Genomic DNA, 57,671 nt, shown 5'->3' on the forward strand with positions numbered 1-57,671 from the left:
AATATCCATTAAAAATTTTAAGGACTTCATATCTCCTTTCGTATTATTTTAATACAAAAAACTTATTTTATAACATATATATGTGAACCTGCCTATATGTTGAGCCTGTCTTATTTTGATAAACATACTGAAAGTACATATTATAAAAGAAGCTTAGTTTAGATAAGCGCGACATGTAGCAATTATCACTAATCTCTAACACATCGCGCCTATTTTTATAATATATAATTACTCAAAACTAAACGTTTATAAGCAACAATTAGAATAAGTTGTAAACCTGTGCAAGTGGAAGAACTGTTGCTGGCTCTGAGTATGCCTTCTTACCATCAACTGTAACTTCATATGTTTCAGGATCAACGATGATTTCTGGAGTAGCATCGTTAAGTACCATATCCTTCTTGCCAATGTTACGGCAGCCTTCAACTGGAAGAAGTGTCTTCTGGAGACCGTACTTCTCAGCGATACCAGCTTCAAGAGATGCCTTTGATACGAATGTGAAGCATGTATCAAATACAGCCTTGCTGTCAGCACCGAACATCTTCTTGTAAAGGATTGGCTCACAAGTAGGGATAGAAGCGTTAGCCTCACCCATCTTAGCAGCTGTTACAAGACCACCCTTGATGATGATGTCAGGTCTTGCGCCGAAGAATGCTGGGTTCCAAAGAACGATATCAGCATACTTACCAACTTCAAGAGAACCAACATACTGATCAATACCGAATGTGATAGCTGGGTTGATTGTGTACTTAGCGATATATCTCTTAGCACGGAAGTTATCGTTGTCATTGCCTGCATCTTCTGGAAGAGGTCCAACCTGATCCTTTAACTTAGATGCACACTGCCATGTACGTGTAATAACCTCTGAAGGACGACCCATAGCCTGTGAGTCAGATGACATCATTGAGAATGCACCGATGTCATGAAGAACGTCTTCTGCACCGATTGTCTCAGGACGAATTCTTGACTCAGCGAATGCTAAATCCTCAGGGATGTTCTTGTCGAGGTGGTGGCATACGCAAAGCATGTCAAGGTGCTCGTCAAGAGTGTTAACTGTGAATGGCATTGTTGGGTTTGTTGATGATGGAAGAACGTTTGCAACTGAAGCAACTTCCATAAGGTCAGGAGCATGTCCACCACCGGCACCTTCTGAGTGGAATGTATGGATAGCACGACCAGCGAATGCGTTGATAGAGTCTTCTACGCAACCACACTCATTAAGTGTATCTGTATGGATACAAACCTGAACATCATAGATGTCAGCCTGTCCAAGACAGTGATCGATAGCTGCAGGTGTTGAACCCCAGTCCTCATGAAGCTTAAGACCCATAGCACCAGCCTTGATCTGCTCTGCAAGTGGCTCTTCATAAGCACAGTTACCTTTACCGAGCATACCGATGTTCATTGGATACTGCTCAACTGACTTAAGCATCATTTCGATGTTCCATGGACCAGGTGTACATGTTGTAGCATTTGTACCATCAACAGGACCTGTACCACCACCGATCATTGTTGTGATACCTGAGTAAAGAGCTGTTTCAACCTGCTGTGGGCAAATCCAGTGAATATGTGTATCAATACCACCGGCTGTTACGATGAGGCCTTCACCTGCAAGTGCTTCTGTACCAGGTCCAACGATCATGTTCTCATCAACACCATCCATTGTTCCAGGGTTACCTGACTTACCGATACCTGCAATCTTTCCGTCCTTGATACCGATATCTGCTTTGTAAATTCCTGTTACGTCAAGAATTAAGCAGTTTGTGATTACAAGATCAAGTGCAGCTTCAGATGTAGTGATAGGTGACTGTCCCATACCATCACGAAGTGTCTTACCGCCACCAAACTTTGCTTCATCACCATAAACTGTAAGGTCCTTTTCTACCTCGATAATAAGGCTTGTGTCACCAAGACGAACCTTATCTCCTGTTGTTGGACCAAACATAGATGCATAACTTTGTCCTGATATTTTTACGCTCATAACATCCTCCTATATTTTTAAGCTAAACATTTTATATTTTCGCTTATTTTATTTATGTTCTTTAAAACAATCGATCGTTTAAGGTATAATTATTTGATAAATCCCTTTACCTTAGCGTTTTCAATTGCCTGCTGCTTGTTCTCTTCTGAGATAACACCACATGTTAAATCGTTAAGACCGTAGATACGCTTTGTACCACCGAACTCGCAAAGCTGAACTTCCTTTGTTTCACCTGGCTCAAAACGAACTGATGTACCTGAAGGGATGTCAAGATGATATCCGTATGCAGCAGCTCTGTCAAAGTCAAGGAGCTTGTTTACCTCGAAGAAGTGGCAGTGTGAACCAACCTGAACAGGTCTGTCACCAGCATTTGTAACTTTGATGTTAACTGTCTTCTTGCCAGCGTTAATTTCAATTTCTCTATCTAAAATAATAGCTTCACCGAATTTCATTATGTTGCCTCCTTTTTTAATTACTGGATTGGATTATGAACTGATACAAGCTTTGTACCATCTGGGAATGTACACTCAACCTGAACTACAGCTACCATGTCAGCAACTCCGTCCATAACGTCAGCCTTTGTTAAAAGCTTTGTACCAAGCTGCATTAATTCTGCAACTGTCTTACCATCACGAGCATATTCAAGTATGTTCTTTGTAATTAAAGCAACTGACTCAGGGTAGTTAAGCTTAACCCCTCTGTCTTTTCTTTCCTGTGCTAAAATACCAGCTACGTAAACTATAAGTTTCTCTGTATCCTTATCATTTAAACGCATCTCTTTTCCTCCTTCTCTGGTTTTCAAACATATTCTCAAGCATTTTTCCCAACCCCTTAAGGGGGTTCTCAGCTCTGATTTGCATAATAGCATAAATTAGACATATCGTCAACAAATTAAATTGTATTTTTTTCAATTGTTTTTACGGCTGAAATGCTGATTCTATCTGTGTTTAAGCGGCTTTTTTACCTGTTTTTCCGACATATAATTTTTTTATGTAATAATTTTGTATTTATGGTCAATATTGAATTACATATTACCGGGGTCTTAACATATACAAATGTTGCAAAAAATGTATTGCAATACGGCACATTTACTGCTCTTGTTTATTTTATTAAGTGTGTTTTTTTGTACTTTTTTTGCTTTAATTCTTGAAATATTGCGTAATTGCAACAATTATTAAAAAGTCTATTTTTTACAATTATTTTACCGTTTATTTTTTCCTTCTATATAAGCATTAAAATACCGTTTTTGCCATATTAATTTTCATCGGATATTCTTGCATAGCATATTTCAAAACCAAACGGAGATATAGGCATCATTCCGTACATATATAATATAATTCCGTCGTATTCCGCATAAGTTTCATCCAGAGTATTGCAGAAGAAATCCCTTACCGTTCCCAACTTATCACCCTTTTTAAATTTTTCGTTCACTCTTACGGTAGGGTGCCAGCAGGCATTCTTGTGACATTTTGAATTAACGTATCTCAAATCGCATACATCTGCGGGTTCTTTTTCCGGTTTTACCGGATCCCCTTCAAGAATCCCCAAATGCTTCAACACATTAATAACATCTTTCTTATATAGAATAACATCGTCATCGGAAAGAAGATTGCTATGACCTCTTTCCAGAAGTATTCCCGGAATTCCGTTTACTCCGGCATGATTGTATGCACCTGTTGTGGCAACTGATTTAACCATATATTCGACATTTACGTATTTTGCGGCTTCTCTTGCCGTTTTTACGACTTCATCGCATGCCACTCCGGTATAATAAACATGAGGCGTAATCCATTCGGAATAACACCCGTGCAAATCCATATGAAAATCACAGTGGGATTGAAATTTATCCCACAGTGTCCACGCAATCTTATCTGTAAGCGTTCCGTTCGGATTCGGCGGGAATACTCTGTTTAGATTTTTCCCGTCTATGGGAGTTATGTTCTCCTGCTTTGCTTTAAAGGTCTGCACGCTCACCGGATGAATGATCGCAAGTCTCCCCGATATGTCTTCGGGTTTGAGATCCCTCGCTATCTCACACGCCGCATGAATACCTTCATATTCTCCTCCGTGTATTCCTGCCGTAACAAGAACCGTCTTACCTTCTTTTACACCGTTAATAAATGTTACAGGCATGTATTCTTCACTGTCCGACACTTGAATATAAACCTGCTTCTTTTCTCCGGTCATTATTGTTTGATCCGCTATATTCCATATATTTTCCATATCCGTAATTACACCCTCCCGAATTACATTACGGCAATTCTGAGTAAACATGCTTAATTTACAGAATTGCGTCGATTATTTTAAAATCATATTTTCAAAAATTACAAATTAAAAATCGTATTAATACTTATATAAAGAGATATGATTTTGCTTTGATTATACAACTTTGACCGTTCCGTGCTACCCCCTTACATATAAATATATTCTTTAGTTTACATGGACATACAATCTCCTGATCAAATATTTCTTCATATTGATATCGTTTAACATATTCATGATATTCCTTCATATTAAGTCAGTTTTTGTGCGGATGAAAGTGAAAACATGCAAAATAAGACAATTCGGATAACTCATTCCTATTCATTATAAATAATAAAAACGGCCATAAGCATACATGATGCACAACATGCCTTATAATGCGCACTTGCATCACCTTTGCCTATGACCGTTATCCACGACCGGATTATTTATATAGTATATTTTATTTTATTCCTTCCACGCATATCCACGGTTTTCCGTTATCTGACGTGTGAATTATTACTTTATCGAAACCTGCCTTTAAGAACAGATCCTTAAATTCTTCCACGGTAGGAACAAACATATTGTACTTGCTTATATTTTCCCTGACTTTGTCGTCTAATTTACCGTTTTCGTAAATATCCGTACATATAAAAGCAGCTCCTCCCGGCTTGAGAACTCTTCTTATTTCTTTAAGCCCTCTTAAATGGTTTCCCCAAAAATAAAAACTTTCCACCGATACTATTTTATCGAAACTGTCGCTTTTAAGCGGCATATCGCATACCGTTGCCTCGACAAGCTTAAGCTTTCCGGTTGAGATATCCTCCTTGTTTAGTTTTGCCGTTTCTTCTATTGCAACCGGAGAATAATCCAACCCCACAAGGCTTCCGCTCATTACCTGGGAAGACAGCCTTCTGAGCGTCATTCCTCCGCCGCAGCCTACATCCAGAATTCTGTCGCCGTCGCTTGCTCCGACTATATCGAGCATCCAACCGGACACGGCAAAATGACTGTCATTCATGAGATTGAGCATTTTTACGCCGTACTCTCCGAACGGCTTGGCAGGATTCCCCTCTTCGGTTATACTTTCCGCCGCATTAACGGTTTCACTTAATTTTGCATTTGCCTTTTTTTGGAACTTTTCATTATCTATAATGAATCTCTCATGAATACCTTTACCTATAAGTCCGTTTTCATCATAGGCTTCAACTTCAAATACAAGTCTTCTCCTGTCTATCTCCGTAAGTTTTGAAACACCCGTAACCTTCATCCCTATCGGTGTCGGAGAAATGTGTTCTATATCAACTTTCGTTCCGACAGTACCCTGTCCTTCCTCCAGATAGTCCACAACACTGTCAAACGCAACCGCCTCCATAAGCGCTATCATCATAGGGGTCGCAAATATTTCAAGACCGCCGCTTTCCATAAATTTTGCAGACTTATCTCTTGTCACCACAATTTCTCTTCTGCCTTCTATACCGACTTTCAACATAACAGTCACTTCCCTTCCGATTATTTTATAAACAGTCCCAAAATATTTTCTTAATATAGTTCTCTAAGCACAAGAATTGTTACACCCTGATTATCTCCGGGGATAATCCTTTTGACCAGTTTATTATTTTTAAATTCTTTACTTATCATTTCCTTTATTTTTGTACCTCTGTTATAACCATGTATAAGTCTTATCTGATAAGTAAATTTAGAGACGGCTTTAAGGGCGCGATTAATTTCTATTCTCGCCTCATCCGTAGTCATATCGTGCAAATCAATGTCAACAAACGCGTCATTCACGGAATCACCCCCTTCATATATAATATTCCAAATAAAATAATGGTTTAAATATATTAATTCTATTCCTTTAGTCGGGGCAATACTATTAAAAATATATAAAATTGCCGTTTTTACATGGAAAAGGTTTATGTTTCTATATTATAATCTTTTTTATCGTTAACTTAAAAATGATTAAATAATACTTCAATGTTTATAAGTATAATAATCCGAGAGGTGTACAATGGACGAAAAGATTACCGGCAATGAAATTATTGATGCTGAATTGGCACAACTCAGCCGTCTTAATGAAGTCAATATAGAACCTTCCAAGCTTATTGAACGCCTGGGCAATGCCGTAAGTTCGACAAATATATCAAAAACCGCCTTCCTTGAATATATGCATGAATCCATAGCCCCTGTTTCTCTGTTCTTCACAAGATATAAATGCGCTCTTATGGAAGTAGAGACCAAGTTCAACGTTCTTAATTCACAGCTTTCATTAAAGTATGACACCAATCCCATAGAGTCAATCAAAACGAGAATTAAATCCTTTGAGAGTATAATCGGAAAGGTTGAACGCTACGGTCTTGATCCTTCTCTTAAATCAATAGAGGAACATATGAATGACATAGCCGGTGCAAGGGTTATATGTTCCTTTATAGATGATATATATACTATCGCAGACAGCTTTTTAAATCAGGATGACGTCACCCTTATCGAGAAAAAGGACTATATAAAAAATCCTAAACCAAGCGGATACAGAAGCCTTCACCTTATAGTTTCCGTTCCCATATTTCTGCTTGACGAGAAAAGAGAAGTAAAGGTAGAGGTTCAATTGAGAACCATCGCCATGGACTTTTGGGCCAGCCTTGAACATAAACTGAGATATAAAAAAGACATTCCGGATAACATTTTAAAATCATTGCACAGTGAACTTATCCAATGTGCGGAAGACAGCGCTGCTCTTGACAACAGAATGCTGAATATCCGCAAACAGATAAACAAATGTTAAAAATGCAGTAAGATTAGAATATATCAAATGTATGGTATATTTCTATTCTTACTGCATTTTTTACAATGTTATATTGTGAATTTCTACGGCAACTTATTATAATGCGGCCTTTAAATTAACCATTTCGATTGCTCCCACGGCACAATCGTATCCCTTATTGCCGACCTTGCTTCCCGCTCTTTCAACCGCCTGTTCAATATTCTCCGTTGTAAGTACGCCGAACATTACCGGAACTCCCGTTTCCAACGCCACATGAGCAATTCCCTTTGAAACTTCATTGCAAACATAGTCATAATGTGTTGTAGCTCCTCTTATTACGGCACCGAGAGCGATAACGGCATCATATTTTCCTGACTCTGCCATACGCTTTGCCGCCAGAGGAAGTTCAAACGCACCCGGAACCCAAGCACCCGTTATGTTATTTTCATCCACCCCGTGTCTTGTAAGTCCGTCTATTGCGCCTCCGAGAAGCTTTGTAACTATCACTTCATTAAATCTTGACATTACAATGCCGACCTTCATGTCTTTTTTTGCAACTAAACTTCCTTCAATAATATTGATTTCTTTCATAATAATATCCTTTCTTTTATTACAGCTCTATTTTGTTGAAAATGTGTCCCATTTTTGTTTTCTTTGTTTTAAGGTAATTTACATCATGTTTTTGAGGTTCAATTTCAATAGGCACTCTTTCGCTTATCTCCAGTCCGAATTCGGAAAGTCCGTAAATTTTATCCGGATTATTGGTAAGAAGTCTCATTGACTTTACCCCAAGATCTCTGAGAATCTGCGCACCTACCCAATATTCTCTCAGATCGGCCGCAAATCCGAGTTTAAGGTTAGCCTCTACCGTATCATACCCCTGATCCTGAAGTGAATAAGCCTTAATTTTATTGATTAAGCCGATTCCTCTTCCTTCCTGCCTCATGTACAAAAGAATTCCTCTTCCTTCTTTTTCTATTTGCTCAAGAGCTTTGTGAAGCTGAAGACCACAGTCACATTTTAACGAACCGAACACATCTCCCGTAAGACATTCTGAATGAACTCTTGTAAGAATATTTTCTCCGTCACCTATATCACCTTTCACAAGCGCTACATGATGCTCTCCCGTTATGTCATTAACATAACCGTACATCTGAAATTCGCCGTACTCCGTAGGGAGGTTTGCAACCGCTGCCTTTTCAACATGTTTTTCATGAAGTTTTATATAATCCTGAAGCTGCTTAATCGTGATAAATGTGAGATTATATTCCTTTGCAAGTTCCCATAATTTAGGAGTTCTCATCATTGTTCCGTCATCATCCATTATCTCGCAGCACACACCGCACTCTCTCAAGCCGGCAAGCCTCATTAAATCAACCGTAGCTTCCGTGTGACCGTTTCTCGTGAGAACTCCTCCTCTTCTTGCAACAAGAGGAAATACGTGTCCCGGTCTTCTGAGGTCCGTAGGCTTAGTGTCCGGATCCGCACATTTAACCATTGTAAATGCTCTCTCTTCCGCGGAAATACCCGTGGTAGTGTCAATGTGATCCACAGATACCGTGAATGCCGTATTATGATTGTCAGTATTCTCGGATACCATCGGCGGAAGCCCCAGTCTGTCAGCCACTTCAATACTCATTGGTGTGCATATAAGGCCTTTTGCAACACTTGCCATAAAGTTGATATTCTCTCTTGTTGCAAACTCCGCCGCACATATCATATCCCCTTCATTTTCTCTGTCAGGATCATCCGTTACAAGTATAACCTTGCCGTTTTTCAAATCATCCAAAGCCTGTTCAATTGAAGAATATTCATAATCGCTCATAATTTCCCTTTCTTATAATATTAAATCATTAGTAAAATCTATGTTAAAAACCGTTTTCTATTAGTTTATCCAATGTTAAACCGCTTTTTACCGGTGAGGAAGTTTCGGAAATCTCTTTCCCCGTATAGATTCCCATAAATCTTTCCACATACTTGCCTATTACGTCATTTTCCAGATTCACGGTACTTCCCTCCCCCTTTAATACAAGGGTCGTTTCTTCTCCGGTATGGGGAATTACCGCAACGCTGAATGTTTTATCGGTAAGTTCCGCAACTGTAAGACTTATGCCGTCTATGGCCACGGACCCCTTTGGTACTATTCCGTTTATTATTTTTTTATCGGCCCCTATTGTTATGACGGTCGAATTTTCCACTTTCTTTTTTGAAACAACAGTGCCGGTTCCGTCAATGTGTCCGGAAACTATATGCCCTCCGAATCTTCCGCCCATTAACATGGCTCGTTCCAGATTGACGGCGTCTCCGACATTAAGTTCCGCAAGACCGCTTCTGTCAACGGTTTCCCTTGTAACATCGGCTTCGAAACTGCCGGGCTGCATTGTTACGACCGTAAGGCAAACACCGTTAACCGATATACTGTCACCTAACTCGGTTCCTTCAAGAACCTTTTTTGCCTTTATTTTAATTCTTCCCGAAGATCCGTTTATCGCAAAGCCTTTCACGGTTCCGACTTCTTCTATAATTCCCGTAAACATTTCGAAACATATCTCCTTTCATAAACTTCCCGTCAGATTATAAAGACTTGTCCTTCAGAACCTTATATCTTGCATATATGTCACCGTCTGATGATTCCATGCTTAAAAGCTTCAACATATATGCTTCTTCCAAATTATCGACACCTGTTCCGCCAACCGGGGTTTTTGCATTTCCGCCTACTATTTTAGGCGCGATAAATGCGGCTATTTCGTTAACTATTCCGGCCTGCAACGCCGAATAATTAAGAGTGCCTCCGCCTTCAAGCAATATGGAATTAATTTGCAGTTTACCAAGCAATTCCATAAGCCGGTTCAGGTCCACCTCAGGTTCATCCGATTTTGCCGGCACATTTATAAATTTAATTCCAAGCCTTGACAATTCACGCATTTTCGGTGTTTTAATGTCGGTCACTATTCCGGATGGCATATCTTTAAATGCGGTGACAACAAATGTTTTTATTTCCGACGCCGTCCTGCAGATATTGCTGTCGGCGGAAATACTTAATTTGCTGTCACAAATTATCCTTATCGGACTTCGACCTCCCTCAATTCGTGTATTAAGCAGCGGATCGTCTGCCTTCACGGTACCTATGCCCACCATTATACCGGTATACTTATTGCGCATCTCATGTACTTTCCGTCTTGACAGCTCATTATTTATCCACTTTGAGTTGCCTGACTTTGTCGCGATTTTTCCGTCAAGAGTCATGGCGTACTTCATTACAACATACGGAGTTTTATTGGTTATATAGTGGAAAAATACATCATTTAATGCATCGCACTCTTCGGCAAGAAAGCCTTCAACGACTTCGATTCCGGCATTCTTTAGAACAGTTGCTCCCTTCCCCGCCACAAGCGGATTAGGATCTCCGGAACCTATAACAACCTTTGCAATTTTATTTTCTATAATCGCATCGGTGCACGGTGGTGTTTTCCCGGTGTGACAACATGGCTCCAAAGTGACATATAGCGTACCTCCTTCGGCACTTTCGGTAATGCTCTTAAACGCATTTCTTTCCGCATGAAGATCGCCGTACTTTTTATGATAACCCTCTCCTATTATTTTACCGTTTTTTACTATAACCGCTCCGACAAGCGGATTGGGATCAACCGCTCCCTCTCCTTTTTTTGCCAGTTCAATGGCACGTCTCATGTAATCGTAATCTGTCATATTTTCACCGTAAAAAGGTCCCCGAGTTATTAAACCCGGGGACCGCCTTTATAGAATGTTCTAGTATAGTTAGCTCTTTTCTCATCCGGACTTTACCGTCGGCTTTGGAATCTCACCAAATCAGCTTTCGCTCGTGGGCTTACAGTAATATGCTGCATACCACCGGTCAGGAATTACACCTGTCCCCAAAGATATATATTTATCGACTACGAACTTTGACATCCGCAATTGCATCCGCATCCGCAGTCGCATTTTTGTTTGTCATCCTGCCTTTTTACAACATTGTTGGCAATATCTCTTATTGTAATATCCGACAGATAATCATTACACAGCTTATTCATCTCTGAATATATGCCGTCCATGGTTTTGCCCATTCCCGAAGATATCAGGCAATCGCCGCTTTCATCACCGGAACGCCACTTCATAAATACGGGCTCTTCTTCCAGCGCCGACATTACCTGTGCAAGGGTAATGTCTCCGTTCTCTCCGAATATGCTGTAACCGCTGTCCTTGCCCCTGCCGGAAGAAATAAGTCCGGAATTTTTCAGCAAAGTCATAACTTTTCTCACCCTTGCCGGGTTAGTGCATATATTCTCCGCTAATTCGTTACTCGTCGTAACCTTGCCTGACTTATACAAATAAACGAGTGCATGTACTGCTAAAGGAAATTCTGCTGTCATAATTACCTCCTCGCATAAAGTAAGTTATATGTAATTGTAGTAATTACATATATACATGTCAAGTGTGGTTTTCGCTTATCAGTCACGGCTGTTGCATTATTTTTGCTTAAGATTGTCTAACAACCTGTAAAGCGCTTTATATAAAATTTCAAATTCTTCTTTTGATAAATTCAGACATTGAACCATGTGCCCCGGGATTGAAACAGCTTTCTCTTTCAAAGCCTCTCCCTCAGAAGTCAGTTTTATTATGACACTTCTTTCGTCTTCCTTACTTCGTTCTCTTGTAATAAGCCCCTTTGTCTGCATTTTTTTCAACAACGGGGTCATTGTACCGGTATCAAGATAAAGCTTCTTAGTCAGTTCTCCGACTGTCGCCTCGCCTTCCTCCCAAAGAACCATAAGTGTAAGATACTGTGTGTAGGTTATTCCCAATTCATCTAAAAGAGGAGTATATTGCTGCACTATTTTTCTTGAACACGCATACAATGGAAAACATAGCTGATTATCCAATCTTATTTGTGCATATTTATCTTCCGCCATCTATATTACTCCTTATTTTTTCAAGAAGGTGTCATGCCTCCCGATATTTTATATTGTATTAAAGTATATTGTATTAAATATATGTATTTTGTCAATATATGTGACACCGTTCTTAAATATACAAAGAAAACCGGTTGTATAATATTAAAAATTTTACTTGTATACAATCTTTCAAGGTGCTATAACATCCTGTATACAATTAGTTAAATCTTTAAGAAAGGAACATATTATGACTTTTTTAAAACCACTTTCAATTATATTTGCATGTACGTTTGCAGGTGAATTGATGCGTTATACCATACCGCTTCCGATACCCGCAAATATATACGGCCTGTTATTATTATTCTTTTTACTGGTTACAAAGATCGTTCCGCTTTCAAGTGTTGAATCGACAGGGAACTTCCTCATAGATATAATGCCCGTAATGTTTGTTCCCGCCGGAGTCGGGATAATATCGAGCTGGAAATCTCTCTCATCAATACTTCTTCCTTATATTGCAATACTTGTTATCTCTACAATTGTGGTACACAGTGTAACCGCAAAAATAGCAGATGTGATAATCAATAAAAAGAGGTGACCTTTATGAATGATTTTTTTACACAGTCTTCATTTGTCGGAGCAGTAATGTGTCTTGCAGCGTTTTTATTCGGTAAATGGATTAACAAGAAGACAAAACTTCCATTCCTTAACCCGTTGCTTATTGCCATAATAATTATAGTCGCGTTTATGTTGATATTTAATGTTGATTATGACGCATTTAATAACAGTGCCAAATACATAAGTTATCTTATAACGCCGGCTACCGTTGCTTTGGCAATTCCTCTTTATAAGCACATCGCTTTGCTTAAAAAACACTTTGCGGCAATTATTGCGGCGCTTGTTGTGGGAACATTCAGCGGACTTCTGTCCGTATATGTCTTATCACTGTTATTCGGATTAAATCACGAGATGTACGTAACTTTACTCCCTAAGTCAATTACAACAGCTGTAGGTATGTCCATTTCGGAAGAATTCGGAGGTATAGTAACAATTACCGTAATTACAATAATAATCACGGGTATACTCGGTGCAATAATTGATGAACCTATATACAGAATTCTTCACATCAAAAGTTCGATAGCAAAAGGCCTGGGACTCGGCGCGGCAAGCCACGTAATCGGAACAAGTAAGGCTATGGGCATTGACGAAGAATGCGGAGCAATGGGAAGTCTTTCAATTGTTGTATGCAGTATTATAACCGTTATTGCTTCAACCTTTATGTCGGGACTCATTTAACGTATTTCTTAATATAAAGGACTGTCAGTTAATCAGCCACTCTGCATGACTTCCTTTTTCATCTTTATATACTTTTAATATGGTAGGTATTTCTTGCTTTAATTCCGTTACATGCGAGATAATACCTACCTGTTTTTTTCCGCCGGACATTTTCTGCAGCATTTTAACAGATTCTCTTCTTGCATTGTCGTCAAGCGAGCCGAAACCTTCATCTATAAACATAATATCCAAATTGACGGCGCTTGATCTTTCTTCTATTCTGTCCGTTATTCCGAGGGCAATAGCCAATGACGCCATAAAAGTTTCTCCTCCAGACAATGTTTCTATACTTCTTACATTGTCGTTTTCATATGAATACACATACAGATTGAGGCTGTTATCACTTCCGTTTCTCCCTCCTAAGCCGGCTTTTTGTTCGTCAATAACTCTTAATTCGTACTGTTTAATTATAGCAGAAAGACTGCTGGAAAGGAATGATATGAAATGGTTATTGATAGTCACGAGCACATGATGCTCCCTACGGAAATGCAATTAAAAATGATGGACGCGGCGGGAGTCGATCAAACAATTCTTTTTTGCTCTGCGCCACATCCAGAGAAGGCATCCTCATTAAATGAAATTGAGGAGGAAATGTCCGCATTATACAAAGTTTTAACTGGCAACAATAGTAAGGAAGCTAATATTATCCGCCAAAAAAATAATATAAATGATCTTGTTTCAGTTATAAAAAAATATCCAAATCGTTTCTTAGGGTTCGGCTCTGTACCGTTAGGAATGTCTTTGGCTGAAACGGAAAATTGGATCAATGATTGTATTATATCAAATTCCCTATTGGGTGTTGGAGAATTTACACCAGGAAATGAACAGCAAATTTTACAACTAGATACGGTGTTCCAGGCAATAGAAACAACAGCAATTCTTCCCGTATGGGTGCATACGTTTTCACCAGTTACGATGAAGGGTATCCGGCTATTGATGGAACTATGCGAAAAATATCCGCATATTCCTGTGATTTTTGGACACTTAGGGGGGACAAATTGGATAGAAGTAATAAAATTTGCAAAAGCACATCATAATGTATACTTAGATCTATCTGCGGCTTTTGCATCAATAGCCACAAAAATGGCATTGATTGAATTGCCGGAGAAATGCTTGTTTAGCTCGGATGCACCTTATGGTGAGCCATATTTATATCGGGAGCTAATAGAATTTGTCAGCCCTTCAAAAGAAATCGCTGAATTGGCATTAGGCAACAATATTAAAGAGCTTTTGCACATTTAATCAAATACACTAAGTATCACGGAATAAAAAGACAATGATTTAGGCCGCCCAACGGGATAATAAAAAAACCGTTGTTTCGGCGGCTGGATTATCACGCGTCAAAACAAAATACAGTAGCCTTACGGCGGTTTTGAAATAACAAATTTCAAGCCGCCGTTTTCTTTTCAAAAAATGAGAATACGGAGGGTGTGTTAAAGTCGCCCTTTTTTAAGGATACGGCGGTGTCCGGGAGGTATCGCTGTGTCCTTTATCTTTTTCTATCCCCCTAACCTGTCAAAAAAAGCCCACCCGCCCAGCAGGATCAGTCCGGCGGTGGATGCGAAATTTGGCAGTATATAAATGAATTTGTCATTTCATGCGCTTGCGTGACCTTATGTCGCGCAGGCGCTTTTTGCTATCTCCACTTCGAGACAAAGTGTCCCGAGGTACGGGGCGGCTCCCCAGGGTGCCGCTCCCCGCCGGGCCCCGTTTCGGTCACTCGTCCACCCAACACCGAAACGGAGGTTTACTTATGACTACGATCAATCTGAAAGATTTTTATTATTGGTACACCCAGGATCAGCTCATCGAGGTTTCTGACGAAGTGGCGGAGGTCTTTCTTGCGGATGCCCGTTATGAAATGGCCTATCAGCGGCGGCTCTCCCGGCACAAGGCGCAGTATTCCCTGGACTGTGAGGACGGGATCGAATACTCGGTCTGCCTGCATGAGCCCACGCCCCAGGAACTTTTGGAGCGGATGGAGCTCTTTATCCGTCTGTGGAACGCGCTCAACTCTCTGCCGGAAATCCAGGGCCGGAGGATTGACGCGCACATCATTCTTGGTAAAAGCATAAAAGCGATTGCCGAGGCCGAAGGCGTACATGAGGAGTCTGTCCGCCAGTCTATCAAAAGAGGGCTGGAACGCATGAAAAAAATCTTTTGATTTTTTTGTTTTACCCACTTGGAAATGATGAAAAAATGTCTCGGTTTATGAGAGAAGGTTTTCTTTTCTCCGCAGACGAACAAGGGCGGCCCCGAGCATGATCCGGGGAGCCGGGCGGCGGGTGCGCGGTGACTTCCCCTAAACGGGAATGAGCGAACAATACCAGCGCCGCAAGTGGGACGGGCCATCTCACGGCCACGATCCGGCAGTGGACAGGCTGGCCGCCTGCCCCTCCGGGCCGCCCTCTCGCCTGCGTGGGGACGCCGCGCCGAGTATCGTTGTCTTTGGACAGGTCAAGAAAATGGGCGCGGCGTTCCCTAAATTTTATCAAAGGGGGAATGAAAAAATGAAGTACGATCCTGCGTTGGCCGCTATGCTGGCCGAGCCGTGGAGTAATAACGCCTGCCGGGGATATGTGATGTATGCGATGGAAAACTGCGGTTTTTCCCCCGAGGACATCCGGCGCGTTGTTCGGGAGCTCCATTATGTGTTTGACTTAAAGTCTTTAGACGAGGCCCGGCGTCATTACGAAAACGGGCCGTATTAACTTCGAGACAATGTGTCCCGATGTGAGGACAGGCCAAAGGGCGGCACTCTTACGGTGCCGCTTTTTTGCGTTTCCCCACAGGACAGCGGGAGGCGTTTAGCAATTTGAAAGAAGGAGGTTTTACCGTGAGATTATCCGCACAGGAACTGGAACAAATGAAAAGCGTTGACATTGGCGCAGTTGCCCCCGAGTCTCTGCCCGATGTGAGCGGTATGACCTTTGACAACGCCCTTTCCCGTAAAGAGCGCATAACAAGGTTTTTACAGATTGTCAAAAATCCGTACTGCTTTTGCATCGGTGGTGTCGGCGTTCAAATCGAATTTTCGGATAACGGGCCGTCCCTCCAGGACACTTTAACGGACTATTTGATCCGACAGAAAAGCGGGCTGTAACTTAGGCTGCGGCCCGCCCCACTTCGAGACAAAGTGTCCCGAGGCGGAGCCATCCTTGTTGTCTCTATGGGACAGAGTTATAATATAAGTGTAATGTGATAGGGAAGGAGGAACAATGTCACGAACAAAAAACAGAGGGTTTCAGCAGAGTTTCTCTCCCTCTTATACCATCCGGCGCTGGCGGCTGGGGAAATATATCCGGCTATCCAAAGAGGACTTGAAAAAGGGCAAGGACGATAGCAACAGCGTCAAAAACCAGCGCGATCTGCTCAATGATTTTTACCACAAGCACATAGACGAATTTGAAAGCACTTCCGAATATGTGGACGATGGACACACGGGAACGGACGCCAACCGCGAGAATTTCCAGCGGCTCCTGGCCGATGTAATGAGCGGAAAAATCAACTGCGTTGTGGTAAAAGACCTTTCCCGTTTCGCCCGGAATTACAGCGATGCGGGAAGTCTGATTGATAACCTGTTTGTGCAGATGGGCGTCCGCTTTATCAGCCTTGCGGAAAATGTGGACAGCTTTACAAACCCGGACAGCGTTTCCAGCATCATCGTCCCCATTACGAATGTAATGAACGATCAATACTGCTATCAGACTTCAAAGAAAATCCGCCAGGTATTTGATTACAAGCGGCGCAACGGGCAGTACATCGGCTCCTTTGCCCCCTATGGCTATATAAAAGATCCGAAAGACAAGCATCAGTTGATTGTCGATCCCGAGGCCGCCGAGATTGTAAAGCTCATTTATAACATGACTTTGCAAGGGGAAACAAGACGGGCCATCGTCTACCACTTGAATGACCACGGCATACCCAGTCCGACAACCTACCGGAAAAACAAAGGTCTGCCGTATTCCTGCGCTGTGTCTGACAATCCCATGTGGGGAGATCGGGTGCTGAAAAACATTCTCACAAATCCCATTTATACCGGGGATTTAGTCCAGGGCCGCCGCCGTGTAAAAAGCTACAAGGTACATGAGATTGAGGCGGTGCCGGAGGAAGAATGGGTGCGGGTGGCTGATACCCACGAGGCAATCATAGACCGGGAAACCTTTGATAAAGTGCAGGCCCTTTTGAAACGGGACACCCGGACGGCTCCACGGAAAACGGAGCTCCATCTGTTCAGCGGCTTTCTCCGCTGTGCGGACTGCGGCAAATCCATAACACGGAGCCAGAGCGGGAAAAATGTATATTATGCCTGCTCTACTTACAAATACCGCTCCCGGGCCGCCTGCTCCATGCACTCAATCAAGCATGAGCGGCTGGAAACCGCCGTCCTGTTTGGTATTCAGTACCAGGTGCATTTGGCTGTTTCCTATTCCGAGGCGATTGCCCGTATCAATTCGGCCCCTATCAAAAAAAGCCAGTCTTTCCGACTGGACGATCTGATTACCGCAAAGGAGCGGGAACTGGCGAAAATTACCCGTTACAAACAGTCCTTATATCAAGACTGGAAAGACGGGGAAATTACCCAGCAGGACTACCGAAACATGAAAGCCGACTATGAACGGCAGGCCGCCGTCCTTTCCGATGTGCTGGAACGGCTGACAACGGAACGGGCAGAACTGGCAAACGGTGTTGACAATGAACATCCCGCGCTGGTGGCATTTATGAAATATCAGAACATCGAAACGCTCAACCGTGAAATCCTCATTGAGCTTGTGGATCATATAAAGGTCTACGAAAACGGCAATATCAAGATTAAATTCAAGTTTGCTGACGAGCTCCGCAAGATTGCCGAGTACATTGAAATTAACACTTCTGAAATTCCCGCCGTGGCGGGCTGATGCTCGCCACATCCTTTCTGGCAGTGTGTTTTCCTAATATGAAACATTCATATGCTTGCTGTTTTTCTTTTCCTCCACTCCTAATACTCTGAGAAGCCATCAAACTACCCGCAAAATAGCGCTTTGGAAAGAAAAATTTGCAAAAAAATAAGAGGCCCTTGGCCTCCATACAACAAATGATAAACAAATGCCGAATCCGTTTGACGCGTTCGCTTGACGGTCCGTGTCTACAGCACATCGTTAAACTTACCCGTTCTTTTGTTTTACCTTTGCAGAGAATACGGTATAAAAGATTCTGTCATACTACTTTCATACTATCAATTTAGAAGAGGTAAAACACGATGAAACAAAATTACAATGAAATCTTGCGGGAGTACCGCATCTACTTGACCGAACATGAAAAATCTCACGCAACCATACAAAAGTATGTTCGTGAGTTGGTTTGGTTTCTTTCATTTTTACAGGGGGAAGAACCTACAAAAGCAAAGGTGCTGGAATATCGAGAGCAACTGCAACAGAGCCACCATGCCCGCACCGTAAATGCCAAGCTGTCCGCCATTCATTCCTATCTGGACTACCTGGGGCTGGCGGCCTGCAAGGTGAGGTTTTTGAAAATCCAGCATACGGTATTTGTGGATGACAGCCGAGATTTGACCGAAGCGGAATACCACCGCTTGTTAGACGCTGCCAAAAGGAAAAAGGACAGCCGCCTGTATCATGTGATGCTTGCCATTTGCACCACCGGAATCCGGGTCAGTGAGCTTTCCTTTCTGACTGTGGAGGCATTGCACAAAGGAAAAGCGGAAATCCGCATGAAAGGCAAAATCCGCACCATTCTCTTGACAAAAGAGCTGTGCCGGAAATTGAACGCCTATGCCAAAGAAAAAGGCATCCGAACGGGGTATCTGTTCTGCACCCGTACCGGAAAGCCCTTAGATCGAAGCAATATCTGTCATGATATGAAAAAGCTGTGCCGGGCGGCGCGGGTAAATCCTGAAAAGGTCTTTCCCCACAATTTGCGGCACTTGTTTGCAAAATGCTATTATGCCATCAAAAAGAATCTGGCATATCTTGCGGATATTTTAGGACACGCCTCCGTGGACACCACGCGTATCTATGTAGCTATGGGCACACGGGAACATGAGCGAACCTTACAGCGGATGCATCTGATCTCATAGCACCACGGAATAATGATTCTGTGGTTCCATGGCCCCCTTGCTCAGTTACAAGTAGAACTGATTAGCTCTATTATAAGTGTATCAGAGCAGATTTTCAACCATTTATTACATATAGAACAGCAAAATAAATACGAAAAATAGACCTGCACCGCGAAATATGTGCGCAGGTCTGCTTTTTATGCCTGTCAGAACGCCCTTAGTTGATTAAAATAATAATTTTCTTCCTAGAAGCAGTAACGATTACCCCAGAATCATTATTCTGCGGTAATTGAATCGTTCAGAAAAGGAAAGTTTGTGGTTAGGATATTCCCTTTGAAATGACAGGAGGTGAATAAAGTGGAAGAAAGATGGTCGGTAGAATTGTTGGAGTGCTTGGCCCAGAAGGCCGGATGTGGGTATCTGTCGGATTTGCGGTATCTCAGCCCATGGGAGCAATTCCATCTGTCCAGGGAGCTTTTACATGTTCCTTCGGAAGCCTTTTCGCTAAAAACGTGGAATGACGCCTTGGCTTATCTGACGGGTCTTTCCCAGCAAGCGGATGCATCCGCCGCGAAAGAAACGTTGATGAAGCATCTATCGGAACACTGCAGCGGTTTGCAACGTCATCCGAGCCGAGAATGAATTTGAATAGAAAGGTGGTTAGAATGCTATGCAAATTACTGTTGTAGGCGCAGGTTATGTGGGGTTATCTCTTGCCACTCTGTTAGGCCAAAAGCATGAAGTAATAGTGCTTGATATTGATGAAGAAAAGGTTGCGAAAGTTAATTCCCGTATTTCTCCCGTTCAGGACGTATATCTCGAAAAGTTTTTTGCCGAAAGAAAACTAAATTTGACAGCCACTGTAGATACGGCAATAGCATATAAAGACGCCGAGTATGTAATTATTACAACACCTACTAATTATGAGGATGAAACCAATAGCTTTGATACTCATGCGGTTGATTCCACCATAGAAATTTGTATGGCAAATAATGATCATTGCATTATGATCATCAAAAGTACGGTTCCTGTTGGGTATACAAGGAGTGTGCGAAAAAAATATAACACCAGCCACATTCTATTTTCCCCTGAATTTTTAAGAGAAACGAAAGCCCTATACGACAATTTGTACCCTTCCAGAATTGTTGTTGGTACAGATATTGCAGACCCTGCTATGGTTATCCATGCACAGGTTTTTTCAACCATCTTGCAAGAGTGCGCAAATAAAGAAGATATTCCCGTCTTGATTATAGGGCTTGATGAAGCAGAAGCCGCTAAACTTTTCGCTAATACTTATTTAGCCATGCGTGTTGCGTTCTTTAACGAATTGGATACCTTTGCAGAAATGAATGGGTTAAGTACAAAGAACATCATAGATGCAATTTGTCATGATCCTCGAATTGGTAAGCATTATAACAATCCATCTTTTGGCTATGGCGGATATTGCCTCCCGAAAGATACAAAGCAGTTGAAATCAAGTTTTCATGATATTCCTGAAAATTTGATTACCGCTGTGTGTCAGGCAAACCACACCAAAAAAGGCCATGTCATAAAGGGAATTCTGAATAAACATCCTGGCACAGTTGGTATTTACCGCTTAACGGCAAAGTCTAATTCTGACAATTTCCGTTCAAGTGCTGTTTGGGGTGTTATGGAGGGGCTTTCCAAAGAAAAACAAGAAATTGTAATATATGAACCCTTATTAGGCGATGCCGCAGAGTTTATGGGTTATAAGGTTGTACATTCTTTTGCGGAGTTTAAGCGTTCATGTGATGTTATTGTTGCTAATAGAGTTTCCAGTGAACTCTCGGAAGTTATGTATAAGGTTTATACAAGAGACATCTTTGGAAGAGATTGACCCGGCGAGGCGGTGATTGTAATGTACACATTTTTCTTGATGGTCGAGGATTATATCAAAACTCATAACCTTCACCTCTTTATGTTTTTCTTCGCATTCATTTTCATTCGATGGGGAATAGTATTTTTCCATGCTATTCGATATAAGCCATATGATTATGAAGATAAAGAAATAAATTATTTTACATCGGTGCTGCTCCCAGTCGTTGACGAACCATTAGATCTATTTTATAGTGTTCTGATGAAAATAGCACGCCAGAATCCGTCTGAGATTATAGTTGTCATTAATGGGCCAAAAAACGAGGGGCTTGAAAACCTGTGTGTAGATTTCAACAGGAATTTACCAATTGGCTTTACTCCTGTTCAGCATTATTATACACCTGTTGCCGGTAAGAGAAATGGGATCCGTGTGGCAATGGAGCACATTAATCCGAATTCCGATATAACAGTGCTTGTGGATAGTGATACGGTATGGACAGAGGATACTTTGTCCGAGTTGCTGAAGCCTTTTGCTTGTGATCAAAAAATTGGCGGTGTTACAACCAGACAGAAAATACTTGATCCTGACCGCAAACTCGTAACCATGTTTGCAAATTTGCTTGAAGAGATCAGAGCTGAAGGAACGATGAAAGCAATGAGCGTTACAGGCAAAGTGGGCTGCCTTCCCGGCAGGACAATTGCTTTCCGTACTCAGATTTTGATAGATGTGATGTATGACTTTATGAATGAGACATTCATGGGATTTCACAAAGAAGTATCCGATGACAGAAGCCTCACAAACCTGACGCTCCGAAAGGGGTACAAAACAGTTATGCAAGACACCTCAGTAATTTATACAGATGCGCCCACCGAATGGAAAAAATTTATCAGGCAGCAGTTAAGATGGTCGGAAGGTTCACAGTATAACAATCTGAGAATGACTCCTTGGATGTTAAAAAACGCCAAGCTGATGTGCTTTATTTACTGGTCAGATATGATTAGTCCGATGATGCTGGTTAGCGTTTATGCCAATACTATAATTTGCAAGGTGTTAAATATACTTGGCTGCGCGATTCCAACATTGGCATATACCGCTCCATGGTGGCAGATCATTCTCTTTATTCTTCTTGGTTGTATCATTAGTTTTGGTTCACGAAATATTAAGGTTATGAGAAGTGTGAAGTGGTATTATACATTACTGCTTCCAGTATTCATCCTTGTTTTAACTGTTGTCATGGTTCCTATCCGATTGCTAGGCCTTATGCTCTGCTCTGACGATATGGAATGGGGCACCCGGAAATTGGAGGAGGACAATGATAAAGTGGAAGTTCCTTAATTGCATTTGTATATTCGCGGCTGCTATATTTATATTATGGGTTGGTTGCAACGAACAGCCTGTCGATACCGAGAAGGCCGATGGCTCTGACAGCATTGCGTCTATTGAGGCTCCGAGTAATAGTCAAGCTACACTGGAAGAACCAACTACGGAATCTATTGTAACAGAATCCTCAGTTGTCGAGTCTGAATATTATCCTATTACAGAGGGACAAAGATATTTGGGCGTTTATGTTCAAGGCCCCGAAGAGACTGATGTTTTAGCTGACAGCATCAATACTTTAGCTTGGTTTGATCGTTTTGATCAGACAAGTGATTACAAGATTTCTTTATGTTTAGACGACAATAAATATATAGCGTTTATCACTTTGCAGCCTACCGACTGGGACTTAAAATTGGTTTCTGACGGGTATTATGATGATTTAATTATTGAATATTTTAAGAAACTCTCTTCGGATAACAGAGCCAATACAGAACTTTTTGTTCGATTAGCGCATGAAATGGAAATGAGGCCCTCTTACAAATCTGGTTGGTACAGTTGGCAAACAGATGATGCTCACGCATATGTAAACGCTTGGGTTCACATTGTGAACTTGGGTAGGGAATATGCTCCCAATGTTAAGTGGGTATGGTCTCCCAACAGGGCAGACGAATACACAACGAAATATTATCCAGGTGATGAGTATGTTGATTATGTCGGATTGACATTGAATAACACATTGGATTCCCGTGAGAGTTTTCAGCAATTCTATGAAAATGAAGGTCAAAGAGACTATTTGGAAGCATATAATAAGCCAATTATTTTTGGAGAGATCGCGGAGCATAGCACCAGTGATGAAGTTCGCAATGAATACATACAATCTGTTTTTGATTATCTTGGAACCTACGATAAATGCATCGGTTTTATTTTCTTAAATCAAGATATAGAAAGTGCAAGACAATACAAGTTTACAGATTGCGAATTGATATTAGATACATTTATTGAGAATGCGAGGGATTACATTTGTGCGAAATAAGAAGTTTACAAAGTATCAGATCATGACGAGAGTTGGAACGATTATCAGCATTTTACTGTTTGTTGTCCTTGGATTTTGTATCGAAGTTATTTTCTAAAAAAATGGAGAAAGTGAAAGATGGAACATCAAACCAAAGGAACGTTGCGCAATCAGGCCGTCATTACATCAGCCGGATCGCCCCGAGCAACCACACCGCGGTTCGTAAGGTATTGGATGGGAGCAATTCCCCCTAACGCTGATCCCATTGGCGGTTTCAGGAGGGAGCCGTCATGTGTAGAACGGGATATCGACCAACGGAAATGGGAGTAACACCGTTAAAAAAAACATCCCCCGGCCCGTGGGAAATGTGGCCGGAACCATGAATTTGCGTATGCAATAAAATATCATACTATTTTTTTGTTCGCCCGGAGGGTTTATGCCCTTCCGGGCGAATTTTGTTATTTCCTTCGGCCCGCTCTATCGGTCAAACACTTTTTCAAAATTTTTTTAAAAAAGTGGTGTTTGGCGGGTAGCTGGAGGCCTTTCAACAGTAACTTTGGCGGAAAGGGAGAAAACCACCGAAATCCCCCACAGAAAGGGGGTGAAAAGATGGAAACGATCCCCCGCAATGATTTTATCCTGCGGCACCGCTATGATGCTTTCTGTAAAGCGGTACTCCGCAATGAGGCTAAAAGCTACTGGTCGGAGATGGCGCATCGCCGCGAACGTGAAAAGTCGCTGGATGCTCTGACACAAGAGGAAATGGACAAGCTCTCAGTCGTGGATGATTACCCCAGCGACAGCTACGTTTTTTCGTCGTATGGGTATGACCTGCTGATCGACAACGAGCTTGTAGCCGAGGCGTTCGCCAGCCTGCCGGAACAGGAACAAAGCATTTTGATTTTGCACTGTGTTCTGGATTTGGCAGACGGAGAAATCGGCAGCCTCATGGGAATGTCCCGCAGCGCCGTACAGCGTCACAGGACAAGGACCCTGAAACAGTTGCGTATGAAATTGATGGCGTTCATGCCAGAGGGAGGTAAACGCGGATGAAGGAACCTACATTCAACGGCAGAGAGCTTCTTCCCCTTTCGGTGATGGAAGCTGCCCACGCTGGGGATGCAATGGCTATGGAGCAAGTGCTGCGGTACTATGAGGACTACATAAACAAGCTCTGCATCCGCACCTTGTATGACAGCAACGGCATCCCCTATGTGTGCGTGGACGAGTATATGAAGCACCGTTTGGAAATCAAGCTCATTCATTCCATCATCGTTGCCTTGAAGTAACGACCCGGCCACGGTAACGGAAATGTCTTATTACTCTCTTTCCGCATTTCCGCCGGCTCGGTGGCTGATGTATGTACCTTGACAAATACGCCCGCAGGACAATGGCGGCGCGTCATAGGGCATACGGACACATTCTGTCTACACCGAGCCGGACGGCGGGTGCGCCATGATGCTGGTTTCTACGAAAACAGCGGAGCGACAACCACCCAGCCGCAAAATAAGCGTAGCTGCTTATGGGCGATGACGTGCAGGCAGGACAATGATACTCCCTTACAGCCACAGTCCGAGCGTTAAAAGCGTCACAGGCAATGGGTAGGGCCGTGTGAGAACCACACGGGGGTGAAAAGCCCGTGGAGCTGGGCCGCCAGCCGTCCGTGTTTTGCCCACATTTACAAGGAACCTTTGCTTTGAACAGAAGGAGGCCATATTATGAGTAATAACGATGTGCCTATTTGGGAAAAGTATACGCTTACCATTGAGGAAGCGTCGAAATATTTTCGCATTGGAGAAAACAAACTGCGTCGGCTTGCCGAGGAAAACCCATCCGCTGGCTGGGTGATTTTGAACGGCAACCGCATCCAGATCAAACGGCAAAAATTTGAAAAAATCATTGATTCTCTTGACACAATCTAGTGAAAAAGAGCCTTGACTATGCTATAATACTCTTAAAGCGTGTCAAGGCTCTTTCCGTCATGGAAAGGAGCATGACGAAATGTCAAAAAAAGAACGAGATGAAAAAAGGCGGGACAGCAAAGGCCGCCTTTTGAAATCTGGAGAGAGCCAGCGAACAGACGGAAGATACGCCTACAAATATACGGATACCTTTGGAGAACCGAAGTTTGTGTACTCATGGAAGTTAGTCCCTACGGACAAAATCCCTGCCGGAAAACGCCCGGATATTTCTCTGCGTGAGAAAATCAAGCAGATACAAAAAGACCTTGACGATGGGATTGACACCATCGGTAAGAAAATGACCGTGTGCCAGCTATATGAAAAGTATATCCGGCAGCGGGGCAATGTGAAACGGGGAACCCATAAGAGCCGCCAGCAGTTAATGAAACTTCTGTCCGAGGATAAAATCGGAGGGGCCAGCATCGACAGCGTGAAGCTGTCTGACGCCAAAGAATGGGCCTTGCGTATGCAGGAAAAGGGCGTGGCCTATCATACCATCTGCAACGGCAAGCGTTCCCTGAAAGCCATTTTTCACATGGCCGTACAGGACGATTGCCTCCGCAAGAATCCCTTTGACTTCCAGATCAATGAGGTTATCAACGACGATACCGTACCAAAGGTGCCGCTTACCCCTGCACAGGAAAAGGAGCTTTTGGGCTTCATGCAGAGTGACCCCGTTTATGCCAAGTATTATGACGAGGTATTGATTCTGCTGGAAACCGGACTTCGCGTTTCCGAACTCTGCGGCCTGACGCCTGCCGACCTGAATTTTGACAAGCGGTTTGTGAATGTAGACCACCAGCTTTTGAGAAGCACCGAGGACGGCTACTACATCGAAGCGCCAAAGACAGACAGCGGTTATCGCCAGGTGCCTATGAGCGCAGCGGCCTACAAAGCATTTCAGCGTGTGTTGCACAGGCGAAAGGACGGCAAAGGCGTTGTGGTGGACGGGTATAAGGGATTCCTGTTCTTAAATCGGGACGGACTGCCGAAAGCGGCTGTCAACTATGATTCCATGTTTCAGGGCCTTGCCAAGAAGTTCAACAAGTTCCATGCGGAACCGCTGCCGGAGGTCATGACGCCACACACCATGCGGCATACATTCTGTACCAGAATGGCAAATGCGGGCATGAACCCCAAGGCATTGCAGTACATTATGGGGCATTCCAATATCGTTATGACGCTGAACTATTACGCCCACGCCACGTTCCATTCCGCACAGGAGGAAATGGAACGGCTGCAAGCCAAGTCACAGACCGCCGCCGCAGTCAACGCGCAGCCTGCGTCAGAGAGCGCCCAGGAATCCAAGGCCGCATAAGATACGCAGAATGTACTACTGTTTGTACTACGTTTGAGAACGAAAACATGAGGGGTAATAAGAATGTTTGTGAGGTTCTTCCGATAGGAAAAATGCCGGAAAAGCCCGAAGTTAAGGGCTATACCGGCATATAAGAACATCTAACGAGATAATTGGAAATCTATTAAATGATTAATATAAATATTTTTCATTTAATTCATTGTATTCCTTTTCCGACTCTCGTTCGTCTTTTTCCGCCGAATCCGTTTTTTCCTTCAATTTCGGAATAAGTTCTTCGCATTTGCTTATACCGTTTAGCATTTCCGAATATCTTTTCTTAGATTCGCAAAAAGAATCATATGCGGTTTGTAGTCTATATGCATTTTCGATTTTGGAAATCAGCCTTTTCTTTTCATCCGTATCCGGCATTAATTTCATACAGCTGTCATATTCATCCTGCGCATAATCCAATTCACGAAATCTCTTTTGAATATCCTCTCCCAAGTCATAATTCTTTTTACATGTGTCAAGTTCTGCCTGTGCATTATCTAAATATTCTTTTGTCTTATCTTTTTGGCTTGAAATATCCTCACAAACCTTTCCGAATACTTCCAACAGGTTTTCGATTGCCGTTACGGATATCTCTCCGTCGGAAGCTTTGTCTGTTATGTTATTTACCGACTCTTTCAGTTCAGAATATAGGTTATAAAGTTCACTTCCTTCACAATAATTGTTTGACACATCTATTCCGGAAATGTCATTTTTGCATATTTCCGTAAATTTCTTCAAATCCGCCTTTTTGGAGTTGCATTTTTCTTTTAATGAACTTTCTATTTTTTCATAAATTTCCGTATTAAAGAGTTTTCTGAATACTTCCTTTTTCTGACCTGTAGTTGATCTCAGAAATTCCATAAACTCGCCTTGGGCAATCATGCCTACCTGCCTGAATTCATCCTTGTTCAGTCCGATAAGTTCCGTTATTTTTTTTCTTATTTCTTCCTTTTTAGTATATTGTTTTTCCGCCTTCGTAAGTGTTTCGTCAAGAAGTGTCAGAGTGCACTTGGATTCTTGCTCAGTCATTCCCTTTGATCTCAGTTTTTTTCTTGTAAACCTGGGACTTCTTCTTATAACGTATGTATATTCCCTTTCGCCCTTTTTATCAGTAAATTCCAACTCCACATAAACGTCCCCTGTCATGTCCGTTCTGTATTGACTTACAAATTTGTCGTTTCCCTCCGCGCCGGCTCCCTTGGAGCTTAATTCTTCATACAGCGCATAAAATATTGCATCAAATACGGTACTCTTACCGGATCCCGTATCTCCTGAAATGAGAAAAATTCCCCTGCCGCTTATTTTATCGAAATCAATTACTGTTTTTTCTTCATATGATCCAAAGGATTTCATGGTCAACTTCTTTATTTTCATTAATTACCTCCTTTCTCGTTTGCATTTAATTCGTTAATAACTTCCGTGAGCATTTTTTCCTCATCCTCATTTACTTCACCGAGGAACATTTTACACATGGTCAGCGGATCCGCCTCATTCCCTGAAATTACATTTTCCGTTTTGTTATAAGCAGCCGTTACTTCATTGTCCGGTTTGATCCATTTTATATTAAGAAGATAGGGAAAGGCGTCTCTAAGCATATTTTTTATTTCCTGCTTATCATAATTACTTTCACCGTCAATTACTTCCGCTTCCACATAATCATTACATGCCTGCGCCGTAATGTCTTCCGGTCTCCCCTGTATCCTTCTTATATTTCTCAGAGGTATCAACGGTATGAGATTGATATTTTTTACTCCGTTCTCATTAATATCAACGCATACTATTGATTTTTTTTGTTCTCTTTCGCTCATGGAATAACCCAGAGGACTTCCGCAATATCTGTAATTGGGATTGCCGACCGCCCCCGGCGTATGAATATGTCCGAGTGCCGCATAGTCGAACAACTCCAAAATATCTGACTTCACCTCATCTATATTACCCACGGTAATATATTCCGAGTCGGTTCTTTCAACGGTTTCGGCTTTTTCACCCACCGTATTGTAAAATTGGTGACTTACCAGTATGTTGACCTCGGAATTATTTATATTTTCTCTTCTTATCAGAGCGTGTACGGCGTCGTTATATGATATCGTTTCATCTTTTCCGATTCCCAAGACATTTTTTACCATATGAGGCATAATATACGGCAAAAGGTAAAAATTATATGTTCCTTCTTCATCCCTTACTGTTACTTTTTCTATATGATGATCCGGATTCGCGGGAGGCATACCTATCATATATATATTGTCTTTTTGCAATATGTTTCTGAAAATATTTAACCTCTCCTGACTGTCATGATTACCGCTTATTACCATAATCAAAATATTTTCGACCTCGGACATTAAATCCGTAACAAAGCCGTCAAACAATTCAACGGCTTCCGCAGGCGGAACGGAACGGTCGTATACATCTCCCGCAATTACAATCGCGTCCGCTTTTTCTTCTGCCGCTTTCTTTACGATTTGATCCAATATATACTTCTGGTCCTCCATAAGGCTGCGGCCTCTCAGTTTTATTCCCAAATGTAAGTCCGATATGTGGAAAAATTTCATAAAACTCCTTCCCGAATAAACCGTAAAATTAATTTCATTTTATCCGTAAAATAAACATATTTTCTTTTATTAATATAATAGCATTTTATATAAAATATCTTATATAAAACACATAATTATGAACTGAAATCCATAAAATTTATTTTTAGTTTATATCTCTGAACACAACAAATGGATAAATGCCGTTAAACCTACTGTTTGTCTGCATTTACCGAAAAATCATCAAATGTATTTAATATGTTTTTTTTGATTATTTCTTTATAAACTATTGACATTTCACTCTCTTTATTATAAATTCATACGAACTTATAAATCTTTATAAATTTGTTATGATTATGCAGAAGAACGAAAAAAATTGTGGACTTGATTTGAAATTAAAGGGGGCCGGAATAAAGAATTTATTCACAAATCAATATTGACAACTAAATTAATTTAGATTTAATGAAAATAGGGGTAAAAAGATGAACGTTGATATTAAATCTATGCCAAAGCCTATGAAAGCCTTTTTCAATGGTATTGCACAGGTTGTTTTCATTGAAAACACTATCTCTGGCATTATATTCTTCATTTCTTTCTTTATCGCTGGTCTTGAAATGACACAGTGGAACTTTGGAAGCTGGGACAGCTGGAAGTTTGGTATTTTCACATTAATCGGTGTTAACCTTTCAAACTTAGTTGCATACCTTATGGGTGCTGACAGAGACGCTATTACATCAGGTCTCTTCGGATTCTGTCCTAACCTTGTAGCTATCGCTGCAGGCGTGTTTGCAGGCGATGCATTTACAGCTTGGTTCGTATTATTTGCTGGATGTATCTTAGTTGTACCTATCCAGATTGTAATCAATAGATTTACAGGTCACTTTGGCCTTCCGGGATTTACATTCCCATTCATTGTAACTACATGGTTCTTCATCTTAATCAGCTTCAGTACTGATTTACTTACATACAACAGAGCAGGTGTACTTCCTGACGGTACTCTTGCAGCAGGCGGTTGGATGACTGCATCAAATCCATTTACATTTACTGCCGGCGGCGTTGGTTCAGGAGCTGCTGAATTGTATCCTGGTGAAGGTTGGGGACTCTTCTTCACTAACGGTTTCGAAGAAATTTGGGTAATTGACGGATTTATCGGATCTCTTATCTGTATCTTCGGTTACTTCTGGTATGACTGGAAGTTCGCTATCAGAGCTTGTATCGCAATGGGATTCACTGTTGGATTCGGTATGATCTTCTCTGTAAACATGGTTCAGATGAACTATGCTCTCTACGGATACAGCGCAATCCTTACTGTAGGTGGTATTGATACATTTGCTACATCAAAACCTAATACAGGAAGATATTGGTTCCTGTTCTTCTTAGGTCTTGTATTAACATGTTTCATCAACTATGCTATCGGAAACGTACTTGGTGTGTTTGGTCTTCCAAACTGTACTCTCGCTTTCGTTGTTGCAGGATGGATGGTTCTCGTTGTAGAGCACTTCATGTTAGAGCAGGCTGAAAAAAGAGCTTTGAGCAAAAAATAATTAAAGTCTAAACACTTTAATCTAAATAAAAAGACAGTCGGTTGATACCGGCTGTCTTTTTTTGATATTTAATTATATACCTGTTGTTACTAATAATTTATTCCTTATAATTTCTCATATAAGACTACATCTCACTGTTTTCATTATTTACAGACAGTATATATAATGCTATTATATTTTACGCAATATATATTAAATCTTATCAATGTGAAATTCAACAATGTATAAACAGGTTTATACATACAAAACCGGGAGGAAGTCATGGTTCAGGAAATATTAAATGAAAACGTCGACATTACCGTCCAACGTGATAAACAGATAATTAAAACCAGTGTTGTAGGAATATTAACCAACGTAATGTTGTCGGCATTCAAAGCCGTAATAGGAATAATCAGCGGATCCATAGCGATTACTCTTGATGCGGTAAATAATATATCCGACGCATCTTCCGGCGTAATCACAATCGTCGGCACTAAACTTGCATCCAGAAAACCGGATCGTAAACATCCTTTCGGATACGGACGAATAGAGTATTTAACCGCTATTATCATTTCAGTGATTGTCTTGTATGCCGGTATAACATCTCTGATAGAGTCCATCGACGGTATTATTCACCCGGAAACTCCTAATTACGGCGCCGTATCGCTTATTATCGTAGCAGCCGGCGTTGCAGTTAAAATTATTCTCGGACGATATGTTAAATCCGTAGGAAAGAAGGTGGATTCAGATTCACTTGTAAACTCAGGGCAGGACGCACTTCTTGACTCAATTATATCCGCCTCCACTCTCGCCGCCGCCGGTATTTATATCGGATTCGGACTTTCACTTGAGGCCTATCTCGGAGCCGTTATTTCGGCAGTCATAATAAAATCCGGAATAGATATGCTTCGCGAGGCGGTTTCAAGACTGCTCGGAGAAAGAATCAGTGCTGATACCGCCAAAGCCATTAAGGAAACCATAACCTCTTTTCCGGATGTCAGGGGAGCATACGATCTCGTATTAACCGACTACGGCCCTAATTACTACCAGGGTTCCGTTCACATCGAAGTCCCCGATACATACAATGCCGATAAAATTGATGAACTTATAAGAAATATTTCAATCACCGTATATCAAAAACATCATGTAATACTTACTGCCGTCGGTGTTTATTCATATAATACAAAAGATGAAAATGCCATAAAAGTCCGAGACGACATAACAAATATTGTATTTTTAAATAAGTATGTACAGCAAATGCACGGTTTTTACATTAACGAACAGAAAAAAGAAATACGATTTGATGTCGTAATCAGCTTTGATGCAAAAGATATAGACTCCGTATATAAAGATATAGTCGACTCCGTAAGCGAAAAATATCCGGATTATAAATTATCCGTTGCCGTTGATACCGATTTTACCGAATCATAAATTATGAATCCGTGATTTAAACTTACCGTTATTTCAAAATTAACGGAAATTAATATTATATTTTACTTAATACGCAAATTTATTACACATTTTGTTATTTGTATAGTATAATATTAGACAAATGTATTAATTATTATACATTCAGTACTAATTTATTAATAAAATGTTTTGTGTGGAGTAAAAAATGAAAATTGCACTTATAGATGATGAACCGATATTTCTTAACGCACTGGAGTCTACTCTTAAAGCCGCCTTGGAAAGGAGTGGAATTTATTGCTTCACCATAGATAAATTTGATAATTCGGCGGACTTTTTAAAAGTATGGAAACCTTTTTCATACGATCTTATATTTCTGGATATTTTTATAGATGAGATAAACGGAATAGATATAGGAAGACACATAAGAGAGGCCGACGATAAAGTAAACATACTGTTTTGCAGCACAAGCAATGACTATGCCATGCAAAGTTATGAATTAAATGCCAGTTACTATATGACAAAGCCTCTTTCGGAAGATGCCGTAACGTCAATGCTTAAGAGAATCAATCTGAAAAGAATGAATAAAACTCAAAAAATAACTCTTCCCGACGGTTACTCATGTCTGCTGTACGACATAATCTATACCGAATACTCCAATCACTCGGTAACGTTATATATGGAATCCTGCAAACCGCATTCTCTATATATTTCGCAAAGCTCCATGGAAGAATTACTTTTGTCATATGATGACTTTGTCGTTGTCAATCGAGGCAATATTGTAAATCTCCAAAAAGTGGACAGACTTGAAAAGGACTGTCTGTATCTGTATTGCGGAACTTATATCCCCGTTTCCAGAAGTAAATATAAAGCTGTTTCAAAGAGATATGCGGATTACAAACTCAAAAAAATCAGCGAAGATCTAAATTCCGATTAAATATAAAAACATACATGGTTGTGAACGAAAATATTGTTCACCGCCATGTATGTTTTTTATTCCATAAAATGATATCGTTTAATTAACCGCCCTGTTTATGTTTAAATGTGCCTTATTGTTTTATCCGTTATACTATGAGATATACGTTAAATTCACCGCTGCCCTGTTCAATATTCAATATTCCTCCGTATTTTTCCACTATCGCTCTTACGGAATCAATTCCTACTCCCTCACCGGGATGTTTCGATGACATGAATTTATTGTTCTCGTTTACAACGGCTTTTCCTATCATATTATTCTTTATGTGTGTAATAATCTGTCCGTTATCATAAACTCCTTTAACCTGAATATACGGTTTAAAAGCTTTATCGTGTTCAACACCGTATCTGCACGCATCGAATGCATTTTCAAGGAAATTTGCAAATATAACTGTAAGATCCGTCTGACTGATATGCATTTCTTCGGGATATGAAAGCTTTATGTCCGTCTTTATGCCGTATTCTTTTGCCCTTGCATCAAAGTATGTCATTACCGCATTTATTCCGAAGTGCTCACAATATGTTACCATACTGCTTTTTTCCACCGATTCCATCCTCTCTTCTATATACGCTTTCGCCCTGTCGCTCTTTCCGCCTTCAATGAGAGAATTTAAAACAAGAAGGTAATGGCGCATATCATGTCTTGCCCTTCTGGTCTCCTGTATTCTTCCTTCCAGTTCCTTATGTTGGTATTTATATACTTCTTCAATTCTTGACCTTTCCCTGTGCAATGCCTTAATGGTAATTTCCCGCATAAATTCGAAGAAAAACGTAAATATATAAAGGACTATGATTACCATGGGAAAAATAGTTTTAAATCCGGGATGATAATCATATTTTACCAATTCATTGCCAAACGGTGTCCAAAAGAAAAAAATAAGCTCCGCAATTATTGCAAATACGCTTACAGATCCGTATTTAAGACCTATCAGCAATACACAAACAGGAGGTGAAAGAACTATCCATACCACGCTTATACCGTCGGAGGCGCCTAATATAATAACATAAGTGGCTACTAAGAAAAAATGTACATTCATGATAACCGTTACAATCAAGGTACCTTTCCCTTTAAAGAAATATACTATCCAATAGCATATAAAATATAATATCGTCAGGGACAGTGCTATGTTACCCATTGTAATTTTATTGTTTGCATAATTTATGACAGATACTATTGATAAAAATAACACTAAAATCTTCAATACATATCTGAATCTTATTTCAGCTCTCGCCTTTTCGCTGTATATAGTGCGATAAGTATCATTTACCAGTCTCTTATATAGTTTTTTGAAATACATTTTTCACATTCCCTAATAAAGTTTTTGACATTATAACATATTTGTATATCCCCAAATATGTCTTTACTCAAATTGCATATATCAAAAATTTAAAGCGGAAAATGTATTATAGCGGATAATAAAATATGAAGTACCTATTTCACCATATTCCCATTATTTTCTGCATTAACAGAGAAACGGCCGTAATACCGGCCCAACACATTCCGCCTAAAACTATCGGTTTTCCGCCGCTTTTTATCAGCTTAATAACATTGCTGTTCAAACCGACGGCCGCCATGGACATTACTATACAAAACTTTGACAATTCCTTTAGAGGATTAAATGTCTCAGCCGGCACTCCCGCATTGACCGCAACGGTAGTTACAACCGCGGCCGCAACAAAAAAGATAATGAATACCGGAAAAGCTTTCCAAAAATTGAATTTCTTTGCGCTGCTTTCCTTTTTTGTCTCCTTTTTCGCCTGCATAAGGCTTAAAACAAGGGTTATCGGAATAATTGCCAATGTTCTTGTCAACTTTACGGTGACTGCCTTATCCAGCGTCTGAGTTCCGAGTCCCCACATACTGTCCCAAGATGCGGCCGCAGCCGTTACGGATGAAGTATCATTTACCGCAGTCCCGGCAAACACGCCAAAAGCTTCTCCGTCTGTTGTGCTGAATCCCACAAGACTTCCCAATATCGGAAAAAGTACGGCTGCAAGTATGTTAAAAAAGAATATAACCGATATTGCCTGAGCGACTTCATCGTCGTCCGCTCCTATTACAGGAGCGGTGGCCGCAATGGCAGAGCCTCCGCAAATTGACGAACCTACACCCACAAGAGTTGAAATATCGGACGGAATCCTCATGATTTTATGCATAATCCATGTAATTACCAACGACGTGGTTATGGTACAAATTATAATGGGCAATGACTGTATCCCCGTTTCGGCAACCACACTCAGGTTCATTCCGAATCCCAGCAGCACTACCGCCGCCTGAAGAATATATTTTGACGTAAACGCAATTCCGAAAGATGCCTTCCCTTTATTCGTCCATATTAAAGTAACAGCCATTCCAATCAGAATTGCAATTACGGCTCCGCCCAACAAAGGAAGAGCTTTTCCAAGAAACCATGACGGTATGGCAATCATAAGACATACGATTATACCAAGTCCGTTTTTCTTTATAAAATTCATATTACCGCCCCTTCCTTTTTGTTGTATTTATCTTCCGTAAACAAATTATATTCACTTCTGAATATTAAGTAAAATTATAGTATTTTATATATCAATAATAATTTGTTATAGTTATACTCGGATGTTTAAATAAATTCGATCAAAATTTACGACTTAAGAAAAGGAGGGCGTATGCTTGATTTTCGCGTAGCAACATTTCTGACAGTCTGTAAAACATTAAATTTTACACGTGCTGCAGATGAACTTAATCTCACACAGCCTGCCGTAACACAACATATACATTTTCTTGAGAAATATTACGGAGTAAAACTGTTCAGATATGACAAAAAAGTATTATATTTAACGGATGAGGGAAAAATTCTGTATGAAAGACTTAACTCAATAAGAAAAGATGAAGATGAGATACAAAATGAACTGAGGTTTAAAAAAGATATTTTCCCGTTGATATCTTTCGGCGTCACAATGACCATAGGAGAATATGCGATTATCGAACCCATTGCATCATTTATTTCATCTCATCCGGAAATAAATATACACATACATTACGGTAATACATATGAACTTTTAAAAATGTTGGATGACGGAATTATTTCATTTGCACTTATAGAAGGATATTATCCCGAAGAAAAATACGGTCATTGCAAATATATGACAGATGATTTTATCTGTATTTGCTCTTCAAACCACGTTTTTTCCCGTAAAAAGCCGGATAATTTAAAAGATCTTATTAATGAAAAACTTATTCTCAGAGAAAAAGGAAGCGGAACAAGGAATATTTTAGAAAGATGTCTTGCATCAAGAGGTATGGGCATATCGCAATTTAAGTCTTTTATTCAGGCGGAAAATATGCATACAATTGTAAATCTTGTAGAAAATGACTGCGGAATAGCGTTTCTTTACAAAACCGCTGCCAATGAAAGTTTAAAAAAAGGTTATATACAGGAGTTAAAACTGTCGGACTTTTCCATGAAACACAATTTTGATTTTGTATGGGATAAAAACAGTATTTATGCCGACATTACATTGGAATTTGCAAAAAAGCTCATGTCATGACAAGTATCGACTTTAAAAACAAGATCGGCAATTCGACAAAAAGACACATGGCTCCGTCAACGCCGGGCTTCACAAACAATCCGTAAAGGCGTTACGGATTGTTATTATATACCGACGATTATTACCATGTGTCTTCTTAATTAAAATACCTGAATTCTACATTTATTAATTCAGGTATTATTGTGCTTTATCTTTCGTTTATAATTTTCTGAAATCCGAAGCCGGATGCTTGCATACCGGACAAATAAAATCTTCCGGCAATACTTCACCTTCATAGATATATCCGCATATTGTACATATCCAGCCTTTTTTCGTCTCTGTCTTTTCATTTGCCTTTGGCTTAATATCGGAAAAATAATATGCATATGTAGCCGAAGGATCATTACTTAATACTTCACCGTCTTCAACGCTTGCTATGAAAAGCGTATGGCTTCCCAGATCTACCGTCTCAATTACCTTTGCGCAAAAATAAGCATTTGTTTCTTCCGTGCGAATAACCGTTATACCGTTGCCTGCCCTTGTAATCTCAATCTCTTCAAACTTGTCTACATCTTTTCCGCTTTGAAAACCAAAGTGTTTAAATGTCTCAAACTTAGCTTTTTCGCTTAAAATTGAAACATTGAATTCTCCCGTATGCACAATCATATCATGGGTATAGTCTTCTTTATTTACGGCTATTGAAATCGTATTAGGCTCGCTTGCAACCTGAATCGCCGTATTAATGATACATCCGTTGTCACGGTCGTTTTCGCGTGCGGTCAACACAAATAATCCGTATGTCAGCTTTCTCATTACCTTATTATCCATCATTATCCTCCTTACCGTTATACCGACATTTACATATTTATCTGTTAATATTATACGATAAAAAAGTACATTATTATATGATTGTGCGTAATAATGTCATTTCTTTTTATTTTTTGTCATTTCAAAACTCAAATCAACCAACATTTTCACTTTCTCATCATCTGCCGTACCGTCCAATGCAACCGATATCCAATTTGTTTTATTCATATGATACGCACCGAAAAAACCACGATTATCAATAAGAGAACCAATCATAACCGGATCGCACTTAACATTCACTATATCCATGTTGCCGTTCTCTTCCGGTACCAGCTTTTCCTTCGGCACATCCATAACCAGAGCGAACCATTTACCGTTATCTTCGTGTCTGAAAACTTCAAAATCCGGATATTTCGCCCATGGTCTGTCTGAAATGATATTATATTGAGATTTAATATATTCCGATAATTCCTTTCTGTTCATTAGTCCTTCTCCTTATTTGAAAATCATACTCAAATTACGCTGCATACGGTTCATCAGTCTTATTTAAATTCCTTCATTTTCCCAGAACAAATCATCCAGCGTTTTGTCCAAGGCCTTGCAGATAGCGATGCATAAATTTATTGTCGGATTATAGTCCCCGTTTTCAATTGCATTAACGGTCTGTCTGGAAACACCGACAATGTCTGCAAGCTGTTGTTGTGAGAGGTTCTTTGCGGTTCTTGCAGACTTCAGCCTCAGGTTCTTCATAATTCATTTCCCCGATGTTCTCTTAATTTCTGAAATAAAACAGAGACTGCTATTATGAGAAACATAATTCCAAGCGGAAGGTTGATATTAGTTACGGTTAAATGTTTCTCCGGAAGACCTTCATCCGCAATTCTGCCTATACCGATTATCAGGTTAAATAAACCGATGGCAGATATCAATACCGTCCACCTCTTCCAATTTCCGCTAATACCAAAATAAACGCCGCTGATAACCATATATACGGTATAGACTGTAATCATCAGGAGGCTTACCATAATTATTGCCAGACTTCCTGTGACCGGAAACATATCGGTCTCAACAAGGATAGCTGCAATTATACCGGCAACAACACCTGTAATCATGGCATACTTATACGCCTTCCCCCTTATCGCCGTCTGCCGTTCGTCGTATTTACATCCCGTGAATTTAAATTTCCTGCGAATAATTATGAGAAGTAAAAACACACCAAGGAAAACTCCGAAATAGTAGTTGTTGTTCATATTTTCTCCTTAAATAATTTAATATGTCAACTATATTTGACATATTAAAAATACCACTGCAATAGAATGATGTCAAATATATATTACATTTCTACAATCAACCTCTGATATACGTTCCCCACTATCCTTTCATATGTGCATTAGTATGTTCGCATATATGCTTACATTTTCACCTCGAATGTAAAAAAAAAGACAAGACAAATCAGTGATTTGCCTTGTCCAAAACACACCATTATTCATTTTAATAAATCCAAATATCCTCTTCTGTAATTGACTCCAACATGTGAAGCACAGTGACTCCATCTCGTTCTACTTTTATGAGTTCATCAACAGTCTCTACTTCTGTTGTCTCCTGATAAAACTCACAGAACGAAATAACATCCTTGCCATCAATCACTCCATATGTTATAGAATACTTTTTTCCATTGAACTTAAATTCAATCTCACGTCCCTCAGAAATATATTCTCTTAACTGATCTAAATTCATTTATTTCACCTCCGTATATGATTTCTATGCATCTTTCCATTATCGTCATAGGTTATCTTATGCTGATGCGGAACTTTAGGATGCATTTTTGAATTACCGTGATTTGAATAATCTATATCCAAATAAATTTTTCCATTATCTCCATAATAACGTTCCCGGTCAAGTTTGCCTTCTTTATAACTCTTGGTAACAGAATTAGCAGTTCCTTCTGTTGGTAAACTGCCTCAGTTTTAAGAAATGTGCGAAAAAGTGAAAGCACTCTGCGAATTACTCACAGAGTGCTTTTCTTCAAGTTTCCAGCTTTGTTGTCATATAGTCGTCATAGGCGGTGAGCTCTTTCTTTTTCAGAGCGTCGGTCACATCAACATAGATATTCATCGTCGTCGATACATCAGCGCGTCCCAAAAACGCCTGAAAACAGACAGCAAGCGGACATTTTGCAGACATTTTAAAAAAAGTCCGTTTTATTCAATGCTAATGGTTATAGTAACATCTCCATTAGAAAGAAGATCAGTTATATCTTCCGCATTCTTATCAGATATGTGACCAAGCCTTGTATATGACCAGCTATTAGAACCATAGAACACTACCATCTGATTTCCTGAGTATAGTACAATGTCACCTTAAGTCGTTGTTGTCTGCTTATCATCTCGCGGCAAGTTCTGTCCTAATGAGCCTACCTGCTCAAAACCTCCATATATTGACATCTGGATTGTAACATCACCTTCTCTGACCATATCCCGTAGTGCTGCTACAGCCTGGTTGTCTTCCCAATCCACATTTACTTTTGTATCACCGATTTTCATTATCATAGTGGTTTCTCCAATACCTGTTTCATCAGATGAAGTATTATTCTCAGCAGCCTGATTATCAACTTCTTCTGTGCGATATATTTCTGAGTCTTCTGATAAAACAGTTTCTTCTACATTTTCCGATGTATAACCGGCAGCTAGCGAATCATGATTTGCATATTCTGCTGTCTTAGTATCACCTGAACAGGCGCTGACCAAAAGCATCATGAACACACTAAACGTCGTCAAGATCAATTTCGTTTTCATCGCAAACCCATTCTATTTTAATGCCTTTCCAAACTCATAGGCTTCACTTAATTCCTCGGATTTACTTGAAGCCTCTCCCATATCGACTATGCCTCCACAGAATAATGAACCGGAGAATTCTGCCTTTTCAAAACAATCAACCCATCCCCGGAGTCCGCTTTCAGCCTTTTGGGGTACAAACTCTTCATCCTCAGCCGCAACAGAGAGCATATATACATTCCTGAACTTATAGTCTGAAGGATACAGAGGATTGAGCCTGTCCAAAAGAGTCTTCATCTGGCCGCTCATCTCGTAGTAATAAATCGGAGTCGCAAATACCAACGTGTCTGAGTTCTTTACTTTTTCTGCAATCCCAACAGCATCATCATTAGTGACACACCTCTGAGTATTCTGACAGGCAAGACAGCCTATACAAAAACCGATATTTTTCCCTTTCAGGCTTATATGTTCCACATCATGACCTGAAGCTTTTGCTCCCTCTATAAGCTTTTTCGTAAGTATATCGGAATTACTCTTTGCTCGAAGACTTGTAGAAATCACTAATACTTTACTCATATAATCCCATCCTTTATTTCTTCTCTATCGGTTTAACATTTTCTATCTTCTTGATAAATTTTGCAGGAACACCTCCTACAATTGTGTTTTCCTCAACATCCTTTGTCACAACAGCTCCGGCTGCAATTACAGCACCATCACCAATTGTCACACCTCTTGTAATTATCGCTCCTGCTCCGATCCAAACCCTGTTTCCAATATGTATAGGAGCACACAGAAGGTGCCTGTCATAAGGATTCAAATCATGATCCAGAGTAGCAAGGACGACCCTGTGCCCAATCAGGGTGTTATCACCAATGTATATGCCGCCCTGATCCTGGAAGTTGCATCCGGAATTGATGAATACATTTTTTCCGATGTGAATGTTTCTTCCAAAATCCGTATAAAAAGGTGGGAACAATCTAAAGTTTTCATCCACTTCCTCACCTGTCAGTTCAGTCATGATACTGACGATTTCCTCTGGCGTATGGTACTTGGTATTTAATTCCATGGTCTGCTTTATGGCAGCCTGGCTCTGCCTCATGAAACATTCATGCATCTCTTCTGTCATATCTTCTACTCTGTCCGAATTAAGATATTCCAGTATTTCTTCAACTGTTATCATTACTTTAAATTCTCCTTAAAAAAGCTCTCCAGCTTGTCATAAGGAATATAATCCTTATCTCCGCCGTCATATAGATCTGTATGCACCGCATCAGGGATTATCATAAGTTCTTTATTATCAGTATACTTGCTGTCTTTAATCATATCTGCATAGGCATCCTTTGAGAAATAACATGAGTGTGCCTTTTCTCCATGGACAAGTAATACTGCACTTCTGATTTCATTACTGTACTTTAATATTGGCTGATTAACGAAAGACTCACAACCGATTACATTCCAGCCTCCGTTAGAATTAAGACTTCTCTTGTGATAACCTCTGTCGGTCTTGTAGTAGTCATAGTAATCTTTCACAAAGAAAGGGGCATCCTCAGGAAGCGGATCTACAACTCCGCCGCCAAGCTTATATTCACCTGCCTTAAGGTCCTCAAGTCTCTGGGCACATAAAGCTGCCTTATGCCGGTATCTTGCTTCTTCACTGTCCTCTGAATCAAAATATCCCTTGGCATTTACTCTTGTCATGTCGTACATGGTAGAAGCAACGGTTGCTTTTATTCTTGTATCCAACGCAGCTGCGTTAATAGCCATTCCACCCCAGCCGCAGATACCGATGATTCCAATCCTGTCAGGATCAACCTTCTCATTCAAGGAAAGAAAATCAACTGCCGCCATAAAATCTTCTGTGTTGATATCAGGAGATGCCATGTATCTTACATTTCCTCCGGACTCACCTGTAAAAGAAGGATCAAAAGCGATTGTTAAGAATCCTCTTTCTGCCATTGTCTGTGCATAGAGGCCTGAACACTGCTCCTTTACCGCGCCAAAAGGTCCGCTTACGGCAATTGCAGGCAGCTTTCCTTCCGCATTCTTTGGAACATACATATCTGCCGCAAGGGTGATTCCATATCTGTTTACAAATGTAACTTTGCTGTGGTCTACCTTATCACTTTTCTTAAATGTCTTATCCCACTCAGTTACAAGGTTTAATTCTTCTTTTCTGATCATTTTGTCATCCTCCTGAATTATTTTTCTTTCTGTATCTGTCTTATCAAAAAATCCATATTATCTACTTTTTTCTGGCTCTCATGAAGCTCATCCATAAGGTGACAACGGCATTTCCTAAGATCTCGTAAAAGAGTATCGGTATCACCTTCTTCATACATTTTCTTCATGAAGTCTATTTGTTTATCGTCACAGCCCATATCTGAAAGGTTTTCAAGAATCTTTACCGTATCCATCTTATTTCTCCTTCCGGTTTTTATATTAAAACCTTGACCGGATTTTCGCTAATGAATAAAATAAATATCATGATATTCGTTTTTTGAATAACGCTTAAACAGCCGGCTTTATGGAGGATTTCATGGAAATAAAAAATCTCAGATATTTTCTTGCAGTTGCCAGGGAAGAAAACATGTCGAAGGCTGCTGAGCAGCTCCATGTTTCGCAACCAACTCTTTCAAAGACATTAAAAGCGTTAGAGGAAGAACTTGGGAAGAAACTGTTTATCAGGCACAGCTTCAGTATTTCACTCACTGATGAAGGAGTGCTCCTGCGTGACCGCGCACAGGATCTTGTGGCTATGTCAGATAAGATTGAACAGGAATTTAACTCCCTGGATGATATAACAGGCGGGGATATATATTTGGGACTGGCAGAAAGCTATCAGATCAGATACCTTGCCAGAGAGATTTATAAATTAAAGGAAAAATACCCAAACTTCACTTATCATATAACCAGCGGAGATACTGAACAGGTTACTGAAAAGCTTGATAAAGGCATTTTAGACTTTGCTGTACTATGTGAAACACCTGACAGCAATAAATATGAATATGTTAAGTTTCCGGAAGCCGATGTATGGGAAGCAATCATATCTTCATCTCATCCACTTGCAAAGAAAAAATCCATCCATGTCTCTGACCTGATAGGACAGCCTCTGTTTGTCTCTGAGCAAAGCTGGAACAATGAAATCAAAACATGGGCTAAAGAAAGATTTTCTAAGCTAAAACTTGAAGGCTCCTTCAGGCTATCTTATAACGGCTATGTATTTGCAAGAGAAAACCTCGGAATACTTCTTACATTTAAGAATCTGATAAATACCGAAGGAACTGATATGGTATTCAGACCGCTTTCACCTGAACTGAAGTCAGAACTATATCTCATATGGAATAAATATCAGACCTTTACTCCTATTGCTGAAAAGTTTCTGGAGCAGATAAAAAAGACTTTCAAGTAATTTTCAAGAAGATCACAGCATAATAAATATGACCTTTCAAACAGGGATGAAAGGCTTTTCAGCCTCTTTTCCTGCTGTCTGCACGCAAAAAGGCACCCCCTCTCAGATTGATTCTGAAAAGGAGTGCCTTGAAGGTTTTTGGAACCGGGACGTACACTTTACTTTATACTGTCATCTGTTACGATGTACCGTTATTTGACTTTTTGTTGCACAAATGTTGTAAATCCGGTGCCACTGCAAAAAATCAGCCTGGATTTGTTGTAAAAATCCGCAGGTTTTCCGCCTGTGATTTTCCCCGGATCAATACAGCTTTGCACCTGCCGGAATGTGGTCATCAACCATCAGAAGATGAAGCTTTTCTTCGCCTTCTTCTTCATGAACAGCACTGATAAGCATACCGCAAGAGTCAATGCCCATCATAGCTCTCGGTGGAAGATTTACAATGGCAATACATGTCTTTCCGATTAATTCTTCAGGTTCATAATATTCATGAATACCGCTTAAAATGGTTCTGTCTGTGCCCGTTCCGTCATCGAGAGTAAATTGAAGAAGTTTCTTCGACTTAGGAACCGCAATACAATCCTTAACCTTTACCGCACGGAAATCAGACTTTGAAAATGTCTCAAAATCAACGGTTTCTTCAAATAAAGGCTCAATCTTAACCTTGGAAAAGTCAATATTTTCAGGCTTTGTATCCGTATTTGCAGCCGTAGTGCCCGCATCGTTTTTCTTTCCGTCATTGAGGGTCTTCATTGTCGGGAATAAAAGTACATCTCTGATGGAGGCTTCGTTTGTAAGGAGCATAACGAGTCTGTCTATACCGATACCGACTCCGCCGGTAGGAGGCATACCATATGCAAGCGCATTAAGGAAATCTTCATCAATGGACTGGGCTTCATCATCTCCCGCTGCCTTTAAAGCCTCCTGAGCTTCAAATCTCTCTCTCTGGTCAATAGGGTCGTTAAGCTCTGAATATGCATTGGCAAGTTCACGGCCCGCAACAAATAATTCAAATCTTTCCGTAAGTTCCGGATTGTTAGGAATCTTCTTTGTAAGAGGAGATATTTCTATAGGATGATCTATAATAAATGTAGGTTGAATAAGCTTCTCCTCAACGTATTCTTCAAAGAACAGGCTTAAGATATCACCCTTCTTATGTCTGTCTTCAAACTCAATTCCCTTTTCTTTTGCAAGAGCCTTTGCGGATTCCGTATCCGGGATATCATTGAAATCTATTCCGGAATATTTCTTAACCGCATCTGTCATTGTCATTTTTGCAAACGGAGATTCAAAATCAAGCACTTCGTCACCGTAAGGCACCTTGGCCGTACCGTTAACCTTAAGGCATACATCTCTGATTAAACTTTCCGTAAGTTCCATCATGCCGTTATAATCCGTATATGCTTCATATAATTCAAGAAGGGTGAATTCCGGATTATGTCTTCCGTCAACGCCCTCGTTTCTGAACACTCTTCCTATTTCATATACTCTTTCAAGTCCGCCTACGATAAGTCTCTTTAAATATAACTCAAGAGAGATTCTCAAATTAATGTCTTTGCTTAAGGCATTGTAATGTGTCGTAAACGGTCTTGCACTCGCTCCGCCGGCATTATCAACAAGAATAGGTGTTTCAACTTCGATAAATTCTCTGCCGTTTAAAAAGCTTCTGATTTCACTGAGAATGGCCGATCTCTTCTCAAATGTCGTTCTTACTTCCGGATTTACGATAAGATCTACATATCTCTGGCGATATCTCTGATCCGTATCCTTGAGTCCGTGATATTTTTCAGGAAGAACCTGTAAGCTCTTAACAAGAAGGGTAATCTCCGTTACATGTACCGATATTTCGCCCTTCTGAGTCTTGAATACCTTACCCTTAACGCCTACGATGTCACCGATATCGAATTTTTTAAAAGCCTTATATCCCTCTTCTCCCAAATCGTCTCTGGAAACATAGAGCTGTATATTGCCGTTTCTGTCCGCAACATTGGCAAATGATGCCTTACCCATAACTCTCTTGGCCATAAGACGACCTGCTATGCTTACTTCTGCGCCGTCCATCTCGTCAAAATTATTTTTTATGTCATTTGTATGGCATGTTACGTCATACTTTGTTATCTCAAAGGGATCGTTTCCTTCTGACTGTAATGCGTTGAGCTTTTCCATACGGTTTTTTATCTGCTCGTTAACATCCGCTTCTCTGTTGTCTGCCACAATGGTTCTCCTTTCCGTAATCAATAATCAGTAATCAGTCGTTCTTAACCGCCAAAATTTTGTACTCGATAATGCCGCCTGCAGGTGAAGCCGCACTTACGATATCACCTACTTCACGTCCGAGAATAAGTTTTCCGATAGGTGATTCTATGGAAATCTTATTGTCAAGGATACTTGCTTCAAGAGGACCTACAAGTTTATATTCAAGTTCCTCATCATATTCCAGATCCTTTAATGTCACGACACTTCCGAAGGCAACCTTGTTATCACCGCTCTTTTCTTCATCAATAATCTGGCAGTTCTTAAGTTCAGCCTCGAGTTTGGAGATTTCACCCTCAATCTTTCCCTGTTCTTCTCTTGCCGCTTCGTACTCGGCGTTTTCGGATAAGTCTCCCTGTTCCTTTGCCTCACCTATTTTTTTGATAATCTCCTGACGCTCAACGGTCATAAGATGTTCGAGTCTTGCCTTCTTTGCTTCGTATCCCTCTTTTGTAATCCAATTCTTTTCTGCCATGTCAGCCTGCCTTTCCGTGTTAAGTATTGCGCTCCTGTGAGCCCTGCGCTTTATTATGCTATTATAAAATAAATGTTAGAGCAGAATATGTGCTCTAACATCTTATATCAAAATTATATTATTATAAAATTCACCATGAGATTATAATATTTTATGACATCAATGTCAATTTATAGTATCCTTTCAACAAGCCTCACAAGTTCGTCGGCACTTTCACAGGAATTGACTTCTTTTCTTAATTCCGTGGCATGGGGAATACCCGCGGTATACCATCCGCAATGTTTGCGCATTTCCCTTACGGCAATATATTCCCCTTTAAACGCCGTAAGTTCCCTTATGTGGCGGATCATCATTTTCTTTCTTGTTTCCAGGTCCACTATATTAACGTGATTATATTCGCTTTTAATCTCCGATTCCCCGCTCTTTAGTTCCTCCACGGAATATGTGTCAAACATCTTTTTAAATCTTGAAAAAATCCATGGATTTCCCTTCGCGGCTCTTCCTACCATAATTCCGTCACATTTTGTAAGTCGTATCATATGATATGCTGACTCTTCGTCCGTTATGTCTCCGTTCCCTATTACGGGCACCTTCACGGCTTCTTTAACCGCCTTTATGACTGACAAATCCGCTTTCCCGGAATAATACTGCTCTCTGGTTCTTGCATGTACAAATATTGCCTTTGCGCCGGCTTTCTCACATTCACGGGCCACCTCCGGAGCATTAATATGAGCGTCATCAAATCCCGATCTTATTTTTACTGTTACCGGTTTGGACTGGCTGTTAACGATACTGTTGACAATGGCTCCCGCAAGTTTCGGATCTTTCATCAATGCAGATCCTTCCCCGTTGTTTACTACCTTCGGAACGGGACATCCCATATTTATATCCACAAATGCAAATTTTCTGTCTTCAAGTTCTCTCGCAATACTGCCCATTATTTCCGGTGATGAGCCGAATAACTGCAATCCGACGTTACCTTCGTCACCTTCCGTATATAGCAGCGGCTCCGTATTTTTATTTTTGTACAATACGGCCTTGGCGCTTATAAGCTCTGTCGTACTTCCTCCGCATCCCTGTTCATGACATATTTTTCTGTACACATAATCCGTAACCCCTGCCATCGGAGCTAAAAATACAGGTGTACCGAATTCTGCGTCTCCTATTTTCAAACTCATTTTCCGCCTTTTCAATATACCTGTAATTATCGGTTAAAATCATATTCCGTTATCGGAAGCTGATATAAATATCCTGTAAAAATATACAAGCTGTTCAAACAACTCTTCTTTTTCCTTTTCCAGCTGCCTAATCATAATCCCCGCGGATATTCCGTCATGTAAAATATCGTCTTCATTGACTTCCGTTCTTAATTCAATGTCTCCGCCTTCATTAAACACAACCGATATGACTCCGCCGCACTCCTCTGTATACTTTACGCACATTATCTGCAGCTCGTCCTGTATATCCTTGGGTAATTTTGCAAACTCAGGATTAAAATAATATTTTCTCTCATATGCGCTTGCCGCACACAATACCGTTTCGCTCATATCAGTCCCTATCCGGATCAACGCCGAGTGTAGCCGCCATAACAGCCTTTATTGTATGCATTCTGTTTTCTGCTTCATCAAATACAACCGACTGTTCCGAATTAAATACTTCATCCGTAACTTCAAGCTCTGTTATGCCGAATTTTTTGTTAAGATCCTGTGCCTTTAATGTGTCAAGGTTGTGGAATGAAGGAAGGCAATGCATAAATATCGCATTCTCCTTTGCCCTTTTCATCAAATCCGCATTTACCTGATAAGGCATAAGGTCGCCGATTCTCTGAGCCCATTTCTCATCAGGCTCTCCCATTGATACCCATACGTCGGTATAAATTACATCAGCACCTTCACATGAAGAAACCTCTGTGCTGAATTCTATTGAACCGCCGCTTTCTTTTGCCCATTCTTTGCATTTAGCCTGAAGCACTTCATCAGGGAAGTACATCTCCTTCGGAGCACATGCCACAAAATGCATACCCATTTTTGCACATGCAACCATCCATGAATTGCCCATGTTGTATCTTGCGTCTCCGAGGTATACCACTTTCTTGCCTTCAAGAGAACCTAACTTCTCTTTAATGGTAAGCATGTCCGCAAGAAGCTGTGTAGGATGATAATCATTGGTGAGTCCGTTCCAAACCGGAACCGTTGCATTATTTGCCAGACACTCAACTATTTCCTGACCGTAACCCCTGTATTCTATTCCGTCGAACATTGTTGTCAGAACATTAGCGGTATCCGCAATACTTTCTTTTACTCCGATTTGTGATACCGTTGAGTCAAGATATGTTGTTCCCATACCCAGGTCATGTGCGGCAACCTCAAATGAACAGCGTGTTCTTGTACTTGTCTTCTCAAATATCATGGCGATATTTTTGCCTTTGAGCGGAGCCCAAACCTCACCGTTTTTCTTCATTGCTTTTAATCTTGCGGAAAGATCTAATAAATATTCTATTTCTTCTTTTGTATAGTCCATAAGTGTAAGAAAATCTCTTCCCTTTAAATCAATCATATTATCCTCCCGATACCATGTACATTATAAGATTACGGCCGTAATATATGCATTTACACTGTAATTAACGCCGAACTTCCTAATTTATTCATTTTAATGCATAATTATTCTTTATACAGTGAATATTATACAACCTAAGGTCAAAAAGTAAAGAAAATATCATATAAAAAGACTGTAACTATGTATAAAATTACATAATTACAGTCTTATATCAAACCGGGTCTGTAAAACAGGGGGTATTACCCGGTTATATTCCGTTCAAATCCATACAAATTACCATGCTACTGCAATATCAAGCTGATTAGGGTTGGAAGCCACGAAACTTCCTGTATCTACAACAATTGCAGTTCCCAATGAAGACTCTAATATTGTTCCCTTTGGTCTTCTTGAAAGGTCAGCCGCAACCATTACATAATTACCGAACATTTTAACGCCGTCGTCACGAACCCAGTATACCCAGCCATCTGCCTCTGAGTATCCTAATGAACGCATGATTCTTACAACGCCGTTCATGTTAAGGTTATAATATGTTTCATAACCTGAAGGGCCGTTGAACACTCCTGCAGATTTTGTAAGGTGGCTTGAATACGGACCGCTCACCGATGATCCTGAATATGATGCAGCTTCTTCTGCGGCAATTTCTTCGTTAGTCTTACCTGTTTCTAATCCGAAATCAACATCTACCTGATCAGTGTTAACATATGCCTCAACGTTATTATCTAACTGAACAACAAGCTTGTTTTCAGCTGTTGAAACAACCTTAAGAGTTTCGTCCGGATTTACTGTCTTAACGGTTTCCTTATTGTCCTTACCGTATAATACAGTATTATCCGCCTTGGACTTCGCGGTTACATTTCCGATATTGTATGCAACAGCTTCGGCTTCATCACCGATTACAAGATTTTCGCTCTTTACATATCCTTTAAGATTACCTGACTGTACGAGAGTCATGTCACCTTCGTTGGAAATTACATCAGCGATATTCTTGTCATTAAGCTTGCCTACAACAGCGGCATCTTTATCGGCGCTTGCATATACATCCAATCCGGTTATTGCAATTGCTTTGTTGTCAAAAATATCTTTCTCAGTTTCCTCCGGAGCGGCAACAGTTTCCGTATATACGGTTTTGATTGTTGAATCTGAACTGAATCCGTTTTCAGAGTTAGGTAAACTTCCTGCGTTTGTAAGTGTCTGTATAAATAAAGAGCCTATACTTGCAGCAGTAACTGAAGATACTACGGCAAATCTCTTAATAATCGGTTTCATAAAAAATCCTTTCAAGTGTACATTTATAACATATTCGTTTCTAATTGTTTCTAATTTGTTACATTTATTACTTTGTCACTATAACAATATTAAATATATTTGTCAAACTTTAATTAATTATTAAACAATAACTATATAAATTATATATTAATCGCTTAAATCACCGATTATCATGTAAACGCTGAATATTACTGTGTTTTCAGCCAAATAAAATGTTACTTATTTGTTACAAACGGATAATATTTAAGAAATAATTGTATTTAATAAAGTACACATTTTCACATATTTAATAAGACTTCTTAACTGTTATTTCGGTGCTGCATATTAATGTTGAGCGGTGCTGTCTTACCGTATATTGTGATGTCAATTTTCCGTGTTTGATAGAGTTTCTTCCTATATATTCCGGTGGTACTTTTTCATGTTTCATTGAGTTTCTTCCTGTATTTTTGATGCTGCATTCTCATATTTCATTGATTTACTTACATATTTTCAATGTTATATTTCCGTATACGGTTGACTTCCTTCCTATAATATATATTTACATTTGTTTATATATTATTGTATAGTAGAGCAACATAATATTTAGATATAACATATAGGAGATATATACTATGACAAATAATTTTCAAAGATTTGCAATGCTTATCGGAAAAGACAAGATTGAAGAATTAAATAAGAAGAAAGTAATTATATTCGGTCTCGGAGGAGTCGGCGGCTCACTTGCCGAAGCCCTTACCAGAGCGGGAATAGGGCACTTTACATTGGTAGATAAGGATTCATTTGACGAAACAAATCTCAACAGACAATTATTTGCCACTTATAAAACAGTCGGTATGAATAAAACCGACGTTGCAAAGGAAAGAATGCTTTCCATCAATCCCAATGCCGAAATAGAAACCAGGAAAATGTTTTTCCTGCCTGAGAACAGTGATGAATTTGATTTTTCTCAATATGATTACGTTGTCGATGCCATTGACAATGTTACGGCAAAAATTGCACTGATACTTAAGGCAAAAAAAGAAGGTGCAAATGTCATATCAAGTATGGGTATGGGCAATAAATTCGATCCCACACAAATAAAAATCGACGACATTTACAAAACCTCTGTATGTAAACTGGCCAAAGTAATGAGAAAAGAGCTTAAAAAAAGAGGGGTAACGGATCTTAAAGTTGCCTATTCCACGGAAATCCCCGTAAAACCATTGTTTATTGCCGAAGGTAATGATGAAAGAACTCCCGGTTCATCACCCTTTGTTCCTCCATGCGCCGGAATAATTATGGCAGGCGAAATTATTAAAGATTTGCTATAATATAAAGACACGTTTATTATTGAACAGATTCTTTCTTTAGAGTAAAATACTATTGTTTGTAAAGTATGATGTATTGATGACTATTACAATTACCGCTCTGTGAGTATTGAAATAATTGTCAATAGCTCATATATTTATATAGTACATAGGTATGTGGAATAGTAACGAATTTTAGATTACTATATGGATATGCGCATTGTTTGCTAAGGAGGCTGCAATTTATATGAAAAAAAATAAAAAGTTTCTGTTTTGGTTAATACCGGTAGTTGCTTTTGCCGCATTCTATATTATAGGAGCTATCGTTTCGTCCAATAAGTTTTGGGGGAATACTTATCTGGGCGAAAAAAAGGCCGGATTCATGACGGTTGCCGATCTTAACAACGATCTTGTCTCATCCGACTCCATTACGATAACCACGAAAGACGGCGCAACCGAGAGCATTAAGTTGTCAGACATCGGATACAAATCTGAATATTCAACGGACATTCAGGCAATTCAAAAAGGACAGTCACCTATGTTATGGCTCTTCAATCTCGCAGGAAAGAAAACATATGATGTTCAAACAAAAACAACATATGATGAAGAGAAATTAAAAAGTGAAATCTCCGATATCGTAAACAACCTTAACTCCAATGCTGTGGAACCCGCCAATGCATACATTGACACTTCAAAGAGCGAACCCGTTATTGTAGAGGCTGTTGAAGGTAACAAAATTGACGGAGATAAGTTACAGAATACAATAATCTCCGATCTTAATTCCGGTGTATTCTCCGTAGATATAGAACAATCCGGATGTTACCTTAAGCCTACGGTTTATGCCGATAATGCAGAACTTAAATCATTGTTATCCACAATTTCCGAGCTTAAGGATGTAAAGGTTACGATTGATTTAACAGGTGCAACAGAAACCATAGATGTTGATACATTTAAGAATTGGATAACGACTGACGGAACCGAGTTATCATTTAAAGATGATTTGGTTAATGAATATGTATCATCTCTTGCAGATAAGTATAATACATACGGAACAACAAGAAAGTTCCCTGCAACGGAAATAGGACTTGTATCTCTTCCGGGTACCGCAAGAGATACATATGGCTTTAAGCTTGATAAGGATGCAACTGCGGAAGCCATTAAAAACGCAATTAAATCCGGTGAATCACAGACCATAGAAGCCGTATGGGATAATCCGGCGCTTACAAGAAACGCCGCCAACGGTTCGGGAGACATCGGAGATACATATGTTGAAATTGACGTTTCCAGACAGCATATGTGGTATTATGTTGACGGAAGCCTGTATCTCGACACGGATGTTCGTACGGGAGACGAATCGGGAAGATACAAGGATGCGGCTACTCCGAGCGGTATCTTCAGAATATTATCCAAATCAACGGATAAATATTTCCTTTTATTCCAGCCTGTAGTTCACGCAGACTACTGGATGCCATTTGATTGGGAAGGATGCGGTATCCACGACGCATCATGGTTTACCACATTCGGAGGCGAACTTTATAAGACTAACGGCGGTTCTCACGGATGTATTAATACTCCGCTTTCAATCGTTAAGCCTATGTATGAAAAGATGAAGGTAAATACGCCTGTTATCGTATATCGCTCAGCCCAGTTATAATTTTTTATTAACCAAATAAAGCACTGCAGTATTTAAAGAGCTGTCTCTTAAATACTACAGTGCTTATTTTATTATATAATATGTATTACTTACGCCCCGCTGCTTTAGCTGCACAACTTCAATTATATTTTCTGTATCTGTTACATATGATTTAATTTTGCGTCTATTATTACGGCTCCCATACTGTAATATCTCGTAGGCTCATATGACATTATTTTTATCTTATATGATCCCGCATCGGTGTTCTCCCTAAACTTCACCTTTTCTATATACTCTCCAGGCTTAATTAAGCCTGTCTCTGCGACAACTTCGTTATATCCGTTAAGAACTCTTATTTTCAAAAGAACATTCTTATTTGTATCTTCGTTAGTGAAATACACTTTACCGTAATCGGAATTATCCAAGTAAATATTGTCCAAAATATGCGTTTTATAACTCATTCCGGCACTGCTTAGCTCAAGCCAGTTTTTCTTTTCTTCAGGCGTTAATTTGTCGGATGGGTTGCCTGTTTCGTAATCATTCTCAAATCCCGGCTGTATAAATTGATTCTTCACAACGCTTTTACCGCCGTAAAGCAATGCCGTTATCATGAAAAAACAAGACAGGGCACATACGGCAACGGATAGATATATTGATTTTTTTATCATAATCGTTTCCTGCTATTCAACTATTTTTATCTTAACCGGCACGGATGAATTGATCGGCCGCCTTTCGTTCATACTCATATCATAATAATATACAAGTATCGTGCCGTCGTATATATTGGGTTTATATTTACTTATATCCGCATTTATCTTTGTTTTTTTAATCTGAAATCCCGGATGAATAAGCCTTGTTTCGGCGACCTTTTCGCTTCCGAGCAATACTTCCACGGACATGTTAACTTTTGATTTGGATGGGTTTCCGAACAGAATATCCGCCTCTCCCGTAGATTTATGGAAAACGAAATCCCTTCCGTATAAAATACTCATTGTATTGCCTTCCACAGTCTGCTCTAATATATAGTTACTGCTTTCATCTATTTTTTCAACGTTCTCGTCTTCATCCATCATTGCATAGTCCGTATTCCTATATACAACATTCTCTTTAAAAAACAGTGCCCATATTCCGATTAATATAAATATACCTGACAGAACCAATATTCCCGCCAATATTATTTTTCGTTTAAATAATGCTTTTTTATATATTTCAAATTGATTTATTTTATCCATAGATTTTCACTTCTAAACTTACTATAGGAAATATTATAAACTATTTCTTTTATTTGAAAATAAACACATGCCCGACGATTGTTTTAATTTAATAAAAACCCCGGCTGCCGCAAAACAGTTCGGATATATTCGCATGGATATATCATTTACCGCCTTTGCAGCCGCCGGGGCTATATAATATATTAATTTGAATTCTGATTTACATGTTAACGGTTATTACATGTATGTATAATTAATATGCTCTGCCCCAATAAACAAGGCTTTTTGCCTTTTTACCGCAGCATACGCATACATCCGAAACAGCTTCCTGTTCAAAAGGCATACAACGTGATGTTGCGCCTGTTTCTTCTTTGATCTTGTCTTCGCATTCTCTGTTGCCGCACCACATAGCCTTAACGAATCCGGCTTTATTTTCTATGGTATCCTTAAATTCATCATAGCTTACGGCAACATATGTGTGTGAATCTCTGTGTTCTTTGGCCCTGTTGTACATATCTTTTTGAATTGTTTCCATCAGGCTGTTTACTTCTTCAACAATATTATCCAAAGAAGCTTCGATTTTTTCTCTTGTGTCTCTGCGAACCAATACCGCCTTACCGGCTTCAATATCCTTAGGTCCGATGTCTATTCTTACCGGAATACCTCTCATCTCACACTCCGAGAACTTCCAGCCCGGAGTTTTGTCCGTATCATCCACCTTAACGGATATTCCTGCATTTTTAAGAATGTCCCTGACTTCATAACATTTGTCAAGAACTCCGTCCTTCTTTTGCTGGATAGGGATAATATTTACCTGAACGGGAGCAATTCTCGGAGGAAGAACGAGTCCTTCGTTATCACCGTGAACCATAATAATCGCGCCGATAAGTCTTGTTGTCACTCCCCATGATGTCTGATGAACATATTGTAATTTATTTTCCCTGTCCGTGTATTGAATTTCAAAGGCTCTGGCGAAACCGTCTCCGAAATTATGGCTTGTTCCGCTCTGGAGTGCCTTTCCGTCGTGCATGAGAGATTCAATTGTATATGTGGCTTTTGCTCCCGCAAATTGTTCTTTCTCCGTTTTCTGACCTCTTATCATCGGAATAGCAAGAACTTCCTCGCAGAAATCACCGTACAGATTAAGCATCTGTAATGTTCTCTCCTGAGCCTCCTCTTCCGTTGCATGGGCAGTATGACCTTCCTGCCATAAAAATTCCCTTGAACGGAGAAACGGTCTTGTTTCCTTCTCCCAACGAACTACGGAACACCACTGATTATATACCTTAGGCAAATCCCTGTATGATTGGATATCATCATGATAGAAGTCACAGAACAATGTCTCAGATGTCGGTCTTACGCAGTATCTTTCCGTAAGTTCCTCTTCTCCGCCGTATGTAACCCATGCCACCTCCGGTGCGAAGCCTTCTATATGATCTTTTTCCTTATTAAGCAAACTCTCCGGAATAAGAAGCGGCATGGAAACATTCTCAACTCCTGTTTCCTTAAATCTCTTATCAAGCTCCGATTTGATTTTTTCCCATATTGCATAACCCGCCGGTTTAAAAATCATAAATCCCTTTACGGCTGAATATGCCATAAGGTCCGCTTTTTTTACAACATCCGTATACCACTGAGCGAAGTCAACATCCATTGATGTTATGGCTTCAACAAGTTTTTTATCATTTGCCATTACCAGTTCTCCGTATAATTAATATTTTTTGTACTTTCTGTAGTGTGCGCTGTATCTTCTTACGCTCTCACCTTCGTCAAATTCATGGAACTTAACATAGTGATATTCATTTTTACCGCCGAAAAGATATTTTTCTATAAGTTCCATATTGCTGAATGCTTTCGGAATAACGGTTTTCTTAAGAACGCTTACCTTTCCCGGTTTACCGTTTGTAACTACGGTTCTCTCAACTCGTCCTCTTACTCTGAAATATCCTATTGTTTCCTCAAGAACTCTCATTCTTACAACCTTGTACTCATTGTGCATTTCAACCCTTCCCTCGGGTGTGTTTCCATCCACAAAGTACTCATAATAAGTGAAATATTCCGGTTCATATTCAATATGATTCCTTTTAAACTTCCTGTAACTGAAATACGGAAGGATAAGCATTCCCGGAACACCTATTAAACATCCCGTACACAATACGTTTACGAACCATTTTATCGGTCCCCAGCCGTAAGTCCATTCAATACCGTATACGCCGGCAAGTACCTGAGTAAAAATAAAATATAATGTTCCTATTACCGCAATAATAAAGAATACTTTATACGGCCATCCGTAATTTCTTCTGTAAACTCCCCAATCCGCATCGCCTCTCGCACTTTCATCGATAAATCTGTGATGCTTTATATATGGCGCAGCCGCTTGTGAATTGTCGGTCTTAACCTTCTTTTTTCCGATTATTCTCTTCGTTCTGTCCGGCAGTTCATTAGCTTCGACTCCGATTGCTCCGTCGTCGAATATCTTATCCCTGTCTTCAAGTATATCTTCAACCGTCGTTTTATTGTGATGTTTCTCGTTAGAAACGGTATCCTCATCCAACATGGAATCATCTGTATTTTCTTGTTTATTATCTATCATATCTGTTCCTATCACTCTGAATACTCTGAATTGATACCCAGGTATTCTTCAAGACATTCTCCGGAATCATGCAATTTTTTTGCAAGGTCTCTGCCTACAAACCTTATATGCCATGGTTCATACGAATATCCCGTAAATTTTTCCTTATCCTCAGGATACCTTATTATAAATCCATATTTATAACAGTTATCCCTTAACCAAATTCCCTCTTTCCATTCTCCCATAAGCTTAGTTACGGAATTAATATCCATAGACAAACCGGTCTGATGCTCTGAATATCCCGGTCTCGCAATAAGAGAATCCGTTACATTTGCATCAGGTGAATTAATTGACTGCTCATATAATTCTTTTTGTCTGTCATATGATCTGTAGCCTGATTGAATCCACAGTTTTACGCCCTCGGAGGCGGCTGCGTTTTTCATTTCTTCAAATGCCCCTGCCGCATCGGGATTTAAATCTTTCGGATCATAACTTTCAGGCAGAGGATATTCCTTATTGACAATCATAATATTATCAATATATGTAACTCCGTCAATTTTTTTTATGGAATATCCTTTTGATGTTACATTCTCGGAATGTTCGCCATCATTCTGAGAATCTGTTCCTTCTGTATCATGAGCGTAATAATTGTCTGCCGTACTGTCACCGGTTTCACTATCATCGCTTTTTCTTGGAACGTTTAAAAAACTTACAAGCAAAAAAGCGACAATAACAGA

Annotated in this window: 61 protein-coding genes, 1 pseudogene and 1 riboswitch (1 of these 63 running past the window's edge); of the genes and pseudogenes, 23 read left to right on the forward strand and 39 right to left on the reverse strand. The window is 40.1% G+C overall.

The window, feature by feature from the left end:
• Window positions 1-259: 259 nt before the first annotated feature.
• From ureC to ACYQ1N_RS03365, 6 genes are all read right to left on the reverse strand, one after another.
• Complete coding sequence (gene ureC / locus ACYQ1N_RS03340) at window positions 260-1,978, reverse strand: urease subunit alpha (RefSeq protein ID WP_459832752.1); 1,719 nt, start codon at window positions 1,976-1,978, stop codon at window positions 260-262.
• Between the two features lie 89 nt (window positions 1,979-2,067).
• Entirely contained in the window at window positions 2,068-2,430 is a 363-nt protein-coding gene (ureB, locus tag ACYQ1N_RS03345) for an urease subunit beta (RefSeq protein WP_459832755.1), read from the reverse strand.
• A gap of 20 nt (window positions 2,431-2,450) precedes the next feature.
• A complete protein-coding gene (locus tag ACYQ1N_RS03350; protein WP_459832975.1) occupies window positions 2,451-2,753 on the reverse strand; it encodes an urease subunit gamma in 303 nt (100 codons plus the stop codon).
• A gap of 479 nt (window positions 2,754-3,232) precedes the next feature.
• Window positions 3,233-4,201, reverse strand: coding sequence for a M14 family metallopeptidase (locus ACYQ1N_RS03355; protein WP_459832757.1), 969 nt, complete (start codon window positions 4,199-4,201; stop codon window positions 3,233-3,235).
• 481 nt (window positions 4,202-4,682) lie between these two features.
• On the reverse strand, window positions 4,683-5,711 hold the full coding sequence (locus ACYQ1N_RS03360; RefSeq protein ID WP_459832759.1) for a thioesterase, FlK family: 1,029 nt from the start codon (window positions 5,709-5,711) through the stop codon (window positions 4,683-4,685).
• A gap of 50 nt (window positions 5,712-5,761) precedes the next feature.
• Window positions 5,762-6,010 carry a Smr/MutS family protein gene (locus tag ACYQ1N_RS03365; RefSeq protein ID WP_459832761.1) on the reverse strand — a complete coding sequence of 83 codons (249 nt, stop codon included), beginning with the start codon at window positions 6,008-6,010 and terminating at the stop codon, window positions 5,762-5,764.
• A gap of 220 nt (window positions 6,011-6,230) precedes the next feature.
• On the opposite strand from ACYQ1N_RS03365, the gene ACYQ1N_RS03370 reads away from it, so the two are divergent.
• Window positions 6,231-7,001: a GTP pyrophosphokinase gene (locus ACYQ1N_RS03370; RefSeq protein ID WP_459832763.1), complete on the forward strand. Its 771-nt coding sequence runs from the start codon at window positions 6,231-6,233 to the stop codon at window positions 6,999-7,001.
• 96 nt (window positions 7,002-7,097) lie between these two features.
• On the opposite strand, the gene ribH is transcribed toward ACYQ1N_RS03370, so the two are convergent.
• The 6 genes from ribH to ACYQ1N_RS03400 form a co-directional block, all read right to left on the reverse strand.
• Window positions 7,098-7,562 (reverse strand): 6,7-dimethyl-8-ribityllumazine synthase, encoded by a 465-nt coding sequence (ribH, locus tag ACYQ1N_RS03375; protein ID WP_459832978.1) that lies wholly within the window; start codon window positions 7,560-7,562, stop codon window positions 7,098-7,100.
• Between the two features lie 28 nt (window positions 7,563-7,590).
• Complete coding sequence (locus ACYQ1N_RS03380; protein WP_459832765.1) at window positions 7,591-8,805, reverse strand: bifunctional 3,4-dihydroxy-2-butanone-4-phosphate synthase/GTP cyclohydrolase II; 1,215 nt, start codon at window positions 8,803-8,805, stop codon at window positions 7,591-7,593.
• Window positions 8,806-8,848: 43 nt separating this feature from the next.
• Entirely contained in the window at window positions 8,849-9,517 is a 669-nt protein-coding gene (locus ACYQ1N_RS03385; RefSeq protein ID WP_459832768.1) for a riboflavin synthase, read from the reverse strand.
• A gap of 37 nt (window positions 9,518-9,554) precedes the next feature.
• A complete protein-coding gene (gene ribD, locus ACYQ1N_RS03390) occupies window positions 9,555-10,688 on the reverse strand; it encodes a bifunctional diaminohydroxyphosphoribosylaminopyrimidine deaminase/5-amino-6-(5-phosphoribosylamino)uracil reductase RibD (protein WP_459832770.1) in 1,134 nt (377 codons plus the stop codon).
• Between the two features lie 69 nt (window positions 10,689-10,757).
• Window positions 10,758-10,885: riboswitch (FMN riboswitch) on the reverse strand.
• A gap of 9 nt (window positions 10,886-10,894) precedes the next feature.
• The gene (locus tag ACYQ1N_RS03395; protein ID WP_459832772.1) at window positions 10,895-11,368 is read right to left on the reverse strand and encodes an RrF2 family transcriptional regulator; all 474 of its coding nucleotides are present in this window, start codon (window positions 11,366-11,368) and stop codon (window positions 10,895-10,897) included.
• 96 nt (window positions 11,369-11,464) lie between these two features.
• Entirely contained in the window at window positions 11,465-11,908 is a 444-nt protein-coding gene (locus ACYQ1N_RS03400; protein WP_459832774.1) for a MarR family winged helix-turn-helix transcriptional regulator, read from the reverse strand.
• A gap of 229 nt (window positions 11,909-12,137) precedes the next feature.
• On the opposite strand from ACYQ1N_RS03400, the gene ACYQ1N_RS03405 reads away from it, so the two are divergent.
• Window positions 12,138-12,485, forward strand: a complete 348-nt coding sequence (locus ACYQ1N_RS03405) for a CidA/LrgA family protein (RefSeq protein WP_459832777.1) — start codon at window positions 12,138-12,140, stop codon at window positions 12,483-12,485.
• 5 nt (window positions 12,486-12,490) lie between these two features.
• Window positions 12,491-13,183 carry an LrgB family protein gene (locus ACYQ1N_RS03410; RefSeq protein ID WP_459832779.1) on the forward strand — a complete coding sequence of 231 codons (693 nt, stop codon included), beginning with the start codon at window positions 12,491-12,493 and terminating at the stop codon, window positions 13,181-13,183.
• Between the two features lie 24 nt (window positions 13,184-13,207).
• On the opposite strand, the gene ACYQ1N_RS03415 is transcribed toward ACYQ1N_RS03410, so the two are convergent.
• On the reverse strand, window positions 13,208-13,684 hold the full coding sequence (locus ACYQ1N_RS03415) for an SbcC/MukB-like Walker B domain-containing protein (protein WP_459832781.1): 477 nt from the start codon (window positions 13,682-13,684) through the stop codon (window positions 13,208-13,210).
• Here ACYQ1N_RS03415 and ACYQ1N_RS03420 point away from each other — a divergent pair.
• From ACYQ1N_RS03420 to ACYQ1N_RS03480, 13 genes are all read left to right on the forward strand, one after another.
• The gene (locus tag ACYQ1N_RS03420; protein WP_002587894.1) at window positions 13,667-14,464 is read left to right on the forward strand and encodes an amidohydrolase family protein; all 798 of its coding nucleotides are present in this window, start codon (window positions 13,667-13,669) and stop codon (window positions 14,462-14,464) included. The genes ACYQ1N_RS03415 and ACYQ1N_RS03420 overlap by 18 nt on opposite strands.
• Window positions 14,465-14,975: 511 nt before the next feature.
• On the forward strand, window positions 14,976-15,386 hold the full coding sequence (locus tag ACYQ1N_RS03425) for a sigma-70 family RNA polymerase sigma factor (RefSeq protein WP_002587895.1): 411 nt from the start codon (window positions 14,976-14,978) through the stop codon (window positions 15,384-15,386).
• A gap of 148 nt (window positions 15,387-15,534) precedes the next feature.
• On the forward strand, window positions 15,535-15,933 hold the full coding sequence (locus tag ACYQ1N_RS03430; protein WP_330367592.1) for a hypothetical protein: 399 nt from the start codon (window positions 15,535-15,537) through the stop codon (window positions 15,931-15,933).
• 104 nt (window positions 15,934-16,037) lie between these two features.
• Window positions 16,038-16,325 carry a DUF6870 family protein gene (locus tag ACYQ1N_RS03435; protein ID WP_459832787.1) on the forward strand — a complete coding sequence of 96 codons (288 nt, stop codon included), beginning with the start codon at window positions 16,038-16,040 and terminating at the stop codon, window positions 16,323-16,325.
• Between the two features lie 115 nt (window positions 16,326-16,440).
• Entirely contained in the window at window positions 16,441-18,120 is a 1,680-nt protein-coding gene (locus ACYQ1N_RS03440) for a recombinase family protein (RefSeq protein WP_002587898.1), read from the forward strand.
• 341 nt (window positions 18,121-18,461) lie between these two features.
• Window positions 18,462-19,298, forward strand: a complete 837-nt coding sequence (locus ACYQ1N_RS03445; protein WP_002573990.1) for a tyrosine-type recombinase/integrase — start codon at window positions 18,462-18,464, stop codon at window positions 19,296-19,298.
• A gap of 649 nt (window positions 19,299-19,947) precedes the next feature.
• Window positions 19,948-21,135, forward strand: coding sequence for a nucleotide sugar dehydrogenase (locus ACYQ1N_RS03450; RefSeq protein WP_002566654.1), 1,188 nt, complete (start codon window positions 19,948-19,950; stop codon window positions 21,133-21,135).
• Between the two features lie 21 nt (window positions 21,136-21,156).
• On the forward strand, window positions 21,157-22,449 hold the full coding sequence (locus ACYQ1N_RS03455) for a glycosyltransferase family 2 protein (protein WP_003509271.1): 1,293 nt from the start codon (window positions 21,157-21,159) through the stop codon (window positions 22,447-22,449).
• The gene (locus tag ACYQ1N_RS03460) at window positions 22,427-23,464 is read left to right on the forward strand and encodes a glycosyl hydrolase (protein ID WP_002566652.1); all 1,038 of its coding nucleotides are present in this window, start codon (window positions 22,427-22,429) and stop codon (window positions 23,462-23,464) included. Before ACYQ1N_RS03455 ends, ACYQ1N_RS03460 begins: the two co-directional genes overlap by 23 nt.
• A 588-nt stretch (window positions 23,465-24,052) precedes the next feature.
• A complete protein-coding gene (locus ACYQ1N_RS03465) occupies window positions 24,053-24,496 on the forward strand; it encodes an RNA polymerase sigma factor (protein ID WP_002566650.1) in 444 nt (147 codons plus the stop codon).
• Window positions 24,493-24,732: a helix-turn-helix domain-containing protein gene (locus ACYQ1N_RS03470; protein ID WP_002566649.1), complete on the forward strand. Its 240-nt coding sequence runs from the start codon at window positions 24,493-24,495 to the stop codon at window positions 24,730-24,732. Before ACYQ1N_RS03465 ends, ACYQ1N_RS03470 begins: the two co-directional genes overlap by 4 nt.
• A 429-nt stretch (window positions 24,733-25,161) precedes the next feature.
• Window positions 25,162-25,365: an excisionase gene (locus ACYQ1N_RS03475; RefSeq protein WP_002566648.1), complete on the forward strand. Its 204-nt coding sequence runs from the start codon at window positions 25,162-25,164 to the stop codon at window positions 25,363-25,365.
• 79 nt (window positions 25,366-25,444) lie between these two features.
• Complete coding sequence (locus ACYQ1N_RS03480; protein ID WP_002566647.1) at window positions 25,445-26,722, forward strand: site-specific integrase; 1,278 nt, start codon at window positions 25,445-25,447, stop codon at window positions 26,720-26,722.
• A 171-nt stretch (window positions 26,723-26,893) separates the two neighbouring features.
• Here ACYQ1N_RS03480 and ACYQ1N_RS03485 read toward each other — a convergent pair whose 3' ends face one another.
• On the reverse strand, window positions 26,894-28,126 hold the full coding sequence (locus ACYQ1N_RS03485) for an AAA family ATPase (protein WP_459832797.1): 1,233 nt from the start codon (window positions 28,124-28,126) through the stop codon (window positions 26,894-26,896).
• Entirely contained in the window at window positions 28,126-29,301 is a 1,176-nt protein-coding gene (locus ACYQ1N_RS03490) for an exonuclease SbcCD subunit D (protein ID WP_459832800.1), read from the reverse strand. The genes ACYQ1N_RS03485 and ACYQ1N_RS03490 overlap by 1 nt, the downstream gene beginning before the upstream one ends.
• A gap of 461 nt (window positions 29,302-29,762) precedes the next feature.
• Here ACYQ1N_RS03490 and ACYQ1N_RS03495 point away from each other — a divergent pair, with 461 nt between their 5' ends.
• The 3 genes from ACYQ1N_RS03495 (at window position 29,763) to ACYQ1N_RS03505 (ending at window position 33,147) form a co-directional block, all read left to right on the forward strand.
• Window positions 29,763-30,824: an urea transporter gene (locus ACYQ1N_RS03495; RefSeq protein ID WP_459832803.1), complete on the forward strand. Its 1,062-nt coding sequence runs from the start codon at window positions 29,763-29,765 to the stop codon at window positions 30,822-30,824.
• 261 nt (window positions 30,825-31,085) lie between these two features.
• The gene (locus ACYQ1N_RS03500) at window positions 31,086-32,234 is read left to right on the forward strand and encodes a cation diffusion facilitator family transporter (protein WP_459832805.1); all 1,149 of its coding nucleotides are present in this window, start codon (window positions 31,086-31,088) and stop codon (window positions 32,232-32,234) included.
• A gap of 184 nt (window positions 32,235-32,418) precedes the next feature.
• Window positions 32,419-33,147: a LytR/AlgR family response regulator transcription factor gene (locus tag ACYQ1N_RS03505; RefSeq protein WP_459832808.1), complete on the forward strand. Its 729-nt coding sequence runs from the start codon at window positions 32,419-32,421 to the stop codon at window positions 33,145-33,147.
• 127 nt (window positions 33,148-33,274) lie between these two features.
• Here the strand turns inward: ACYQ1N_RS03505 and ACYQ1N_RS03510 are convergent, their stop codons facing one another.
• Entirely contained in the window at window positions 33,275-34,483 is a 1,209-nt protein-coding gene (locus tag ACYQ1N_RS03510) for a sensor histidine kinase (protein WP_459832811.1), read from the reverse strand.
• Between the two features lie 139 nt (window positions 34,484-34,622).
• On the reverse strand, window positions 34,623-35,660 hold the full coding sequence (locus tag ACYQ1N_RS03515; RefSeq protein WP_459832813.1) for a YeiH family protein: 1,038 nt from the start codon (window positions 35,658-35,660) through the stop codon (window positions 34,623-34,625).
• Between the two features lie 171 nt (window positions 35,661-35,831).
• On the opposite strand from ACYQ1N_RS03515, the gene ACYQ1N_RS03520 reads away from it, so the two are divergent.
• Window positions 35,832-36,713 (forward strand): LysR substrate-binding domain-containing protein, encoded by an 882-nt coding sequence (locus tag ACYQ1N_RS03520; RefSeq protein ID WP_459832815.1) that lies wholly within the window; start codon window positions 35,832-35,834, stop codon window positions 36,711-36,713.
• 198 nt (window positions 36,714-36,911) lie between these two features.
• Here the strand turns inward: ACYQ1N_RS03520 and ACYQ1N_RS03525 are convergent, their stop codons facing one another.
• The 10 genes and pseudogenes from ACYQ1N_RS03525 to ACYQ1N_RS03570 all read right to left on the reverse strand — a co-directional run bounded on the left by ACYQ1N_RS03525 (window position 36,912) and on the right by ACYQ1N_RS03570 (window position 42,687).
• A complete protein-coding gene (locus ACYQ1N_RS03525) occupies window positions 36,912-37,520 on the reverse strand; it encodes a flavin reductase (RefSeq protein ID WP_459832818.1) in 609 nt (202 codons plus the stop codon).
• Between the two features lie 96 nt (window positions 37,521-37,616).
• Window positions 37,617-37,982 carry an MmcQ/YjbR family DNA-binding protein gene (locus ACYQ1N_RS03530; protein ID WP_459832820.1) on the reverse strand — a complete coding sequence of 122 codons (366 nt, stop codon included), beginning with the start codon at window positions 37,980-37,982 and terminating at the stop codon, window positions 37,617-37,619.
• 63 nt (window positions 37,983-38,045) lie between these two features.
• Window positions 38,046-38,249, reverse strand: a complete 204-nt coding sequence (locus tag ACYQ1N_RS03535) for a helix-turn-helix transcriptional regulator (RefSeq protein ID WP_459832822.1) — start codon at window positions 38,247-38,249, stop codon at window positions 38,046-38,048.
• Window positions 38,246-38,749: a hypothetical protein gene (locus tag ACYQ1N_RS03540; protein WP_459832824.1), complete on the reverse strand. Its 504-nt coding sequence runs from the start codon at window positions 38,747-38,749 to the stop codon at window positions 38,246-38,248. The genes ACYQ1N_RS03535 and ACYQ1N_RS03540 overlap by 4 nt, the downstream gene beginning before the upstream one ends.
• Window positions 38,750-38,990: 241 nt before the next feature.
• Entirely contained in the window at window positions 38,991-39,236 is a 246-nt protein-coding gene (locus ACYQ1N_RS03545) for a hypothetical protein (protein WP_459832825.1), read from the reverse strand.
• A 464-nt stretch (window positions 39,237-39,700) separates the two neighbouring features.
• Window positions 39,701-40,294 (reverse strand): annotated as a pseudogene (locus ACYQ1N_RS03550) (cyclophilin-like fold protein).
• Window positions 40,295-40,306: 12 nt separating this feature from the next.
• Entirely contained in the window at window positions 40,307-40,849 is a 543-nt protein-coding gene (locus ACYQ1N_RS03555; RefSeq protein WP_459832827.1) for a flavodoxin family protein, read from the reverse strand.
• Between the two features lie 13 nt (window positions 40,850-40,862).
• The gene (locus tag ACYQ1N_RS03560; protein ID WP_459832981.1) at window positions 40,863-41,450 is read right to left on the reverse strand and encodes a sugar O-acetyltransferase; all 588 of its coding nucleotides are present in this window, start codon (window positions 41,448-41,450) and stop codon (window positions 40,863-40,865) included.
• A 2-nt stretch (window positions 41,451-41,452) separates the two neighbouring features.
• Complete coding sequence (locus tag ACYQ1N_RS03565; RefSeq protein WP_459832983.1) at window positions 41,453-42,451, reverse strand: alpha/beta hydrolase; 999 nt, start codon at window positions 42,449-42,451, stop codon at window positions 41,453-41,455.
• A gap of 20 nt (window positions 42,452-42,471) precedes the next feature.
• Window positions 42,472-42,687 carry a hypothetical protein gene (locus tag ACYQ1N_RS03570; protein ID WP_459832829.1) on the reverse strand — a complete coding sequence of 72 codons (216 nt, stop codon included), beginning with the start codon at window positions 42,685-42,687 and terminating at the stop codon, window positions 42,472-42,474.
• A 122-nt stretch (window positions 42,688-42,809) separates the two neighbouring features.
• Between ACYQ1N_RS03570 and ACYQ1N_RS03575 the strand changes: the two genes are divergently transcribed.
• Window positions 42,810-43,682 (forward strand): LysR family transcriptional regulator, encoded by an 873-nt coding sequence (locus tag ACYQ1N_RS03575; protein ID WP_459832831.1) that lies wholly within the window; start codon window positions 42,810-42,812, stop codon window positions 43,680-43,682.
• A 300-nt stretch (window positions 43,683-43,982) separates the two neighbouring features.
• Here the strand turns inward: ACYQ1N_RS03575 and lysS are convergent, their stop codons facing one another.
• From lysS to ACYQ1N_RS03610, 7 genes are all read right to left on the reverse strand, one after another.
• Entirely contained in the window at window positions 43,983-45,896 is a 1,914-nt protein-coding gene (lysS, locus tag ACYQ1N_RS03580; RefSeq protein ID WP_459832832.1) for a lysine--tRNA ligase, read from the reverse strand.
• Between the two features lie 34 nt (window positions 45,897-45,930).
• A complete protein-coding gene (greA, locus tag ACYQ1N_RS03585) occupies window positions 45,931-46,410 on the reverse strand; it encodes a transcription elongation factor GreA (RefSeq protein WP_459832833.1) in 480 nt (159 codons plus the stop codon).
• A 170-nt stretch (window positions 46,411-46,580) separates the two neighbouring features.
• The gene (gene dusB / locus ACYQ1N_RS03590; protein ID WP_459832835.1) at window positions 46,581-47,588 is read right to left on the reverse strand and encodes a tRNA dihydrouridine synthase DusB; all 1,008 of its coding nucleotides are present in this window, start codon (window positions 47,586-47,588) and stop codon (window positions 46,581-46,583) included.
• Between the two features lie 39 nt (window positions 47,589-47,627).
• Window positions 47,628-47,957, reverse strand: a complete 330-nt coding sequence (locus tag ACYQ1N_RS03595; RefSeq protein WP_459832836.1) for a DUF6145 family protein — start codon at window positions 47,955-47,957, stop codon at window positions 47,628-47,630.
• Window position 47,958: 1 nt separating this feature from the next.
• The gene (argF, locus tag ACYQ1N_RS03600) at window positions 47,959-48,966 is read right to left on the reverse strand and encodes an ornithine carbamoyltransferase (protein WP_459832838.1); all 1,008 of its coding nucleotides are present in this window, start codon (window positions 48,964-48,966) and stop codon (window positions 47,959-47,961) included.
• Window positions 48,967-49,239: 273 nt separating this feature from the next.
• Window positions 49,240-50,232, reverse strand: coding sequence for a hypothetical protein (locus ACYQ1N_RS03605; protein WP_459832839.1), 993 nt, complete (start codon window positions 50,230-50,232; stop codon window positions 49,240-49,242).
• A gap of 286 nt (window positions 50,233-50,518) precedes the next feature.
• Window positions 50,519-50,659, reverse strand: coding sequence for a hypothetical protein (locus ACYQ1N_RS03610; protein WP_459832840.1), 141 nt, complete (start codon window positions 50,657-50,659; stop codon window positions 50,519-50,521).
• A 184-nt stretch (window positions 50,660-50,843) separates the two neighbouring features.
• Between ACYQ1N_RS03610 and ACYQ1N_RS03615 the strand changes: the two genes are divergently transcribed.
• Entirely contained in the window at window positions 50,844-51,542 is a 699-nt protein-coding gene (locus tag ACYQ1N_RS03615) for a tRNA threonylcarbamoyladenosine dehydratase (protein WP_459832841.1), read from the forward strand.
• Window positions 51,543-51,765: 223 nt separating this feature from the next.
• Window positions 51,766-53,172 carry a L,D-transpeptidase family protein gene (locus ACYQ1N_RS03620; RefSeq protein ID WP_459832842.1) on the forward strand — a complete coding sequence of 469 codons (1,407 nt, stop codon included), beginning with the start codon at window positions 51,766-51,768 and terminating at the stop codon, window positions 53,170-53,172.
• Between the two features lie 140 nt (window positions 53,173-53,312).
• Here the strand turns inward: ACYQ1N_RS03620 and ACYQ1N_RS03625 are convergent, their stop codons facing one another.
• The 5 genes from ACYQ1N_RS03625 to ACYQ1N_RS03645 form a co-directional block, all read right to left on the reverse strand.
• A complete protein-coding gene (locus tag ACYQ1N_RS03625; protein WP_459832844.1) occupies window positions 53,313-53,819 on the reverse strand; it encodes a hypothetical protein in 507 nt (168 codons plus the stop codon).
• Between the two features lie 12 nt (window positions 53,820-53,831).
• Window positions 53,832-54,383: a hypothetical protein gene (locus tag ACYQ1N_RS03630; protein WP_459832847.1), complete on the reverse strand. Its 552-nt coding sequence runs from the start codon at window positions 54,381-54,383 to the stop codon at window positions 53,832-53,834.
• Between the two features lie 232 nt (window positions 54,384-54,615).
• Complete coding sequence (proS, locus tag ACYQ1N_RS03635) at window positions 54,616-56,055, reverse strand: proline--tRNA ligase (protein WP_459832850.1); 1,440 nt, start codon at window positions 56,053-56,055, stop codon at window positions 54,616-54,618.
• 18 nt (window positions 56,056-56,073) lie between these two features.
• Window positions 56,074-56,955: a hypothetical protein gene (locus ACYQ1N_RS03640; protein ID WP_459832852.1), complete on the reverse strand. Its 882-nt coding sequence runs from the start codon at window positions 56,953-56,955 to the stop codon at window positions 56,074-56,076.
• Between the two features lie 11 nt (window positions 56,956-56,966).
• A protein-coding gene (locus ACYQ1N_RS03645; RefSeq protein WP_459832854.1) for a M15 family metallopeptidase crosses the window boundary here: on the reverse strand, window positions 56,967-57,671 show its 3' portion. It continues 57 nt past the right edge of the window; only the last 705 of its 762 coding nucleotides appear in the window; the start codon falls outside the window, past its right edge — the gene reads right to left on this strand; the stop codon is at window positions 56,967-56,969.

It is taken from the genome of Howardella ureilytica (genome assembly GCF_054657495.1).

Coding starts and splice junctions, on each gene's coding strand:
- ACYQ1N_RS03620 (WP_459832842.1), top strand. CDS start 51,766: ATGAAAAAAAATAAAAAGTTTCTGTTTTGGTTAATACCGGTAGTTGCT.
- ACYQ1N_RS03615 (WP_459832841.1), top strand. CDS start 50,844: ATGACAAATAATTTTCAAAGATTTGCAATGCTTATCGGAAAAGACAAG.
- dusB (WP_459832835.1), bottom strand. CDS start 47,588: ATGAGTTTGAAAATAGGAGACGCAGAATTCGGTACACCTGTATTTTTA.
- greA (WP_459832833.1), bottom strand. CDS start 46,410: ATGGCAGAAAAGAATTGGATTACAAAAGAGGGATACGAAGCAAAGAAG.
- ACYQ1N_RS03630 (WP_459832847.1), bottom strand. CDS start 54,383: ATGGATAAAATAAATCAATTTGAAATATATAAAAAAGCATTATTTAAA.
- ACYQ1N_RS03625 (WP_459832844.1), bottom strand. CDS start 53,819: ATGATAAAAAAATCAATATATCTATCCGTTGCCGTATGTGCCCTGTCT.
- ACYQ1N_RS03445 (WP_002573990.1), top strand. CDS start 18,462: ATGAAACAAAATTACAATGAAATCTTGCGGGAGTACCGCATCTACTTG.
- ACYQ1N_RS03360 (WP_459832759.1), bottom strand. CDS start 5,711: ATGTTGAAAGTCGGTATAGAAGGCAGAAGAGAAATTGTGGTGACAAGA.
- ACYQ1N_RS03455 (WP_003509271.1), top strand. CDS start 21,157: ATGTACACATTTTTCTTGATGGTCGAGGATTATATCAAAACTCATAAC.
- ACYQ1N_RS03525 (WP_459832818.1), bottom strand. CDS start 37,520: ATGGATAATAAGGTAATGAGAAAGCTGACATACGGATTATTTGTGTTG.
- ACYQ1N_RS03640 (WP_459832852.1), bottom strand. CDS start 56,955: ATGATAGATAATAAACAAGAAAATACAGATGATTCCATGTTGGATGAG.
- ACYQ1N_RS03480 (WP_002566647.1), top strand. CDS start 25,445: ATGTCAAAAAAAGAACGAGATGAAAAAAGGCGGGACAGCAAAGGCCGC.
- ACYQ1N_RS03575 (WP_459832831.1), top strand. CDS start 42,810: ATGGAAATAAAAAATCTCAGATATTTTCTTGCAGTTGCCAGGGAAGAA.
- ACYQ1N_RS03490 (WP_459832800.1), bottom strand. CDS start 29,301: ATGAAATTTTTCCACATATCGGACTTACATTTGGGAATAAAACTGAGA.
- ACYQ1N_RS03440 (WP_002587898.1), top strand. CDS start 16,441: ATGTCACGAACAAAAAACAGAGGGTTTCAGCAGAGTTTCTCTCCCTCT.
- ACYQ1N_RS03515 (WP_459832813.1), bottom strand. CDS start 35,660: ATGAATTTTATAAAGAAAAACGGACTTGGTATAATCGTATGTCTTATG.
- ACYQ1N_RS03570 (WP_459832829.1), bottom strand. CDS start 42,687: ATGGATACGGTAAAGATTCTTGAAAACCTTTCAGATATGGGCTGTGAC.
- ACYQ1N_RS03450 (WP_002566654.1), top strand. CDS start 19,948: ATGCAAATTACTGTTGTAGGCGCAGGTTATGTGGGGTTATCTCTTGCC.
- ACYQ1N_RS03355 (WP_459832757.1), bottom strand. CDS start 4,201: ATGGAAAATATATGGAATATAGCGGATCAAACAATAATGACCGGAGAA.
- ACYQ1N_RS03430 (WP_330367592.1), top strand. CDS start 15,535: ATGAGCGAACAATACCAGCGCCGCAAGTGGGACGGGCCATCTCACGGC.
- ACYQ1N_RS03555 (WP_459832827.1), bottom strand. CDS start 40,849: ATGAGTAAAGTATTAGTGATTTCTACAAGTCTTCGAGCAAAGAGTAAT.
- ACYQ1N_RS03395 (WP_459832772.1), bottom strand. CDS start 11,368: ATGACAGCAGAATTTCCTTTAGCAGTACATGCACTCGTTTATTTGTAT.
- ACYQ1N_RS03605 (WP_459832839.1), bottom strand. CDS start 50,232: ATGAAACCGATTATTAAGAGATTTGCCGTAGTATCTTCAGTTACTGCT.
- ACYQ1N_RS03460 (WP_002566652.1), top strand. CDS start 22,427: ATGATAAAGTGGAAGTTCCTTAATTGCATTTGTATATTCGCGGCTGCT.
- ACYQ1N_RS03520 (WP_459832815.1), top strand. CDS start 35,832: ATGCTTGATTTTCGCGTAGCAACATTTCTGACAGTCTGTAAAACATTA.
- ACYQ1N_RS03505 (WP_459832808.1), top strand. CDS start 32,419: ATGAAAATTGCACTTATAGATGATGAACCGATATTTCTTAACGCACTG.
- ribD (WP_459832770.1), bottom strand. CDS start 10,688: ATGACAGATTACGATTACATGAGACGTGCCATTGAACTGGCAAAAAAA.
- ACYQ1N_RS03485 (WP_459832797.1), bottom strand. CDS start 28,126: ATGAAAATAAAGAAGTTGACCATGAAATCCTTTGGATCATATGAAGAA.
- ACYQ1N_RS03465 (WP_002566650.1), top strand. CDS start 24,053: ATGGAAACGATCCCCCGCAATGATTTTATCCTGCGGCACCGCTATGAT.
- ACYQ1N_RS03530 (WP_459832820.1), bottom strand. CDS start 37,982: ATGAACAGAAAGGAATTATCGGAATATATTAAATCTCAATATAATATC.
- ACYQ1N_RS03500 (WP_459832805.1), top strand. CDS start 31,086: ATGGTTCAGGAAATATTAAATGAAAACGTCGACATTACCGTCCAACGT.
- ACYQ1N_RS03475 (WP_002566648.1), top strand. CDS start 25,162: ATGAGTAATAACGATGTGCCTATTTGGGAAAAGTATACGCTTACCATT.
- ACYQ1N_RS03385 (WP_459832768.1), bottom strand. CDS start 9,517: ATGTTTACGGGAATTATAGAAGAAGTCGGAACCGTGAAAGGCTTTGCG.
- ACYQ1N_RS03370 (WP_459832763.1), top strand. CDS start 6,231: ATGGACGAAAAGATTACCGGCAATGAAATTATTGATGCTGAATTGGCA.
- ACYQ1N_RS03400 (WP_459832774.1), bottom strand. CDS start 11,908: ATGGCGGAAGATAAATATGCACAAATAAGATTGGATAATCAGCTATGT.
- argF (WP_459832838.1), bottom strand. CDS start 48,966: ATGATTGATTTAAAGGGAAGAGATTTTCTTACACTTATGGACTATACA.
- ACYQ1N_RS03610 (WP_459832840.1), bottom strand. CDS start 50,659: ATGAAACATGAAAAAGTACCACCGGAATATATAGGAAGAAACTCTATC.
- ACYQ1N_RS03380 (WP_459832765.1), bottom strand. CDS start 8,805: ATGAGCGATTATGAATATTCTTCAATTGAACAGGCTTTGGATGATTTG.
- ureC (WP_459832752.1), bottom strand. CDS start 1,978: ATGAGCGTAAAAATATCAGGACAAAGTTATGCATCTATGTTTGGTCCA.
- ACYQ1N_RS03545 (WP_459832825.1), bottom strand. CDS start 39,236: ATGAATTTAGATCAGTTAAGAGAATATATTTCTGAGGGACGTGAGATT.
- ACYQ1N_RS03595 (WP_459832836.1), bottom strand. CDS start 47,957: ATGAGCGAAACGGTATTGTGTGCGGCAAGCGCATATGAGAGAAAATAT.
- ACYQ1N_RS03470 (WP_002566649.1), top strand. CDS start 24,493: ATGAAGGAACCTACATTCAACGGCAGAGAGCTTCTTCCCCTTTCGGTG.
- ACYQ1N_RS03535 (WP_459832822.1), bottom strand. CDS start 38,249: ATGAAGAACCTGAGGCTGAAGTCTGCAAGAACCGCAAAGAACCTCTCA.
- ACYQ1N_RS03350 (WP_459832975.1), bottom strand. CDS start 2,753: ATGCGTTTAAATGATAAGGATACAGAGAAACTTATAGTTTACGTAGCT.
- ACYQ1N_RS03410 (WP_459832779.1), top strand. CDS start 12,491: ATGAATGATTTTTTTACACAGTCTTCATTTGTCGGAGCAGTAATGTGT.
- ACYQ1N_RS03495 (WP_459832803.1), top strand. CDS start 29,763: ATGAACGTTGATATTAAATCTATGCCAAAGCCTATGAAAGCCTTTTTC.
- ACYQ1N_RS03540 (WP_459832824.1), bottom strand. CDS start 38,749: ATGAACAACAACTACTATTTCGGAGTTTTCCTTGGTGTGTTTTTACTT.
- ACYQ1N_RS03510 (WP_459832811.1), bottom strand. CDS start 34,483: ATGTATTTCAAAAAACTATATAAGAGACTGGTAAATGATACTTATCGC.
- ACYQ1N_RS03425 (WP_002587895.1), top strand. CDS start 14,976: ATGACTACGATCAATCTGAAAGATTTTTATTATTGGTACACCCAGGAT.
- ACYQ1N_RS03405 (WP_459832777.1), top strand. CDS start 12,138: ATGACTTTTTTAAAACCACTTTCAATTATATTTGCATGTACGTTTGCA.
- ureB (WP_459832755.1), bottom strand. CDS start 2,430: ATGAAATTCGGTGAAGCTATTATTTTAGATAGAGAAATTGAAATTAAC.
- ACYQ1N_RS03420 (WP_002587894.1), top strand. CDS start 13,667: ATGGTTATTGATAGTCACGAGCACATGATGCTCCCTACGGAAATGCAA.
- proS (WP_459832850.1), bottom strand. CDS start 56,055: ATGGCAAATGATAAAAAACTTGTTGAAGCCATAACATCAATGGATGTT.